The 57,025-nt window shown below is 62.7% G+C and carries 49 protein-coding genes, 1 tRNA gene and 2 pseudogenes; 24 read left to right on the forward strand and 28 right to left on the reverse strand.

All coding sequences use genetic code 11. The features are described 5' to 3' along the window. Positions 1 to 316: 316 nt before the first annotated feature. The 3 genes from E9536_RS38845 to E9536_RS42325 form a co-directional block, all read right to left on the reverse strand. Complete coding sequence (locus tag E9536_RS38845) at positions 317 to 646, reverse strand: hypothetical protein (protein WP_136472855.1); 330 nt, start codon at positions 644 to 646, stop codon at positions 317 to 319. Between the two features lie 197 nt (positions 647 to 843). Further along, entirely contained in the window at positions 844 to 1,536 is a 693-nt protein-coding gene (locus tag E9536_RS38850) for a hypothetical protein (protein ID WP_136472857.1), read from the reverse strand. Positions 1,537 to 1,588: 52 nt separating this feature from the next. Continuing rightward, entirely contained in the window at positions 1,589 to 2,653 is a 1,065-nt protein-coding gene (locus tag E9536_RS42325) for an HNH endonuclease (protein WP_247873560.1), read from the reverse strand. A gap of 279 nt (positions 2,654 to 2,932) precedes the next feature. Here E9536_RS42325 and E9536_RS38860 point away from each other — a divergent pair. After that, positions 2,933 to 4,026 (forward strand): annotated as a pseudogene (locus E9536_RS38860) (IS3 family transposase). 96 nt (positions 4,027 to 4,122) lie between these two features. On the opposite strand, the gene E9536_RS38865 reads toward E9536_RS38860, so the two are convergent. From E9536_RS38865 to dnaA, 9 genes are all read right to left on the reverse strand, one after another. Next, positions 4,123 to 7,236, reverse strand: coding sequence for a type I restriction endonuclease (locus E9536_RS38865; RefSeq protein ID WP_136472859.1), 3,114 nt, complete (start codon positions 7,234 to 7,236; stop codon positions 4,123 to 4,125). Between the two features lie 60 nt (positions 7,237 to 7,296). Continuing rightward, positions 7,297 to 8,229 carry a DUF5655 domain-containing protein gene (locus E9536_RS38870; RefSeq protein ID WP_136472861.1) on the reverse strand — a complete coding sequence of 311 codons (933 nt, stop codon included), beginning with the start codon at positions 8,227 to 8,229 and terminating at the stop codon, positions 7,297 to 7,299. Next, the gene (locus E9536_RS38875) at positions 8,226 to 9,584 is read right to left on the reverse strand and encodes a restriction endonuclease subunit S (protein WP_136472863.1); all 1,359 of its coding nucleotides are present in this window, start codon (positions 9,582 to 9,584) and stop codon (positions 8,226 to 8,228) included. The genes E9536_RS38870 and E9536_RS38875 overlap by 4 nt, the downstream gene beginning before the upstream one ends. Beyond that, the gene (locus E9536_RS38880; RefSeq protein ID WP_136472865.1) at positions 9,581 to 11,422 is read right to left on the reverse strand and encodes a class I SAM-dependent DNA methyltransferase; all 1,842 of its coding nucleotides are present in this window, start codon (positions 11,420 to 11,422) and stop codon (positions 9,581 to 9,583) included. Before E9536_RS38880 ends, E9536_RS38875 begins: the two co-directional genes overlap by 4 nt. 217 nt (positions 11,423 to 11,639) lie before the next feature. Continuing rightward, entirely contained in the window at positions 11,640 to 14,813 is a 3,174-nt protein-coding gene (locus E9536_RS38885) for a DEAD/DEAH box helicase (RefSeq protein WP_168799623.1), read from the reverse strand. Then, entirely contained in the window at positions 14,803 to 15,609 is an 807-nt protein-coding gene (locus E9536_RS38890; protein ID WP_136472869.1) for a Hachiman antiphage defense system protein HamA, read from the reverse strand. The genes E9536_RS38885 and E9536_RS38890 overlap by 11 nt, the downstream gene beginning before the upstream one ends. 511 nt (positions 15,610 to 16,120) lie before the next feature. Next, a complete protein-coding gene (gyrB, locus tag E9536_RS38895) occupies positions 16,121 to 18,595 on the reverse strand; it encodes a DNA topoisomerase (ATP-hydrolyzing) subunit B (protein WP_021163999.1) in 2,475 nt (824 codons plus the stop codon). 193 nt (positions 18,596 to 18,788) lie between these two features. Continuing rightward, complete coding sequence (dnaN, locus tag E9536_RS38905; protein ID WP_006756934.1) at positions 18,789 to 19,895, reverse strand: DNA polymerase III subunit beta; 1,107 nt, start codon at positions 19,893 to 19,895, stop codon at positions 18,789 to 18,791. A gap of 168 nt (positions 19,896 to 20,063) precedes the next feature. Then, positions 20,064 to 21,647 carry a chromosomal replication initiator protein DnaA gene (dnaA, locus tag E9536_RS38910; protein ID WP_059487903.1) on the reverse strand — a complete coding sequence of 528 codons (1,584 nt, stop codon included), beginning with the start codon at positions 21,645 to 21,647 and terminating at the stop codon, positions 20,064 to 20,066. A 421-nt stretch (positions 21,648 to 22,068) separates the two neighbouring features. Here dnaA and rpmH point away from each other — a divergent pair, with 421 nt between their 5' ends. The 4 genes from rpmH to yidC all read left to right on the forward strand — a co-directional run bounded on the left by rpmH (position 22,069) and on the right by yidC (position 24,695). Then, positions 22,069 to 22,203, forward strand: coding sequence for a 50S ribosomal protein L34 (gene rpmH / locus E9536_RS38915; RefSeq protein ID WP_004198824.1), 135 nt, complete (start codon positions 22,069 to 22,071; stop codon positions 22,201 to 22,203). Between the two features lie 15 nt (positions 22,204 to 22,218). Further along, the gene (gene rnpA / locus E9536_RS38920) at positions 22,219 to 22,680 is read left to right on the forward strand and encodes a ribonuclease P protein component (protein WP_021157986.1); all 462 of its coding nucleotides are present in this window, start codon (positions 22,219 to 22,221) and stop codon (positions 22,678 to 22,680) included. A 75-nt stretch (positions 22,681 to 22,755) separates the two neighbouring features. After that, on the forward strand, positions 22,756 to 23,022 hold the full coding sequence (gene yidD, locus E9536_RS38925; protein WP_006750110.1) for a membrane protein insertion efficiency factor YidD: 267 nt from the start codon (positions 22,756 to 22,758) through the stop codon (positions 23,020 to 23,022). An 8-nt stretch (positions 23,023 to 23,030) separates the two neighbouring features. Then, positions 23,031 to 24,695 carry a membrane protein insertase YidC gene (gene yidC / locus E9536_RS38930; RefSeq protein ID WP_027788804.1) on the forward strand — a complete coding sequence of 555 codons (1,665 nt, stop codon included), beginning with the start codon at positions 23,031 to 23,033 and terminating at the stop codon, positions 24,693 to 24,695. A 102-nt stretch (positions 24,696 to 24,797) separates the two neighbouring features. Here the strand turns inward: yidC and E9536_RS38935 are convergent, their stop codons facing one another. Next, a complete protein-coding gene (locus E9536_RS38935) occupies positions 24,798 to 25,229 on the reverse strand; it encodes a transcriptional regulator (RefSeq protein ID WP_059700521.1) in 432 nt (143 codons plus the stop codon). Positions 25,230 to 25,565: 336 nt separating this feature from the next. On the opposite strand from E9536_RS38935, the gene mnmE reads away from it, so the two are divergent. Both mnmE and E9536_RS38945 read left to right on the forward strand, forming a co-directional pair. Beyond that, positions 25,566 to 26,960 carry a tRNA uridine-5-carboxymethylaminomethyl(34) synthesis GTPase MnmE gene (gene mnmE / locus E9536_RS38940; protein ID WP_136472871.1) on the forward strand — a complete coding sequence of 465 codons (1,395 nt, stop codon included), beginning with the start codon at positions 25,566 to 25,568 and terminating at the stop codon, positions 26,958 to 26,960. Positions 26,961 to 27,241: 281 nt separating this feature from the next. After that, complete coding sequence (locus E9536_RS38945; RefSeq protein WP_226113449.1) at positions 27,242 to 28,111, forward strand: curculin (mannose-binding) lectin; 870 nt, start codon at positions 27,242 to 27,244, stop codon at positions 28,109 to 28,111. A gap of 147 nt (positions 28,112 to 28,258) precedes the next feature. Here the strand turns inward: E9536_RS38945 and E9536_RS42605 are convergent, their stop codons facing one another. The 4 genes from E9536_RS42605 to E9536_RS41725 form a co-directional block, all read right to left on the reverse strand. Continuing rightward, the gene (locus E9536_RS42605) at positions 28,259 to 28,381 is read right to left on the reverse strand and encodes a hypothetical protein (protein ID WP_021157980.1); all 123 of its coding nucleotides are present in this window, start codon (positions 28,379 to 28,381) and stop codon (positions 28,259 to 28,261) included. Between the two features lie 150 nt (positions 28,382 to 28,531). Further along, positions 28,532 to 29,890, reverse strand: coding sequence for a sensor domain-containing diguanylate cyclase (locus tag E9536_RS38950; RefSeq protein ID WP_059700515.1), 1,359 nt, complete (start codon positions 29,888 to 29,890; stop codon positions 28,532 to 28,534). Between the two features lie 109 nt (positions 29,891 to 29,999). Next, positions 30,000 to 30,248: a DUF2795 domain-containing protein gene (locus E9536_RS38955; RefSeq protein ID WP_027788809.1), complete on the reverse strand. Its 249-nt coding sequence runs from the start codon at positions 30,246 to 30,248 to the stop codon at positions 30,000 to 30,002. A 147-nt stretch (positions 30,249 to 30,395) separates the two neighbouring features. Beyond that, a complete protein-coding gene (locus tag E9536_RS41725; RefSeq protein ID WP_006489933.1) occupies positions 30,396 to 30,566 on the reverse strand; it encodes a hypothetical protein in 171 nt (56 codons plus the stop codon). A 139-nt stretch (positions 30,567 to 30,705) separates the two neighbouring features. Here E9536_RS41725 and speG point away from each other — a divergent pair, with 139 nt between their 5' ends. The 3 genes from speG to E9536_RS38970 all read left to right on the forward strand — a co-directional run bounded on the left by speG (position 30,706) and on the right by E9536_RS38970 (position 32,842). After that, a complete protein-coding gene (gene speG / locus E9536_RS38960) occupies positions 30,706 to 31,263 on the forward strand; it encodes a spermidine N1-acetyltransferase (RefSeq protein WP_124920162.1) in 558 nt (185 codons plus the stop codon). A gap of 487 nt (positions 31,264 to 31,750) precedes the next feature. After that, a complete protein-coding gene (locus tag E9536_RS38965) occupies positions 31,751 to 32,098 on the forward strand; it encodes a hypothetical protein (protein WP_027788811.1) in 348 nt (115 codons plus the stop codon). A 189-nt stretch (positions 32,099 to 32,287) separates the two neighbouring features. Next, a complete protein-coding gene (locus E9536_RS38970) occupies positions 32,288 to 32,842 on the forward strand; it encodes a YaeQ family protein (protein WP_060197764.1) in 555 nt (184 codons plus the stop codon). Positions 32,843 to 32,863: 21 nt separating this feature from the next. Here the strand turns inward: E9536_RS38970 and E9536_RS38975 are convergent, their stop codons facing one another. Further along, on the reverse strand, positions 32,864 to 33,277 hold the full coding sequence (locus tag E9536_RS38975; RefSeq protein WP_059700513.1) for a VOC family protein: 414 nt from the start codon (positions 33,275 to 33,277) through the stop codon (positions 32,864 to 32,866). Between the two features lie 430 nt (positions 33,278 to 33,707). Between E9536_RS38975 and ada the strand changes: the two genes are divergently transcribed. Both ada and E9536_RS38990 read left to right on the forward strand, forming a co-directional pair. Continuing rightward, a complete protein-coding gene (gene ada, locus E9536_RS38985; protein WP_136472873.1) occupies positions 33,708 to 34,799 on the forward strand; it encodes a bifunctional DNA-binding transcriptional regulator/O6-methylguanine-DNA methyltransferase Ada in 1,092 nt (363 codons plus the stop codon). After that, a complete protein-coding gene (locus E9536_RS38990; protein ID WP_059710394.1) occupies positions 34,796 to 35,755 on the forward strand; it encodes an AlkA N-terminal domain-containing protein in 960 nt (319 codons plus the stop codon). The genes ada and E9536_RS38990 overlap by 4 nt, the downstream gene beginning before the upstream one ends. Before the next feature lie 223 nt (positions 35,756 to 35,978). Here the strand turns inward: E9536_RS38990 and E9536_RS38995 are convergent, their stop codons facing one another. After that, the gene (locus E9536_RS38995; RefSeq protein ID WP_136472875.1) at positions 35,979 to 36,218 is read right to left on the reverse strand and encodes a hypothetical protein; all 240 of its coding nucleotides are present in this window, start codon (positions 36,216 to 36,218) and stop codon (positions 35,979 to 35,981) included. Between the two features lie 14 nt (positions 36,219 to 36,232). On the opposite strand from E9536_RS38995, the gene gshA reads away from it, so the two are divergent. Continuing rightward, on the forward strand, positions 36,233 to 37,846 hold the full coding sequence (gshA, locus tag E9536_RS39000; RefSeq protein ID WP_168799624.1) for a glutamate--cysteine ligase: 1,614 nt from the start codon (positions 36,233 to 36,235) through the stop codon (positions 37,844 to 37,846). Between the two features lie 102 nt (positions 37,847 to 37,948). On the opposite strand, the gene E9536_RS39005 is transcribed toward gshA, so the two are convergent. After that, on the reverse strand, positions 37,949 to 38,260 hold the full coding sequence (locus E9536_RS39005; RefSeq protein WP_027788815.1) for a DUF4148 domain-containing protein: 312 nt from the start codon (positions 38,258 to 38,260) through the stop codon (positions 37,949 to 37,951). Positions 38,261 to 38,679: 419 nt separating this feature from the next. Here E9536_RS39005 and E9536_RS39015 point away from each other — a divergent pair, with 419 nt between their 5' ends. After that, a complete protein-coding gene (locus tag E9536_RS39015) occupies positions 38,680 to 40,320 on the forward strand; it encodes an L-lactate permease (RefSeq protein ID WP_136472881.1) in 1,641 nt (546 codons plus the stop codon). 95 nt (positions 40,321 to 40,415) lie between these two features. On the opposite strand, the gene E9536_RS39020 is transcribed toward E9536_RS39015, so the two are convergent. After that, the gene (locus E9536_RS39020) at positions 40,416 to 41,351 is read right to left on the reverse strand and encodes a LysR family transcriptional regulator (protein ID WP_124534664.1); all 936 of its coding nucleotides are present in this window, start codon (positions 41,349 to 41,351) and stop codon (positions 40,416 to 40,418) included. 229 nt (positions 41,352 to 41,580) lie between these two features. On the opposite strand from E9536_RS39020, the gene E9536_RS39025 reads away from it, so the two are divergent. Together E9536_RS39025 and E9536_RS39030 are read left to right on the forward strand one after the other, a co-directional pair. Then, complete coding sequence (locus E9536_RS39025) at positions 41,581 to 43,755, forward strand: phospholipase C, phosphocholine-specific (RefSeq protein ID WP_060314016.1); 2,175 nt, start codon at positions 41,581 to 41,583, stop codon at positions 43,753 to 43,755. Positions 43,756 to 43,961: 206 nt separating this feature from the next. Continuing rightward, complete coding sequence (locus tag E9536_RS39030; RefSeq protein ID WP_027788819.1) at positions 43,962 to 44,687, forward strand: phosphonate utilization associated transcriptional regulator; 726 nt, start codon at positions 43,962 to 43,964, stop codon at positions 44,685 to 44,687. 174 nt (positions 44,688 to 44,861) lie between these two features. Here E9536_RS39030 and E9536_RS39035 read toward each other — a convergent pair whose 3' ends face one another. The 3 genes and pseudogenes from E9536_RS39035 to E9536_RS42610 all read right to left on the reverse strand — a co-directional run bounded on the left by E9536_RS39035 (position 44,862) and on the right by E9536_RS42610 (position 45,882). Further along, complete coding sequence (locus tag E9536_RS39035) at positions 44,862 to 45,134, reverse strand: hypothetical protein (protein WP_136472883.1); 273 nt, start codon at positions 45,132 to 45,134, stop codon at positions 44,862 to 44,864. 41 nt (positions 45,135 to 45,175) lie between these two features. Next, a pseudogene (locus tag E9536_RS39040) lies at positions 45,176 to 45,694 on the reverse strand (putative 2-aminoethylphosphonate ABC transporter permease subunit); the annotation flags it as partial. Between the two features lie 53 nt (positions 45,695 to 45,747). After that, the gene (locus E9536_RS42610) at positions 45,748 to 45,882 is read right to left on the reverse strand and encodes a hypothetical protein (RefSeq protein ID WP_269139823.1); all 135 of its coding nucleotides are present in this window, start codon (positions 45,880 to 45,882) and stop codon (positions 45,748 to 45,750) included. Between the two features lie 62 nt (positions 45,883 to 45,944). On the opposite strand from E9536_RS42610, the gene phnA reads away from it, so the two are divergent. The 5 genes from phnA (at position 45,945) to E9536_RS39065 (ending at position 51,124) form a co-directional block, all read left to right on the forward strand. Further along, the gene (gene phnA / locus E9536_RS39045) at positions 45,945 to 47,192 is read left to right on the forward strand and encodes a phosphonoacetate hydrolase (RefSeq protein WP_136472885.1); all 1,248 of its coding nucleotides are present in this window, start codon (positions 45,945 to 45,947) and stop codon (positions 47,190 to 47,192) included. Positions 47,193 to 47,221: 29 nt separating this feature from the next. Further along, on the forward strand, positions 47,222 to 48,676 hold the full coding sequence (gene phnY, locus E9536_RS39050; protein ID WP_136472887.1) for a phosphonoacetaldehyde dehydrogenase: 1,455 nt from the start codon (positions 47,222 to 47,224) through the stop codon (positions 48,674 to 48,676). Positions 48,677 to 48,891: 215 nt separating this feature from the next. Continuing rightward, entirely contained in the window at positions 48,892 to 49,674 is a 783-nt protein-coding gene (locus tag E9536_RS39055) for an amino acid ABC transporter substrate-binding protein (RefSeq protein ID WP_048025642.1), read from the forward strand. Positions 49,675 to 49,688: 14 nt separating this feature from the next. Further along, a complete protein-coding gene (locus E9536_RS39060; protein ID WP_027788824.1) occupies positions 49,689 to 50,369 on the forward strand; it encodes an amino acid ABC transporter permease in 681 nt (226 codons plus the stop codon). After that, positions 50,366 to 51,124 carry an amino acid ABC transporter ATP-binding protein gene (locus E9536_RS39065; RefSeq protein ID WP_059700505.1) on the forward strand — a complete coding sequence of 253 codons (759 nt, stop codon included), beginning with the start codon at positions 50,366 to 50,368 and terminating at the stop codon, positions 51,122 to 51,124. The genes E9536_RS39060 and E9536_RS39065 overlap by 4 nt, the downstream gene beginning before the upstream one ends. Positions 51,125 to 51,161: 37 nt before the next feature. On the opposite strand, the gene E9536_RS39070 is transcribed toward E9536_RS39065, so the two are convergent. Beyond that, the gene (locus tag E9536_RS39070) at positions 51,162 to 51,977 is read right to left on the reverse strand and encodes an alpha/beta fold hydrolase (protein WP_136472890.1); all 816 of its coding nucleotides are present in this window, start codon (positions 51,975 to 51,977) and stop codon (positions 51,162 to 51,164) included. Between the two features lie 81 nt (positions 51,978 to 52,058). On the opposite strand from E9536_RS39070, the gene E9536_RS39075 reads away from it, so the two are divergent. Next, entirely contained in the window at positions 52,059 to 52,673 is a 615-nt protein-coding gene (locus E9536_RS39075) for a CGNR zinc finger domain-containing protein (RefSeq protein ID WP_059700503.1), read from the forward strand. A 54-nt stretch (positions 52,674 to 52,727) separates the two neighbouring features. Here E9536_RS39075 and E9536_RS39080 read toward each other — a convergent pair whose 3' ends face one another. Continuing rightward, positions 52,728 to 53,633, reverse strand: a complete 906-nt coding sequence (locus tag E9536_RS39080) for a DUF3592 domain-containing protein (RefSeq protein ID WP_226113447.1) — start codon at positions 53,631 to 53,633, stop codon at positions 52,728 to 52,730. 360 nt (positions 53,634 to 53,993) lie between these two features. Beyond that, positions 53,994 to 54,069 (reverse strand) — tRNA-Lys (locus tag E9536_RS39085). A 190-nt stretch (positions 54,070 to 54,259) separates the two neighbouring features. Here E9536_RS39085 and E9536_RS39090 point away from each other — a divergent pair. After that, positions 54,260 to 54,664: a PaaI family thioesterase gene (locus E9536_RS39090; protein ID WP_027785770.1), complete on the forward strand. Its 405-nt coding sequence runs from the start codon at positions 54,260 to 54,262 to the stop codon at positions 54,662 to 54,664. An 8-nt stretch (positions 54,665 to 54,672) separates the two neighbouring features. Further along, positions 54,673 to 55,539 carry a patatin-like phospholipase family protein gene (locus E9536_RS39095; protein WP_021159859.1) on the forward strand — a complete coding sequence of 289 codons (867 nt, stop codon included), beginning with the start codon at positions 54,673 to 54,675 and terminating at the stop codon, positions 55,537 to 55,539. A gap of 47 nt (positions 55,540 to 55,586) precedes the next feature. Here E9536_RS39095 and E9536_RS39100 read toward each other — a convergent pair whose 3' ends face one another. Continuing rightward, positions 55,587 to 56,600 carry a D-2-hydroxyacid dehydrogenase family protein gene (locus E9536_RS39100; RefSeq protein ID WP_027788844.1) on the reverse strand — a complete coding sequence of 338 codons (1,014 nt, stop codon included), beginning with the start codon at positions 56,598 to 56,600 and terminating at the stop codon, positions 55,587 to 55,589. Between the last annotated feature and the right edge of the window lie 425 nt (positions 56,601 to 57,025).

Raw genomic sequence — 57,025 nt, forward strand, 5'->3', positions numbered from 1 at the left:
CCCGAACAGGACCGTGAAACGACTCTACGCCGATGATAGTGCGGATTCCCGTGTGAAAGTAGGTAATCGTCAGGCTCCCTAAGCCAGAAACCCCCGCCCGAAAGGCGGGGGTTTTTGCATTTCGGCGCAGAAAATGCGGGTGGAGTATTCGACAGGGCTGCATGTCGTGCTGCACACACTGACGCTTGGGATGCCGTCGGATGCGGAGAGGACTGAACGCAACTTTTCGTCTGTTGTGACGATTGTTGACGTTACTTGCAGCGTCGCCGCGGACCATTTGCGTCTAGGCATGTGCCGAACGCTTCACGCCGAACCATCACCAGACAACGGAGCGGCGCAAAGGGGGCAGCGCTGCGTATTCCAGATCCTTCTCTTCTTGCGCAGCTGCACCATAGGGCTGCTCGCGCCAGTTCAGCGCGCTGTAGTCGGGCGTGATGATGACCCTTCGGGAATCAAAGTTGAACCGAAGATGGACGCGATCACCCGGCTTGAATCCGAACATCTCGAAATGCGCGTCAATGGCGCGCATCCATGGCATGTACGGTTGGCCATCCTGGGGAAGGTCAGGCTTGTTGCCGAGGGGCAGCTCAACCGTTGGATACTGTTTGAGCTTCTTGGGACGTGACTTACTATAGGCGTTAGCCATCTTCCGACTCCGGTAACGAGTTGGTTGTGGTCAGCGGGTCGTATGGGTGGCAGCCCATGCGGCCCGCGCTTTTTGCGGTGACGCCGTTTGAGTCTATCTAACTGGGCATCTCGAAATATGGAAAATTCGACGAGTGACCAATCGGTATAGTTGTGGACGGGGTGCGCCGCACCCTGAAGTCAAACCGACGGGACTTGCTACTTTGATATATCGATGCAGAACTTAAGGAGACTGATAACACGATCTTGCCGCTGAGTCATGGCGAATGTTGTTGTGTTGAGTATGTAAAATGCAAAAATTAAAAAAATTAATGAACTTGCCCATCCTTGAAGAATGGAGAGCTTCGATAGGCTAAGGGATAGCGCTCCAAGACCAGCGAGCGCCGGAAAGATTCCGATTCGTTCTACCGACCCACACAGTAAACTTGAACGCTTTTCCAATGAGATTCTTTCTCCTTCATAATACGTCAGAACGTAGCGAAGTGCCGTGTGATCACATTGTGAAAGCGCATCAATATATTTTGTATCAAATTCTGCTGATGATTTTGCTATATAAAAAAATTGATGAAATGGTTCTTTGAACAATCGATATATGAATGGCGCGGAAACGAGTGTGACGGCGATGCCTAGTGGAAGTATGAAAAGCTCCACAAGAGTGAGCGTTGCGAATGCGGTATGGGCAACGGTGACATCGTCGGAGAAAAATGCGATGGCTGCGAGCAGCAAGGATGCTATAAATCCCGTTAGTTGATGAGAGACGAGAAATTTCGTAAATTTTTCTATTCGCTCTTCATATTTTGTAAGCGGTCTCGCCGGTCGTTTATCAGTGGTGGCTCTTTCCAAAATTTCGAAAATTTCGTCTATCTGTTGTTTGGATGGAATTGTCTTCATTTTGATGGTATCTGTGCTTTTTTTTGTATTTGAGAAACTAAGCCAAAGCAGATTATCCAAAATGCATGCTGCGATGGCAGTTCGGGCACAACGCTACGGCATTCTCAAGCGAATCGTCACCACCCTGCGCTAACGGGACGCGGTGATGTACTTCAAGATATGGTGTTCCATCCTTCTTGCGCAAGAACGGTGATGGATTGCCGCACTCCTGGCAAAAACCTTGGGCGCGACGTAAAACGAGTGCAATGATGTTAGGGTCACGATTGAAGGCCGTAGTGTGAACTAAAAAGCGTTCAGGCTTCTTGGGTGCCTCTCTCGCAAGACGTTCCAGTTCATTGTCTGGAAGTGCGAAGGATTTCTCGATTCTTGTAGTCAGATCATCCTGTATGAGCCTGGCGTTAATGACTTCGCCGAAACTGTCAAGTTTGTCGCGATCCAACTCAAACCATTTGCTTCCATCACTTTCGCGATGAATTTTCTTGTACTTAAAGGCTCCTGCATATGTGAACGGAAGTTCGTCGTTGTCACGAACGAACGTAAGAATGGGTATATCGGAAATGCCAAGTATTACTGCATTTGGTTTGTAGTGTTCGCCAAAGACGTTGCCTTTGCTCTTAAGAAAATATTTTAATTTTTTGTCACGTACGAGCCATTCGTTTGCATAGCGGCCGCCGTTGAACGTGGCTTTGATGACGACAAAATTTGGCTTGCCATCGCTGTCGAGCACAAACATTCCACCCGATCGCAAGTCGTAGTTCTGGACGAATATCAATATATCGTAAGGGCTGTAATTTTCTCCGACTACGAAATCGCTCGGCCTTGTTGCATCTGTTACCCATCTAGAAAATCGTCGATTAAATTCACTCGATATATCCTCGAATGTTGTTAATCCATGGGCTTTCATTGCTGAATAGACCGCGGAAGATCGGTCGCCGTCGAATCGAGATAGATAGATCGACAAATCTCCAACGCGCTTGAAATTCGGTAACCATCGATTGATGTGTTTTACTTTGTTTTTTATCTCTAACGGAAGGGCGCTATTTAGGGCGGGCGATAGAACCGTTGAGCGTATGTATTCGATAGCACGGTCGACCGGTGACAACTGGGTGTTTCGCATTGTTTTGATCCCGAGTTGGTGAAAATTATTTTGAGATAGTAACTCGAGGATGGTAGGTCGTGAATGGCTAAGGGTGTGAAGCGTGTAAATTTTTTGATTCGGCAACTACTGGCGATCACTCTAGATTTCTCGGGCTCCACTGTCCACAGAGCGACTGCAGCGACAGCCCAGGGTGCATTGATCTGTGACCTGCCCCCTGCAGACAGGGCCAGCCGGAGTCTAGTAAAGTTCGTTTTCAGAGAAGAAGACGAACATGAAGAAGCGCTTTACGAACAGCAAATCATCGGGTTTCTGAAGGAAGCCGAGGCCGGTGTGCCGGTCAAGGAACTGTGCAGGAAGCACGGGTTCAGTGACGCGTCGTTCTACACCTGGCGCGCGAAGTTCGGCGGCATGGAAGTCTCGGAAGCCCGCCGGCTCAAGGACCTCGAGGTGGAGAATGCCCGGCTGAAGAAGCTACTGGCCGAAGCAATGCTCGATATGGAAGCGTTGAAGGTCGTCGTCAAGGGAAAGCCCTGAGCCCGCAAGCCAAACGCGAAGCAGTATCGGCGATTCGGGAGAAGGTCAACATCTCCGAGCGCCGCGCCTGCCGGCTTGTCGGGCTTTCTCGCAGCGTGCTGCATTACGACGCGAAGCCAGACCACGAGAATGAGGTGCTAGTGGCGCGTCTGGTGGAGTTGGCACACGAACGTCGTCGATTCGGCTACCGCCGATTGCACGCCCTAGTGGAACGCGAAGGCACGCACGCCAATCACAAGCGCGTCTATCGTCTGTACGGTGAGGCAGGGCTGGCTGTGCGGCGCCGTCGCAAGCGCCACGGCGTCATGATTGAGCGCGAGCAACTGGCATTGCCGGGCGCGCCCAACGAGGTGTGGTCAATCGATTTCGTGATGGATGCGCTTTCCAACGGCCGGCGCGTGAAGTGCCTGACCGTCGTCGACGACTTCACGAAAGAGGCTGTCGACATCGTCGTCGACCATGGCATCTCAGGTTAGTATGTCGCTCGGGCATTGGACCGCGCAGCTCGCTTCCGTGGCTATCCCAAGGCCGTGCGAACAGACCAGGGCCCCGAATTTGCGAGCCGCGCGCTTGACCAGTGGGCGTATGCGAACGGCGTCGCTCTGAAGTTGATTCAGGCGGGCAAGCCAACGCAGAATGCGTACATCGAATCGTTCAACGGCGAGTTCCGCGACGAATGCCTTAACGAGCACTGGTTCACGACGCTCGCGCACGCTTGGGCAGTCATCGCGGCATGGCGTCAGGACTACAACGAGCAAAGGCCGCACAGCGCACTGAACTACCTTGCGCCGTCAAAGTTTGCGGTGAAGCACCGGGCAACCGCGGATACTGCTGCCGCTTTCCAGGAGTTGGTTTAATGGGACTGTGCTAGAAGCCCATTGGCCCTATTGATGGGGGCAGGTCAGTCAGCCATCGCAACCATTCTCTGACGCCACCGGAAATGCGAACGGAGGCTATGCTCCCAGGCTCGAAGAGGGACCTGAACGAGCTCGTAGCGCCTCATAGAGTTGAGCAGGCCCCAACAGTATGTCTTTCAGGCCGTCGCGCACACGCTCGGAGTCGAGCGCCTGTCTGCTCATGGTCGTATGAGCATCGAACGCATTAATGATGGCGTGCATCAGCGCGTCCTTAAGGTCGGGGGAACTCGCGAACCGCTCCTTGCTGTTGCTCGCAGCTTGCTGGACCAGCAGTTCGTTTTCGAGCAGCTTGCCCTTGAGCACGCCGTTTACGTATAGGAGCTGGTCGTCGTTGGTCAGCTCTCCATCGAAGAGGCCGTTGACCTTCTGGATGATTTCGTCGAGGAGCACCTTTTCCTTCTCCTGAACTGCGCCACTGCCAACGGCGTCCATCGGAGGCAACTTAGGTGCGTCGCCTTGACTCAGATTCAGATTCTGGCGGCCTGTATTTTTCAGGTTATGGTGCGTCAGCGTGACCTTTGACAGGTCTACGAAGTCGCGCTCGCGACCGAACTCCAGCAGCGGGATGAGCCGCTTGTAGAACAGAAAGCGCTTTTCGATGTCCGTATTACCGTAGTCAAAAATCTGCGAGAGGAACGCGTAGAGACGTACGAACGCTCCCATGTCATTTTTAAACAGCACCAGCGCGTCGAGCGTGTCTTTGGCTGCCTGGGTGGCCTTCCCGTCCTGCTGAGCCTCTGCAGCAACCTTGTCCAGTTGTGCCGCCTTGTAGCGCTTGAGTAGCCGGTCGGCTACGGGTGCGATTGCGGCCTGCAGTTGAGCCTGCGTACCTTTCGGGTCCACCTCGACCTTGACCACCCTGTCGACCTCAAAGTCGTCGTAGTAGCCACCGGAATCGAGTTTTGCGCGCAGGTCATAGACATGATGCGGGTCGGTGGTGGCTTCGAGTTCGGCGGTCTCGTAATAGGCCTTGAACGCCTTGAGGATTTCATCCGCGTCGTTCACGAAGTCCAGGATGTAGGTGGCGTCCTTGCCCGGATGTGCGCGGTTCAGCCGGGAGAGCGTTTGCACAGCCTGGATGCCGCCAAGCATCTTGTCGACGTACATGCCGCAGAGCAGGGGCTGGTCGAAGCCAGTCTGAAACTTGTTGGCGACAAGCAGCAAGTGAAACTCGGGCTCGGCGAAGGCATCGCGAATATCGCGTCCTTTGAGGCCGGGATTCAGCTCCTTGCTTGTTTCCGTCACTGGCACGGAATAGCTCTCGGGGTCGTCGATTTCGCCCGAGAAGGCCACGAGCACGCCGAGCGGATAACCCCGGTTCTCGATGTACGCGCGAATGGCCTTCTGCCATCGCACCGCCTCCTTGCGGCTGCCGACGACCACCATTGCCTTCGCCTTGCCGTCGAGCAGGGGCTGCACGTTCTCGCGGTAGTGTTCGACGACAATCTGCACTTTCTGCGTGATGTTGTACGGATGCAGTCGGACCCACTGCATGATGCCCTTCATCGCAGTGCTACGCTCGACCTCCTTCTCGTCATATTCCTCGCCGTCGTGAGCAAGCCTGAACGCGAGCTTGTAGGTCGTGTAGTTCTTCAGGACGTCGAGAATGAATCGTTCCTCTATGGCTTGGCGCATCGAATACACATGGAACGGTTGCGGCAACCCATCCAGACCTGGCCGGCCGAACAGTTCAAGCGTTTTCTGCTTGGGCGTGGCCGTAAAGGCGACATAGGTCAGCCCCTTGCCGCCGGCGCGCGCTTCCATCTGGGCGGCCAGCAGGGCCTCGGTGTCGATTTCGCCGCCATCCTGGAGGGCGGCCCATTCTTCGGCCGACAGCAGTTGCTTGAGCTTCGCCGCCGCTTCACCGGTCTGCGAACTGTGGGCCTCATCAGCAACGACCGCAAACTGCTTGCCCTCGGTCGCCGCGAGTTCCTGCACGGCCTGCAGGGCAAAGGGGAACGTCTGGATGGTGCAAACAATAATTTTCTTGCCGCTCTTGAGCGCTTGGCTCAACTGCGCACTCTTGCTTCCGTGCTCATTGGTAATGGTGGCTACGACGCCGGTCGTGCGCTCGAAATCAAAGATGGCCTCTTGCAACTGGGCGTCGAGCACGGTGCGGTCCGACACCACAAGCACGCTGTCGAACATCTTCTTGTGCTCGGCGTCGTGCAGGTCCGCGAGGAAGTGCGCGGTCCAGGCAATGGAATTCGTCTTTCCTGAGCCAGCGGAATGCTGAATCAGGTATCGCTGGCCAGGTCCCTGAGCGAGGACGTCCGCAACGACCTTTCGGGTCGCGTCTAACTGGTGAAAACGCGGAAAAATCACGGTCTTCAGTTGCTGCTTTTCGTCCCGCTTACCGATGAGATAGCGATGCAGAATGTCGAGCCAGCTGTCACGTGCCCAGGTGTCCTCCCAAAGATAAGCCGTCGCGAAGCCGTCCGGATTCGGCGCGTTGCCTGCCGCGCCGTGGTTGCCTCTGTTGAACGGCAGAAACCGGCTGGCCGCGCCTGCGAGCCGGGTGCACATCCTGACCTCTGTCTGGCTTACTGCGAAGTGCACCAGCGCACCGCCTGGGAAGCCAAGAAGCGGCTCAAGCTGCCCACCCTTGGGCTGGGGGTTCCGGTCGAAGCGGTACTGGTCGACTGCATCTTCAACGTTCTGCGTGAAGTCAGACTTCAGCTCGGCGGTTGCAACCGGTATGCCGTTGACGAACAACACGAGGTCCACCGCGTCCTGCGGGTGATTCGGCGAATGGCGAACCTGGCGCACGACGCGCAGTCGGTTCGCTGCGTACCGCTGCTGGATGGCAGGGTTGATGGCCAGCGCCGGCTTGAACTGGACGAGCGAGAGCGTCTCCTTGAGCCCCAGCATTTCGACGCCCCGGCGAAGCACATCCAGAGTGCCGCGTTCGTTGAGGCTCTTGCGCACCCGTTCGGCGAGACGCTCAGCGAGCGCTGGACCATGCGTCTTGGTCAGACGCTGCCAGGTGTCAGGCTGCGTCGCCTCCACCCATGTGAGCAGGTCTGGCAAAAAGAGCGCGCTGACGCGGTCGTAGTGGGCGGCATCGCCTTCCGCATAGAACCAGCCATTGGCTGAGAGGGACTGGCAGATTGCTGCCTCAAAGTGATGTTCCTGGTGCAGGTTGCTCATGGACGCCTCAATGCGGTCGATTTTGTTTTTTCTGATAGTCAGCGCAGGCCGGTAGGCCGGCTAGCCCTCGGCGTAACTTCGCTCGAGCAGCGGCCTGGCGCGTGCCAGGTCGGCTTGCTCGCGCAATGTCAGTTCGACGTCGCCGGTGCCCCAATGTCCGACTTGGCTGACGTCACGGCTGAACCCTTCCTCCAGCTCGACGGAGGCAGGGTCTAGCTTGAGCGTCACGAGGAGTCTGTTCGGATAGGCGATGACGCAAGCGAAGTTCTTCAGGCGTCGGAAGGCGGTATAGAGCTTCAGGCGCTTTTCTTGCACGTCGTCACCCAACGAAGTCAGGACGCTGGTGACTTGTGCGTACAGGTCACGAATTTCGGCGGACGCGATGGCAAGTTGCTCGTCTACCGACTTGTCCTTGCCTGCCGCTTTCGGCTTTTCAGGCTCAGCTGCTAGGTCGGCCTGCGCAGGCTTGACCGCTGTGACGTCGGGAACGCTTTGCGCATTGACGAGTTCGAGCAACAACAGGTCATCGCCGAACAGCTTGTAGCGAATCAGCTCGATATTGCGCGGAATTTGCTGGACCGCATGCTGGTCATAGCGCGTGAAATCGGCAGCAATGCACAGCAGGCGCGTGCCCGTCCACTCGATTTGGTCTGCCACGTCCTTGCCGAGCTTTTCCATAACCAGCCAGCGGAACTCCGCCTGGTGGTCCAATAACCAGTCCAGATAGAACAGCCCCTGGTTGATGACGTTCTCGTTGCTGTGACGCTTGTACTCGATGATGACCGGGCAGCCGTTCTCGTCGAGGCCCAGCGAGTCGATTCTGCCCTTGTGTGTTTTCCCAGTGACGTACTCGCTGGCCAGAAAGCGAACGCCGAGGAACGTTTGCATGTTCGCTTCGACGAGGCCTTGTAGCTGCTTCTCCAGTTTTACGGCCTGGGTTGGTAGCTCGCGTGCGTTGCCATTCGACAGGCGAAACAACTGTATGTCACTCATGCGGCGAGCTCCCGCAGTACGGCATTGCGGACGTCGATTCTGCCGGTGACTGCGGCGGAAATCAGGGCGCTGCGTCGCTCCTTGAGTAGACTAATCGTCCGTTCGACATTCGCTTTAAGCTTGTCGAGTTTCGTGATTTCAATTTCCAAGAAATCTGCAATTGACCTTTGCTCATCCAGTGGCGGTCGCACAATCGGTATATTCCGAATTAGACCTTGGCTTATGTTGGGGTCTTTTCTCGAACTTTCAGCTCCAAACATCCAATGTGGTCTATAAAATTGAATATACCGAAACGTGAACTCTTCAATAAAACTCGTGTTCGGTAGCAGTGCGCAGACAGCTTGGTTGATGCATGCTTCGAAAGCTAGAAGCGAATTCTTTCCGATTGTGCCCTCCCCGCCGTACATTGCCACTAATACACTGCCGATGGGCAGGAGTTCGCACACTGAATCCTGAATCGCGGCGTCAGTAATTGCAACCTCAAACGTGTAAAGAATAGCGTTATTCAGGTCAGTGGTTCTTATCCACGGATACCCCCCGTTCTCCGTGTAATAGTCGTCCTGACGTCCTGTATCAGGTGTTCCGCCGCTGGTTGTCTCAAACCAGTGCTTTATCGCGGCAACCTCCCAATGTGCCGGTATCATCCCAAGCCAAGTCACGCCGGAGTCCTTCATCGAAGCGTCGGGGTTGAGACCTCGGGTGACAGCGTGCGAGATGGTCGCTTGGCGCTTTTCTGCCAGCAGCGTGAGCAGCTTTTCCTGTTCGCTAACCAGCAAATCAATCTTTGCGGTCTCGTGGTCGAGGAAGGCTGCGATGATGGATTGCTCTTCAATTGGTGGTAACGGAATATGAAATTTGTTCAGGTCCTCTTGGAAGAGGTGAGGAACACCCATCCCGCCCTTAATTCGCTGAATTGTGTTAACGAGAAAATCGCTCTGCAGTAGGTAAAGCAGAAAAATGCCGGACAGCGATGCGTATGGCGTAATGACCGCAATTGAGCTGTTCACAGTCGCCGGAGATGGTAGCTCACGAACTACATTCACTGTACCCAGTGTCGAGCCGTCCTTTGCCAACAATACGTCGCCTACTGCCAGCTTGATTTCTGGTGACTCGTCGTATCGTTCCTGCGTAATGTAATTGACATTTTGGAAGTCAATAGCCTTTCCCTTGATGTTTGGGGTGGCCAAGAATGCATAACCGGTGTCAACGTACTCTTCTGCCTTCAATCCTTTCCAGCCAAGCCTTGCACGAACCCAAGACTGGAAGCCGAGACGTGACAACTCCCAATTTTTCGGCACAGACGTGAGCCATTCGATTCCTGTGTCTTTATAGGCGGGGTAACTCGGGAGACTCACTCTGCTAGCTCCTCAAGCATTGTCATAATATTGGCCGACACAGCCTTCAATTCCTCGTCAATAGTGTGCAAGTCACGCGGCGGCTCGAACACATAGAAATGCCGGTTGAATGGAATCTCATAGCCAACCTTGCTCTTTTCTTCATCCACCCACGCATCCGGCACGTGTGGCAGCACCTCCCGCGCGAGATACGCTCCGATATCCTCCGCGAGCGGCACGTTCTCGGTATCGCGCAGCGCACTGTCCGCCTGCACCTTGCCTTTCTGCTTGCCCTTGACGCCCAGCACAACGTTGCCCTGTTCATCGCGTAGCGGGCGCTCCACCGTAATCGTCGTGTAGCCGAAGTCCTGGTTCCGGAAAATCCGGGAAATCGGGGCCGACTTCACTGTGCCGCCCGCAGGCACGTCAGGCGCGTTGCTGCCCGCTGGCACAACCCAGCGTCCGACCTCGACACCTACCGCGTCCAACACAGTTGTCAGCTCGGCTTCAACAAAGTCGCCGAATAACCGGGTAACTGTCGCGATTTGCTCGTCCGACATTTCCCGCCGTTTGCTGCCCAGACTCTTGCGCATCTTCTGCCAGAAGCTCGACGCATCGATGAGCTGGACGAACCCCTTGCGCGCCACTGGCTTCCTGTTCGACAGTATCCACACGTACGTGGAGATACCCGTGTTGTAGAACATATCTGTCGGCAGACCAACAATGGCCTCGACCAGGTCGTTCTCCAGCACGTAGCGCCGGATTTCGCTCTCGCCGCTACCCGCACCGCCCGTGAACAACGGAGAGCCGTTCAGCACGATGCCGAAGCGGCTACCTCCTTCCTGCGCCGGACGCATCTTGCTGATGAGATGCAGCAGGAACAACATCGAGCCATCTGAGACGCGCGGCAGGCCGGGGCCGAAGCGCCCATCGAAGCCTTTCTGCTCGTACTCCGTTCTAATAGCTTTTTCAACCTTTTTCCACTCGACGCCAAACGGAGGATTGGAAAGCATGTAGTCGAACTTGCGCCCGGTGTGGCCATCGTCGGACAGCGTATTGCCCGCAACGATGTTCGCGACATCCTGGCCTTTGATGAGCATGTCCGCCTTGCAGATGGCGTATGACTCGTCGTTCAGCTCCTGGCCGAACATGGTCAGCCGCGCAGCCGGATTGTGCTCACGCAGATACTCGTCGGAAACTGAGAGCATGCCGCCCGTACCGGCCGTCGGGTCGTAAATCGTTCGCACGACGGCGTTGCCTACCGTGAGTACGTCGTTGTCCTCGATAAACAGCAGGTTCACCATTAGTCGGATGACCTCGCGCGGGGTGAAGTGCTCCCCGGCCGTCTCGTTAGAGATTTCCGCGAATTTCCGGATGAGTTCCTCGAAAACGAGGCCCATCTGTGTGTTGTCGACCACATCTGGGTGCAGGTCAATGTTCGCGAACTTCTCGGTTACGAGATAGAGAAGGTTGGCCTTGGCGAGCCGTTCGACCTGTGTGTAGAAGTCGAACCGTTCAAAAATATCTCGCGCAGCCGGCGAGAAGGCCTGAACGTACGCATACAGGTTCTGGCGAATGTTGTCCTGGTCGCCCAACAACCTGACGAGGTCGAGCGGTGAGGTGTTGTAGAACCTCGTGCTGCCGGCGACACGCAACAGGAAGGGCTCTGGATTCAGCCCCAACTTTGTTTTCGCTTCGAATTCCGCGAGCACGGCCGGCTTCGTGGATTCGAGCACGCAGTCCAAACGCCGCAGCACGGTGAAGGGCAAAATCACGCGCCCGTACTCGGATTGTTTGTAGTCACCGCGCAACAGGTCCGCTACGGACCAGATAAATGACGATAGTGCCTGGTGGTTCATTCTATTTTGGCTTTGTCTGTGTGCTCGTTACTGGAGCGACCGAATGCAAGGGGGACCGCTGCCGGTGTGCTTGCGGCAGCGGTGGAAGTAGCGTCGATTTTACCTCCGACTCGCCGTTGATTCCTGAGGGAGGAAACATGCGCATCGGGGGCGGACTGAAGCGGATTCCCGTCCCGCGCGGGCTCGCCCTGAACCCCAGATACTCGCAAGCGAGCCATCAAGCTTCCACGATGGTGTCGAGAATCGATTCAAAATAGTGTGGGTACTGCTGAAGAACTTCTCGTACTTCGAATTGCACATTTCGAACGCGGCCAATCACCTCGGCGCGCACTGCCTCGACACCGATTAAGCTCGGTTGCAAATCTTGCACAAGCATGCGGTCTGAAAAGCCCGTTTCGTGAATTGCCACCAGCAGGGCATTAGGTAATCCATACTTCAGGCCGCTTTGCAGTTGTTTCAGCAATTTGACAGTCGGCGGTCTATCGGCCTCGTCCCCTCGCTCGAAGAAAGTAACCAGTGCCGTGAGATAAAGTGAAAACTCGTATCCGAAGCAGTTGTCGCAGATGTCCACAACGTCCCCGGACGTGAACCGACGTTGGCCTGTCCCATGGCGTTTTGCAATGCGCCTTCTGTGTACTTCCTCCTCAATTCGGTAGTACGGCTGACCCGAAAGCCACAGTTGCGCGATATGTTCAAGGTGCTCCTTGCCGATGCACTTTGAGAATAGCTCGTCTTCGCTGACTGCGGCGAGGAGAGGCCATATTGTCGACAGCAATTGCTCTTGTGTAAGCGACGCCAGTACATCTTCGCGATGGTCCTCACACCATCTGTAAATCTTCGCGAGCGCGTTAAGGCCGAGGAGCGTTCTGGAGTTGCGTCGTTGCGCAACCGTATCCGGCTCACGGTCATGCACAGCTCGTGCAACCTCGACGAATATCCGCTTGAGCAGGTCCTTTTGGTCGTCTGACGCGAGCATAAAGGCGAAAGTGCTTTCAGCGAGGCCTTCGACTTGTTGAAGGAACTGCTCGAACTCTTCGTCGCCGCGACTAGCCTGCAAAAAGCTGGCAACAGCGTTCAGCAATCGGGCCTTATGTTTGACCTGTCGCGCAACTGCCTCAGGCGTGGCACGCACCGCGCGCAGATAGACGGGGTCGTCGTTGATTTGCGCCAGTGCATTGTCTTCGTCGGCGAGCAAAGCAACGGCTACATCGAACGCATTCTGGACCTCCTCGGAACCGTCATCGTTCACAATCGGTTCGACGAGAGCCAGAAGCGAGCTACCAGTTGGCTCCACGTTTCGAGCATCAAGCAGTTCTCTAACGGCATCCCATCGCCACCGATTCCGACGTTGCCGAGCATCTTTGTCGTCAAAGACGCGGGTATCGGCGAAGATGACGGAGCCTTCGATATGCATGCCCGCGCGTCCAGCACGGCCCATGAGATTATGAAAGTCTCTAACCTTCACACGCTCACCACCTTGGTAAATGCTTGAGACAATCAGGTATCTGAGCGGTAGATTGACTCCCTGTGCCAGAGTCGACGTACATACCACGAGAGAAATCAAAGATTCTTTCATCGCGTGTTCAATGCACACGCATAGGCCTTGCGGCGTGTTGCCGTGATGAGCAAGGATGCCGAGCCTAGCGCCCATTGTGACGACAGCGTCCCCGCCAAAATGCTTGACGTGCAAATAGACGAGCCGTCGCAGTTCATCCGAGTCCGCAACGGTACTGGGTGCATCAAATGGCACACCACGCGAGAAGTATTCGACCGCCTTTGCAATAATATTCGCCGCACTATCTTTTCGGCCGCAGAAGATTGCGGAGCTACCTTGAGGCGCTAGCTTCAACCCTAGGTACAGCGCAACGTCAGCTGCATCATCTTTTTCAGGGAATACCCGATTTCGCCGCTCGCGACCTTGTAGAGTCAATCTGACCGACTCAATAATCCGTGGAACAAAGTAAGGAAAGTCTTCGGGTGAATCCAAGGCATTGAACTGCAGCGTTCCAAGTGCTGTCTTCCAGCTTGCAAACGCTACGGAACGTTGCGTAGGGGCAAGGTCTTCGCCTCGGGCAACGCGTGAGCGCTCGCCCAGCAGCCATCGTCCGACCACTTCGCCGTTCGAAATCACAGCCGAGACGAGAATTACCTGCGAGTTCCTCGGCAGGGCACTTTTCAAAGCTGTGAGCAGCAGCTCGTAGGTTACGCCTCGAGCTCCCGAGTCGAATTGATGTCCCTCGTCGTAGATGACAAGGCCTATCTTTTCCGCAAGCTCCGGAGATTGGCGCAGCACGTACAAGAACTTTTCCGGCGTGAGCACCAAAATTTGAGGCCGAGGTTGGTGCTCCTCTCCGAGCAACTCAGCCAACAGCTCCGTAAAATCTTCCTGCAGAACGTCGGACAGTTCATTGATTGAGACCTGCTCCCCGGTAAAGGCCTGTCGCAGTGACTTCGAAATCTCGTGGCAAAGGGCCCTGAAGGGCGCAACCACCACAGCGGTGCGCGCGTTGTTCGCCAAGATTGCGCTTCGTATCACTAGTTCGACCGCCCGAGTTTTCCCCGCACTCGTCGGCATCTGCACAACGGCCGACGCGCCGGCGAATATGCCCGATTCCCCCAAGAGCCGTTGTGACGGCCAAAGCTCCGACACGAAGTCTCGTTTGAGAAATACGTCCAACCATGCCTCATCGTCGAGCCTAGAATATCGAGGCAAATTCAAACGACTTGAGTTGCTGACTTTGCGAAGAATGGTTGCTACGCACACGTCGACGAGTGCTACCTCACGGGCACTCCCTCTTGCATAGACCACCCGACGAAGAATTGCCGCATTGCGCAGCAAAATGCGCTCGTCGCCGCCGACGCGAGTTAGCAGTTCAGCCGCAGCCGCTGACACCGCTTGCAGTTCGAGCGAGAACCGGTATTCAGGGGCAACGTACGCGTCTGTCAAGCGATTCGCCAGTGCAAACTGTAAGACCGTCGGGAGTGGGTCATCCACCGGAAAACCTCGGTCCGCGAGAAGATTACTTATCACCAAGCTACTGCCTGGCGTCTCCGACAGGTAGAACGATGCCGCAGCGAGCGTCAGAACCTCATCGTCCAACTCATCGTCGAAGCGTGCGGCGACGTAGGCATGAAAGAAAGATGCCGCAAAGCGCAGACCTTGTCGGTCGGTCGGAACACCAGAGGCGACAAGGGTCGCTCGTTGTTCGTACTGCTCGCACAGCGCGGCCGCTTCGTCCCCCAAGATTCCAATGGTGAGAAGAAAGAGGTCTTCGGGATGGGTGCCGGGAGGGATTGCAAGATGGTGGTTTTCTGGTACCGCATATTCGAACATACGCGCCTTTGCCTGCGTAATGCCGAATAAGCGTCGAGAACTGGCCTCAGGCCTCATTTGCGGCTCTTTCATAGAGGTTGTGAGCGAGCGTCATCAAGTCTTCGCCTCGGATGACCAGCAAGAGAAGAGCTGTCCCGGGCGGATGCGCAACTGTCGAGGTCGCAGCTATCTGCTCAGCGTCGAACACCAAATTGTTGACGACAGCGGCGGCACCGACTTGTTCTGTGAATGGTCTATCAGCTTTCAGCTGAAAGCGTTCCACCAACGCCACTCGTTCGGTATCGCCAATCAGATGCGCTCTGCGCTTCATGGCTAAGAGCGTGTACGCTTGCCTTACCCGGTCTTTCGCGGCATCGTCGACGGCATCCTGCAATCTAGCTCTTGCACGACCACCAGACAACTGAGCCTTCACTTCGAACGTCGTCAGCGTGTCTTGAAGAGCATTTCCGTTCGGACATATTCGCAGTCCGATGATGTCAGTGCCTTTGACCGACTCATTTGGGGTGGCTTTTTCAGAGAATCGCCAGCGAGGCACCCAGTGGTCCAGGCTGTACTCGAGAAAGTCCGAAACGAGTATCTCCGCGAAATCGCCCGCCCGAACGGCGGGTCCTGGATTTTCCGCGTTCGGAAAAATCCGCTCAATCAAAAACTGAGCACGCGAAAGGCCGGTGCCACCTCTAAGGACATCGATGTCGGCATCTAGGCAATAGTGTTCCCGAAAATGACGAGCCCATGCAGCCAGGATTGCATCGTCCGGCTGATGCGCGAACTCGAAAATGCTAACGCTTCTGCCTGCTGTCGTGTTGATTGATGGGTGAGCGACAAACCAACCCATGTGCTCAGGAGGCGGCATCGTCGAGCCTCCGCAACGGTGGAGCGTGAAGCATGAACTTCTCTTCTAGTAAGAATAGCAAACGTACCTCTGCACTTTCGTCAATCTGCAGGGCCGTAAAGCTGGCGATTTCGCAAGCGCCCGTTCTTCAACGGTCGTAGCCAAAACCGGCAATCGACCTTGAGGCCCGACATTCAAAGCTTTAGTGATATGAGATACGTCATCGAGCTCTCAGCAAAAAACGTCGAACACGTTGCGTGTATCTTGCCAGCGTCACCGACTTCGCCCGATTCCACGACTGGTCGACGTCGACTTGAGAGGCATCCTTCCAGAAATATGCGCCCTCCGGAAGGCTAGCTTCTCCACGCCGCTACCGATTTCTTAGACGCTCACTCGCTCTCGGAGATATTTGGGAAGTGCAGGTGCACGTAAATGAATCGTCCATAGTTCCGCACTATTGATGCGAAAAACCCATAAGTTTCTCAACTTATGGGTCTTTTTTTCTCAGGTTATGCGTCTACCTACACATGAGTTAAACGTCAATATTCCCCGCCCGCAATGCATTCGACTCAATAAACGCCCGCCGCGGCTCGACATCATCCCCCATGAGGGTAGTAAAGATCCCGTCCGCAGCAATCGCATCCTCGATCTGCACACGCAGCAGACGCCGCACTGCCGGATCCATGGTCGTTTCCCACAGCTGCTCGGGGTTCATTTCGCCGAGCCCCTTATAGCGTTGTTTGGAGACGTTGCGTTCAGCATCCGCCAGCAGCCACTTCATCGCGCTCTTGAAGTCCGCGACGGCCATGCTGCGCTCACCGCGCTTGATAACCGCACCTTCCCCAATCAGCCCCTTGAACGTATTCGCCGTCGTCACGAGCTGCTGATAATCCGCCGTGTGCTGGAATTCCTGGTCGATGACCGAAACGCGCACGTTGCCGTGATGCGTGCGCTCGACATGCAGCGCCCGCTGTTCGCGAACAGCGTCATACGAAGGCACAACCCGCACTTCGTTCTTCAGCGCTTCATCATGCAACGCAGCGTGCAGCGCCTTAGCCGAAGCCTCGGTCGAAGCCTCGTTGGAAAGATCGATCACCACCCCATCCATGACGGCTTCCAGCGCGGCCGGGTCATACAACCGGCTCAACCGCTCGATGACGCTCTGCGACAGCAGATAAGACCGAGCCAGCTCCCCAAGCGCATCACCCGAAATCGCCGCAGCATTCTCACCCGGCACCAGCTCCGACCCTTGCAGCGCCAACCGCAGCATATGCGCGTTGAGCTCCACGTCGTCCTTCAGATACCGCTCGTCCTTGCCCGCTTTAATCTTGTAAAGCGGCGGCTGCGCGATATACACGTACCCGCGCTCGATCATGTCCGGCATCTGGCGATACAGGAACGTGAGCAGTAGCGTCCGGATGTGCGCACCATCGACGTCCGCGTCGGTCATGATGATGATGCGGTGATAGCGCAGCTTGTCGAGGTTGTAGTCTTCCTTGCCGATCCCGCACCCAAGCGCGGTCACGAGCGTGACGATCTGCTCCGACGACAGCAGCTTGTCGTAACGCGCCTTCTCGACGTTCAGCACCTTGCCGCGCAGCGGCAGGATCGCTTGGAACTTCCGGTCACGCCCTTGCTTCGCCGAACCACCTGCCGAGTCACCCTCGACGATGTAGATTTCGCACTTAGCCGGATCCTTCTCCTGGCAGTCCGCGAGCTTGCCGGGCAGGCCGACGCCGTCGAGCACGCCCTTACGTCGCGTCATCTCACGCGCCTTCCGCGCAGCATCCCGCGCCCGAGCAGCTTCAACAATCTTCCCGCAGATGATCTTCGCGTCGATCGGCGTTTCCAAAAGGAATTCTTCCAGAGCCTTCGCCACAACCTCTTCAACCGGCGCACGAACCTCGGACGAAACCAGCTTGTCCTTCGTCTGCGAGCTGAACTTCGGCTCCGGCACCTTCACGGACAGCACACACGACAGCCCTTCGCGCATGTCGTCGCCGGTCGTCTCGACCTTCGCCTTCTTCGCGATTTCGTTGTCGGTGATGTACTTGTTGATGACGCGCGTCATCGCGGCCCGCAGGCCGGTCAGGTGCGTGCCGCCGTCGCGCTGCGGAATGTTGTTCGTGAAGCACAGCACGTTTTCGTTGTAGCTGTCGTTCCACTGCATCGCGACTTCGACGCCCACGCCGTCCTTCTCGCCGTTGGCGAAGAACACGGTCGGGTGCAGGTTGGTCTTCGTCTTGTTGATGTACTCGACGAAGCCCTTCACACCGCCGGCGAACGCGAAATCGTCTTCCTTGCCCGAGCGCAGGTCGGTCAGGCGAATCCGCACGCCGTTGTTCAGGAACGAGAGTTCACGCATCCGCTTCGCGAGGATGTCGTAGTGATACTCGACCGTGCCGAAAATGGTCGGATCGGCCATGAAGTGCACTTCGGTGCCGCGGTTCTCGGTGTCGCCGGTCACGAGCATCGGCGACACTTCCACGCCGTCCACCACCTCGAGCACGCGATCCTGCGCGACGCCGCGGTGGAACTCCATGAAACGCTTCTTGCCGTCGCGGCGCACGGTGAGGCGCAGCCAGCTCGACAGCGCGTTCACGCACGACACGCCCACGCCGTGCAGGCCGCCGGACACCTTGTAGCTGTTCTGGTCGAACTTGCCGCCGGCGTGCAGTTCGGTCATCACGATTTCCGCGGCGCTGCGCTTCGGCTCGTGCTTGTCGTTCATCTTCACGTCGGTCGGAATCCCGCGGCCGTTGTCGGTCACGGAAATCGAGTTGTCGGCGTGAATCGTCACGTGGATGTCGTTGCAATACCCGGCCAGCGCTTCGTCGATCGAGTTGTCGAGCACCTCGAACACGAGGTGGTGCAGACCGGTGCCGTCAGACGTGTCGCCGATGTACATCCCGGGGCGCTTGCGCACCGCTTCCAGACCTTCGAGGATCTGGATCGACGAGGCGCCGTAGCTGCTGTTATCGGGTTGCGAATTGTGCTGTTCACTCATGGATATCTTCCGGTTCTGCGAGGCCACTCTAGTGGCGGCGCGGTGCGTTTCAGCGAAGGAAATCGCCGGGCCGCTCCAGTTTCCTGGCCCATCCACGGTGCCGGTCAGGCACCGAAAGGACGGGTTGTCGGTTCGCCATAAAAACGCCAAAGGGGCTTGCCGCCCCCTGGTGTGTGTCTTGATGTCGTGCGCGTCAGATGCGCATCGGCATCACGACATACTTGAACTCGTCGTTCTCGGGCACGGTAATCAGCGCGCTCGAGCTGGCGTCGCCGAGGCTCACCTGCACGGTGTCGACCTTCAGGTTCGCGAGCACGTCGAGCAGATACGTGACGTTGAAGCCGATGTCGACGGTATCGCCCTGGTAGGCGATTTCGAGTTCTTCCTGCGCCTCTTCCTGATCGGCGTTGGTCGACATGATCTTCAGCTGGCCCGGCGCGATGATGCAGCGCACGCCCTTGAACTTGTCCGAGGTCAGGATGGCCGCGCGCTGCAGCGAGCGCTGCAGTTCTTCACGGCCGATCTCGAACGTGTTCTTGTGCGCCTTCGGGATCACGCGCTGGAAGTCGGGGAACTTGCCCTCGACGAGTTTCGACACGAGCTCGACCTGGCCGAACGTGAACTTGGCCTGGGTTTGCGCGATGTCGATGGTGACGGTGTCGTCGATGTCTTCGAGCAGGCGCTGCAGCTCGAGAATCGTCTTGCGCGGCACGATGACTTCCTGGCGGCCGAACGTGCCGCCTTCGAGCTTCATCGACGAGAACGCGAGGCGGTGGCCGTCGGTGGCCACGGCCATCAGCTGGTCGCCGTCGACGACGAGCAGCATGCCGTTCAGGTAGTAGCGGATGTCCTGCTGCGCCATCGCGAAGTGCACCATGCCGAGCAACTGGCGGAACGACTTCTGCGGGACGGTCAGCGTGGCGCCGAAATCCTTCGCCTGTGCGACGGTCGGGAACTCGTCGGCCGCCAGCGTCTGGAGTGCGAAACGGCTCTTGCCCGATTGAACGGTGAGGCGCTTGTCGGCGAGCGACAGCGTGACCTGGCCGTCAGGCATCGCGCGCAGGATGTCGAGCAGCTTGCGGGCCGCGACGGTGGTCGCGACCTGGTCGCCGCCGACGCCGAAATCGGCGCGCGTGGTGATCTGCAGCTCCAGGTCGGTCGACAGGAATGAAACGTCCGGGCCGTTCTTGGTGATCAGCAGGTTGGCGAGGATCGGCAACGTATGGCGGCGTTCGACGATGCCGCTGACCGTTTGCAGCGGCCTGAGGAGGGTGTCTCGTTCGGTCTTGACCAGTTGCATAGAGTTCCTTCGTTGAGTAACGGCCTGCAGCGCAGCAGCCTCGCAGCGCCCCGCCGGCCGGGCTCTTGGCCCGCCACCACCGGGGCGGTCAAACCAGTATTGTGCCTCAAAACCGAACCGCCCCCCTTAAATTGGGGCGGAGGCCGAATTATCAAGCGCGCCGCGCGCTCAGCCCTTCAGCGTTTGTTCCAGCACGTGCAGCTCGTGGTTGAGCTGCGCGTCCTTGCTGCGCTCGTCGGCGATCTTGCGCACCGCGTGCAGCACGGTGGTGTGATCGCGCCCGCCGAACAGCTCGCCGATTTCCGGCAGGCTCTTCTGCGTGAGTTCCTTCGCGAGATACATCGCAATCTGTCGCGGCCGCGCGATGTTCGCGGGGCGCTTCTTCGAGTACATATCCGCGACCTTGATGTTGTAGAAGTCGGCGACGGTCTTCTGGATGTTCTCGACCGAAATCTGCCGGTTCTGCACGGTCAGCAGGTCCTTCAGCGCTTCCTTGGTCAGCTCGATCGAGATCTCGCGGCCGTGGAACTTCGAGTACGCGAGGATCTTGCGCAGCGCGCCTTCGAGTTCGCGCACGTTCGAGCGCAGGTGTTTCGCGACGAAGAACGCGACGTCTTCCGACAGGTTCACGCCTTCCGACTGCGCCTTGCGCATCAGGATCGCGACGCGCATTTCCAGCTCGGGCGGCTCGATCGCGACGGTGAGGCCCGAGTCGAAACGCGAGATCAGGCGATCGTCGATGCCCGAGATTTCCTTCGGATACGTGTCGCTGGTGATGATCACCTGCGCCTTGTTCGCGACGAGCGCCTCGAACGCGTAGAAGAATTCCTCTTGCGTGCGCGACTTGCCGGAGAAGAATTGAATATCGTCGATCAGCAACAGGTCGAGCGAATGGTAGTAGCGCTTGAAGTCGTCGAACGCCTTGCGCTGGTACGCCTTCACCACGTCGGACACGTACTGTTCCGCATGGATGTAGCGGATCCGCGCGCCGGCCTTGTCGAGCAGCAGCTGGTTGCCGATCGCGTGGATCAGGTGGGTCTTGCCGAGGCCGACGCCGCCGTACAGGAACAGCGGGTTGTACGAGATGCCCGGATTGTCCGCGACCTGGATTGCCGCGGCGCGCGCGAGCTGGTTCGCCTTACCGGTCACGAAGTTGTCGAACGTGAGCACAGGGTTCAGCTTCGAACGCTCGTACATCGAATCGGCTTCGCCGCCGTTCGCGGGTGCGGCACCCGGCCCCGGGCGCCACGTGCGGCGGCCGGCGGCCGCTTCGTGCGCGGGCAGGCTCGGCAGGTCGATGTCGGCGTCGTCGGCGTTCAGGTGGTGCGCGGCAGCCGCCGACGGCGTCATCGGCACGTCGGCCGGCGCGGTGGGCGCAGCGCCGGCGTTCGCGGCCAGGTTGGCGGCGATCGCGGCCACCGTGGCGGCCGGGCCGCTCGGTGCGAGCGGCGCGCGCGGGGCGGCTGCGCCCGATGCGGCGCCGGCCGCGGCACTGCGCATGCCTGCCTTGGGATCGAGGACGAACTGGACTTCGATCGGCGTGTTCCAGAATTCGCGGGCCAGATCGGAGATCCGTCCCGAAAACTGGCTCTTGACCCAGTCCAGCTTGAAGCGGTTCGGCGCGGCGATGGACAGCGTGTTCGCCGACGCATCGAAGGCCACCGGGGCCAAGGGTTTGATCCACGTCACGTACTGCTGGGGCGTCAGCTCGCGCTCCAGCAGTGCGGAACAGTGTTGCCAGAAATCGTTCATCAAGTAACTGTCGTTTTTTGCGTGCACAGCGCGGCTCGCCGGCGCCCTTGTCGCGGTTGCGCAACAAGGCCCGAAGCGGTCGTGCGAGCGTGCCTCGGACGCCTGCGTCACAGTGTTGGAGGGGCAGGCGCGGGCCGAGGCGGCGTGCGGGATTCTTGGAGATAAGGCGAGATTCTACCGCCAAACGCGACCACAGCGCGAGTTATCCACAGGCCGGGATTGTGGATCGCGGGGCCGGATCGGCGCGGGCCGGCACAGGCGAGCGACTCCTAAAGTATTGACCGTCAAGAGAAAAACGGTTTAAATAGCGGGTTCCGCGAAAACCAATCCTGTATTCCCGGCGATTGCGTTCGCCCGAATGCCTACGGTTAAGGGCACGCGGTCCCCTGAATTTCGACATTCTCGAACAAGTGAGAACATCATGAAACGTACTTACCAACCGTCCGTGACGCGCCGCAAGCGCACCCATGGCTTCCGTGTCCGCATGAAGACGGCAGGTGGCCGCAAGGTCATCAACGCTCGCCGCGCGAAGGGCCGCAAGCGCCTCGCCATCTAAGGCAGGTTGCGCGCTGTGTCCGCCGTCCGCAGTCCTGCGGAAGGTGCCGTCGAGCCGGGTGCGAATCCGTCGCAGACGAAAGCCGCCTTCCCGAAAGCTGCGCGACTTCTGAAAACGGATGAATTTTCATCCGTTTTTCGTTTGCGCCCCTGGCGGCGTTCCGCGCACTTCGTGATTTACGGCAAGCCGACCGGTCAGCCCGCGCGTCTGGGGCTCGTCGTCGGCAAGAAGTATGCGCCGCGTGCGGTTACACGTAACCTCGTGAAGCGGCTGGCGCGCGATGCGTTTCGCTTGCGCCGGGCCGAGTTCGCCGGTTACGACCTGCTGCTGCGGCAGCACACGCGCTTCGACAAGAAAGCGCTGCCGAGCGCGGCTTCAGCCCCGCTCGCGGCGATGTGCGCGGCCGAGATCCGCGAGCTGCTCGACAGGGCAGTCCGGGAAATCGCCCGCCGTGCGTCGAAGCCCGCGTCCGAGTGACGCATCCGTGCCCGGTGCGGCGTTCGCGCCTGCCCGGCCGGTTTTGACGCGGCGTCGTACGGCGCCGCCCAAGGTATGGAAACGGTATTGATCGCCTTGCTGCGCTTCTACAAGGTTGCCGTGAGCCCGATGCTCGGCAACCGTTGCCGTTTTTATCCTTCCTGTTCGGATTACGCGCGCGAGGCAATCCAGTATCATGGCGCCGCGCGCGGCACGTATCTCGCCGTCAGGCGCGTGTGCCGATGCCATCCGTTTTCCGCGGGCGGCATCGACCTCGTCCCGCCGCCCAACTCCGACACTCGCGCTCGCGGCGAAGCCGACGCGCGGTCCCATCGACTCTGAGACAACGCATGGATATCAAACGCACCGTCCTATGGGTGATCTTCTTCATGTCAGCTGTCATGCTGTACGACAACTGGCAGCGGTCCCATGGACGCCCGTCGATGTTCTTCCCGAGCGCCACGCAGACGGCCCCCGCGGCCGCTGCCGGCGGTGCATCGGGCACGGGCGCGACGACGACCGCAGGTGAAGTGCCTGCCGCCGCAGCCGGCGCCGCCCCGTCGACCACTGCTCCGGCCGCCCAGGCGCAGCTCGTGAAGTTCTCGACCGACGTGTACGACGGCGAAATCGACACGCGCGGCGGCACGCTCGCGAAGCTGACGCTGAAGAAGCAGGGCGACGGCAAGCAGCCCGACCTGTACATCACGCTGTTCGACCACACGGCCGGCCATACGTATCTCGCACGCTCGGGCCTGCTCGGCGGCGATTTCCCGAACCACAACGACGTCTACACGCAGCTGAACCCCGGCTCGACGTCGCTGACGGGTGACCAGAACGCGCTGAAGCTGTCGTTCGAATCGCCGGTGAAGGGCGGCGTGAAGGTCGTGAAGACCTACACGTTCACGCGCGGCAGCTACGTGATCGGCGTCGACACCAAGATCGACAACGTCGGCACGGCGCCTGTCACGCCGACGGTCTACATGGAACTGGTGCGCGACAACACGGCCGTCGAAACGCCGATGTTCTCGCATACGTTCCTCGGGCCGGCGGTCTACACGGACGCGAAGCACTTCCAGAAGATCAACTTCAGCGACCTCGACAAGAACAAGGCCGACTACGTGACCTCCGCCGACAACGGCTGGGTCGCGATGGTGCAGCACTACTTCGCGTCGGCCTGGATTCCGCAGCAGGGCGTGAAGCGCGACATCTACGCTGAAAAGATCGATCCGACGCTGTACCGCGTCGGCGTGAAGCAGCCGGTCGCCGCGATCGCGCCGGGCCAGTCGGCCGACGTGCAGGCACGCCTGTTCGCCGGTCCGGAAGAGGAGCGCATGCTCGAAGGCATCGCGCCGGGCCTGGAACTCGTGAAGGACTACGGCTGGGTGACGATCATCGCGAAGCCGCTGTTCTGGCTGCTCGAGAAGATCCACGGCTACATCGGCAACTGGGGCTGGTCGATCGTGCTGCTCACGATCCTGATCAAGGCGGTGTTCTTCCCGCTGTCGGCTGCGAGCTACAAGTCGATGGCGCGCATGAAGGAAATCACGCCGCGCATGCAGGCGCTGCGCGAACGCTTCAAGAGCGATCCGCAGAAGATGAACGCCGCGCTGATGGAGCTGTACAAGACCGAGAAGGTCAATCCGTTCGGCGGCTGCCTGCCGGTCGTGATCCAGATCCCGGTGTTCATCTCGCTGTACTGGGTGCTGCTCGCCTCGGTCGAAATGCGCGGCGCGCCGTGGGTTCTGTGGATTCACGACCTGTCGCAGCGCGATCCGTTCTTCATCCTCCCGGTGCTGATGGCCGTGTCGATGTACGTGCAGACGAGCCTGAACCCGACCCCGCCGGACCCGGTCCAGGCGAAGATGATGAAGTTCATGCCGATCGCGTTCTCGGTGATGTTCTTCTTCTTCCCGGCCGGCCTCGTGCTGTACTACGTCGTGAACAACGTGCTGTCGATCGCGCAGCAGTACTACATCACGCGCAAGCTCGGCGGGGCCAAGAAGAAACCGGCCTGACGCCCGTTGCACACGCGGGCGGCGAGCCGCCCGCGATGCACGCAAAAAAAGCCGCATGGTTCGCGCCATGCGGCTTTTTGCTTTTGCGGTTCCGGTGCGGGTTCAGCCTTTCTTCGATTCGCCCGAGTCGCCGTAGAACTGCTCGACCAGTTCCTGTACAAGGTAGCGATGATGCGGCGACAGCGCTTCAATCTTCGACGCGAGTTCGATCGTCTCGGGCGTCGGCGGATAGCGCTCGTCGCGCGGCAGCGGTTGCGGCGTCGGATGTTCGATCACGCTCGGCGACGGGCCGTAATGCAACCAGTGGAGTTCGACGCGCAGCCATTCGGCGAGCGTGGCGAGTTTGTCCGACGTCGGAATCGTGCGACCCGTCAGCCACTTATGCGCGGTTTGCGGCGAAACGGGTTGCGCTCCGCGGTGACGCAGATTGAATCGGTTCGCCAGTTCGGTCGCACCGGTGACCTTCTCCGGGCTGCGCCGCAGGGCGAATTTCAGGCGTTCCGAGAACGCGGCTTTTTCTTCGGATGTCGGCATGGGGGAGATTGTGCAATTCCACCACCACGTTTCAGACAACCATTCGGGCTAAACGTATCTCGTTCAGACGAATCCCGATCTCGATCGGAGTGGGATGCAAAATTGAGGGCCACAGTGTTGGGCCGCTCCAGCAGGCATACTCGTCCGAAACGGCGGCTGTGACATTGCGCTGGACTGATACTTGGCTTATCCCCGGCGGGATAAATTCGGGCGCGTCCGAATCCAGCGCGGCGACCGATGGCGTGTGAGCCGGCACGCTACAATGCCGGCGTTCCGATGCCCGAACTGTTGCGCGGGCGCACCATATTCACTGATCACCCGACTCAACCGATTCCCATGCTCGCTACCGATTCCGATCCGATCGTCGCCATTGCCACTGCTGCCGGCCGGGGTGGCATCGGGGTCGTACGTGTCTCGTTCGGGCGCGGCGGCGAGGCGGCCGCGTTGCCGCTGATCGACGCGTTGTGCGGGCAGAAGCTCGCGCCGCGCCATGCGAGCTACGTGCCGTTCCTCGACGAGCACGGCGCGCCGCTCGACCGCGGGATCGCGCTGTATTTCCCGGCGCCGCATTCGTACACCGGCGAGCACGTGCTCGAGCTGCAAGGGCACGGCGGGCCGATCGTGATGCAGCTGCTGCTGCAGCGCTGCCTGGATGCGGGGCGCGGTTTCGAGCTGCGGCTCGCGGAGCCGGGCGAATTCACGCGACGCGCGTTTCTGAACGACAAGCTCGATCTCGCGCAGGCCGAGGCCGTCGCCGACCTGATCGAGGCGAGCACCGAAGCGGCGGCGCGTTCGGCCGGGCGCTCGCTCGACGGCGCGTTCTCGCGGCAGATCCATGCGCTCGTCGACGACGTGATCACGCTGCGGATGCTGGTCGAGGCGACGCTCGATTTTCCTGAAGAGGAGATCGATTTCCTGGAAGCGGCCGATGCGCGCGGCAAGCTCGCGAAGATTCGCGCGCAGCTCGCGCACGTGCTGGGTGATGCGCGGCAAGGCGCGCTGCTGCGCGAAGGATTGTCGGTCGTGCTCGCGGGGCAGCCGAACGTCGGCAAGTCGTCGCTGCTGAACGCGCTGGCCGGCGCGGAGCTGGCGATCGTCACGCCGATCGCGGGCACGACGCGCGACAAGGTCGCGCAGACGATCCAGGTCGAAGGGATTCCGCTGCACATCATCGATACGGCCGGGTTGCGCGAGACGGAGGACGAGGTCGAGCGGATCGGCATTGCGCGTACGTGGAGCGAGATCGAGCGTGCGGACGTCGTGCTGCATCTGCTGGATTCGCGCACCGGGATGACGGCGGATGACGAGACGATCGCCGCGCGGTTTCCGGGCGGCGTGCCGGTGGTGCGTGTGCTGAACAAGACGGATCTGACCGGCGTGGCGGCGTGCGTCGAGCATCCGGCGGCGGAAGGCGACCTCACCGAGGTGCATCTGTCGGCGAAGCGTGGCGACGGGATCGACATGCTGCGCGCGGAGCTGCTGCGGATCGCCGGGTGGCAGGCGGGGGCGGAAGGCGTGTATCTCGCGCGGGAGCGGCATCTGATCGCGCTGCGGGCCGCGCAGGAGCATCTCGCGCAGGCGGCGGATCATGCGGAGCAACGCGCTCAGTCGCTCGATCTGTTTGCCGAGGAGCTGCGGCTCGCGCAGGAGCAACTCAATTCGATTACCGGGGAGTTCACTTCGGATGATCTGTTGGGGGTGATTTTCAGCAGGTTTTGTATCGGGAAGTGATGCAGTAGCCCGAGGGAGCCGGAGTCGTTTGGCGAAGTCGGTGTCTGTCCTTTATCCAGTGCCGGTGAGGCAACGGACATTCTTCGCAACGGCGTGAATTCGTCATTGCCAGCTTTTCGAAATTCTGAAGATAAATTGTGTCGAAAAGTGAATTAATCACGCCGGGCGATCAGGTTGTGTCTTGAGCGGAAATGTATGGCGGATTTAGGAATCTCACGCGTGCGATAAAAATCTTGCTTCATTTGTGTGAACAAATGTAGGATTGCGTCGCGCAGGTTGATGTGAAGAAAGAAGAGAATTATCAAACTCAACTGATTCCGGGGGAACGCGTGAAAAAGCTGTCTGCTTTTGCTTTTATCTTCTTGGTTTTTCAATCGCTTGCATTTGCAAAGCGTCTCGAGCCTGGTGTTACGATGTGGGCAGGGCAGTCGGTGTGCTCTGATAACAATCAATATTGTCTGACGCTGCAGAAATCAGATGGGAACCTGGTTCTCTACGCATCCAACGGCCAGGCTGTCTGGCAAGCAAAAACCAACGGAAAAGGCGTGACACGTGCGGTTATGCAGCCGGACGGGAATTTCGTGCTTTATACCGATGACAATCGTCCGATCTGGGTAGTCAAGACGGAGCGCTCCAACTCATTTCTGAATGTTCAGGATGACGGAAATATTGTCTTCTACTGGATGCGTCCTATTTGGGACAGCAAGACGAGCGATGTTTCGAGTATGCAATCAAATGAGGCTCGTGTCCTTTACCCGAACACCAAGTTGACGGCTGGGGTGAGCTATACGATCGGACAATACTTTTTCATTCTGCAGGCCGATGGGAACTTGGTGCTGTACAAGAATGGCGCTGCGATTTGGAACACCGGTACGGCAGGCAAAGGTGTGACGTCTGCATGGATGCAGAACGACGGGAATTTCGTGTTGTATAACGATGCAGGCACACCGATTTGGAAAACCAACACGGGCGGGAATGGCAATGCCTTGTTCGCATTCCAGCCGGATGGCAATCTGGTGATCTATGTGCAGACGCCCAGTTGGGATCGTTTGGCTGGGTACAACCACCCGGACTACAAGGACCATCGCGGTCCTGGCCAGGGGTGGTGCATCGGCGCGTGTGGTGGATCGATCATCTCTATTCCTTTCTGATCGACGCAGCCGATGCGAGATTGGCCAGAGTGATGCGTCGTGACCTGCGCAACGGACGCTGACGATGGCGGTCATCATGAGCAAGGGGCGGGTTTGTCCCGCCCTTCTCTTCCAGTAACCTCGTCAGTACAAGGTCGTCATCCCGCCTCAATCCCAATGCCGGTGATGGTAATACCCGCCACCACCGTAATACCCACCACCGTCAGGCACCACGATACAGCCGCTCAACAACACGGCGACGCCGGCAATCAGCAAAAGGGTCTTCTTCATCGGGTTCACCTGCTCGGGTTCAATATGAAACCCAGCATAGCGAGCGCCCGCAACACCGGCTGTAAGCGATCGTTTCCCTGCTCCGCAATCCGTAACGGCGGATTATTCCGGTCACAATGACCGTAACAAATCCCCAAACAGCAGACGTTTTCAGGCAGTGACGACCCTGTTTCGCCCCGTATCCTTCGCGCGATAAAGCGCGGCATCGGCGGCTTCGATCAACGCATCGGGTGTGGAGAGATCGTCGGCCGCCACGGTCGCGCATCCGACGCTCACGCTCACGCGCCCGGCGGGTGATGTCGGCATCGCGAGATCGAGCCGCAGTACCGCCTCGCGGGCTTCCTCGGCGACGACCCGCGCGCCGCGCGCGCCCGTGTTCGGCAGCACGATCGCGAACTCCTCGCCGCCGTAACGCGCGACCATGTCCGCGGGCCGCCTTACCGCGCCGGCCAACGCGTTCGCGACGGCAATCAGGCATGCGTCGCCCTTCACGTGACCGAACGCGTCGTTGTATGCCTTGAAGTGGTCGACGTCGACCATCAGCAGCGACAGCGGTTCGCCTTGCCGTCGCGACTGCAGGAACAGCGTGTGGAAGTGATCGTTGAAGTGCATGCGGTTGAATGCGCCCGTCAGGCCGTCGCGCGCAGACGAACGGATCAGCGTCGCGTGCGCCTCGAACAGCCGCTGATACAGCATCGTCACTTCCCATGCGAGCACGCACACGAGCACGCCCGGCGTGAACATGCTGAACACGCGCGCGAGATACCAGCCGACCGTGAAGCGATTGGTGCTCATCAGGTTCAGCGTGGTGTCGGTGAGGCACGCGAGCACCGCGATCGCGAGCCACAGGTCGAGGGTCGTGCGCAGCCGGCCGGTGGCCAGCACGGCAACGAGCGCCAGCGCATTGAGCAGCCACACGACCAGCGCGACGGCGTTGACGGGCAGCACGGCCGCGTCGCCCGGCGGATGAAACGCGGGCGGCAGCGACACGTTCAGCGCGAACAGGCACAGCAATCCCGCGACGACAGCCGGCCCGCCGATCAGTGCGAGCGTCCACCACCGTGTCTGCCGTGCGCCGACCGGTGCGCGCGCCAGCCGCGCGCGCGCGAGCAGCGCGACCATCACGAAACTCGGGAAGCCGGCATGCCAGAAGATCCACATCCACGCGGCGCTTTGCGGTTGCGCACCGAACAGCCCGTGCGGCGCGAATACGCCGGGAAAGGTGAGCAGTTGCAGCGCGACGGCGAGCGCGGTGAACGCGTAGGCGCCGCCGAGTGCGCCGAGCACTGGCTGGCGGGTCACGGTGAACTGCGCGCCGAGAAAGAACGCCGCGATGCTCGCGGTGGTGAACACGGTGAGCGCGCACATCGGCATGAACGGCTCGACGGCCGGCAGCGCGACGTTCGCGTGCGGCGCGGCGATCCCGAGCGCGAGCACGATGACGAGCGCCGTCAGTGTGCCGAACCAGAGCTGACGGCGTGTCGTGTGCTGGATCAGGATGCCTTCCATGGAGTTCCCCGGGCACGTACGCGGAAACGCCCGGTCTTGCGCCGGGCGACAGGCAGCCGGCCGCTGCGCGACCGGTGCGGCCTGATCCTATCGCGTTATGGTTGTGCGCTCAAACCCCGAGGCCGGGACCGAAGTTGCCGGCAACCCAGTGCGTGACGGCGTCGACGTCCGCGTAGTCCTGTTCGGGCAGGCCGTCGAGCATCGACAGCACTTCGTTGCTGGCGCCCGCGTCGCGCGCGGCATCGACGATCGCATCCTTGTTGGCCGGATAGCGGACGGCCGCCAGCACGTCGGCGATCTGCAGGTCGATCGTTTCGTTGGGAATGTCGTGCGGAGGCTGGGCGGGCTGGTCGTTCACGGCGGCGTCTCGCTGAGTGAGCGGGTTGAGCGGGAATCGGATCGAGGCGGAATTCGGGCGTGTAACCGGGGGCGTACCGGGGCGCGTCATGCGTTCACACGCCAGGGCGGCCAGGCCGGCGCGCCCCGCGGATGAACGCCAGTCGACTCAATGCCCGCGTCGCACGCGGCGCCACGGATGCTTCCAGTCGATGTGCGGCGCGTTTTCGTCGCGCGGATGCTGGCGCCGATGTTCCTGCCACAGTTCGTCGGAAAACAGCGCCGCCACGATCACGAGCGGCAGCACGAGGAAAATTCCGAGTATCACTTGCTCGATCACGATAGCCTCCTTGCGGTGGCAGGAACCCTTGCTCCCATTCTAGGCTCTGAACTTCGCCCGCGTTCAACTTCTTACAGTGCGGAACAGGCCCGGAAGCGGCCTTGCCCGCACGTGCGCCGGCATCAAAAAGGACATGAACATGCAACTCCAGAACGATACCAACACGCTTGCGCTGCGGCCGCTGGAGCGCCAGGACCTGCGCTTCGTCCACGAACTGAACAACGACGCAAAGATCATGCGCTACTGGTTCGAGGAGCCGTACGAAACCTTCTCGGAACTGTCACAACTGTACGACCGTCACGTGCACGACCAGCGCGAGCGCCGTTTCGTCGCGGTCGACGCGCAGGGCGAACTGGTCGGCCTCGTCGAACTGATCGAGCTCGACTACATCCATCGCCGCGGCGAGTTCCAGATCATCATCGCGCCGCAATGCCAGGGGCGCGGTTACGCGGGCCAGGCGACGCGCCTCGCGATCGAGTACGCGTTCAAGGTGCTGAACATGCGCAAGCTGTACCTGATCGTCGATACGTCGAATGCGGCGGCGATTCATGTGTACGAAAAATGCGGATTCCAGCACGAGGCCGAGTTGAAGGAAGAATTTTTCGGAAACGGCGCGTATCACAACGCTTATCGCATGTGCATCTTTCAACGCGATTATTTCGAACACCAGCAATCCAGTCCGAACAGGGCAGGGTAAACGCGCTGGCGAAAGGCGCTTGCAGCGGGTTTTCGCGGGCACCGAATACATTCGGGGAACTACGGATAAATACGGATTCGCTTATACCTGGCATTTTTCTTGTATCAGGTATTTGCGATTCCGCGCTGCGGTAAAGTCGATTCGTTTCGAATGACTTTATGTGCGGCGCATCAAAATGATCCGGATGACGAAATGGATTATCCAAACCGTTCAATCGCCGTAATGTAACTTGGATGAAAGCCCTGCCGGATAACGCTTTCCGCCCGGCGTGACGGGCCTGTCCGCCACGCAACGGGTGTTGCCCGCCGCGCGTGCCGCGCGAAAAACAGGCTGCGCACGGGGTGCGACAATCCGCCGCTATTGCGGTCGCACAACAAATGTGCTTGCTATCGCTTGCCGGTCTTCTAAAGTGAAAAACGCGGGTTCACGATCACCTTTAAACACATAGCTAACCCAAGCCTGGTGCCCGCAAGCCTGGAGACAGAACATGATGAAGCGTACCGGTATCCTTTTTGCCCTCGTCGGCGCATTTTGCGCGGTGTCGATTGCCCAGGCGGGCGGCGATTCGGCCGTCAAGCCGACGCAGGAAATCCAGTTGACGAAGAATGCATGGGGCTGCCTGTCGAAAGACAATCTGGATTCCGTACTGAGTCACGAACGTGACGGCAAGTCGCAGGCGAAGCAGCAATACTTCGACGACTACCGTTGCCTGTCGGTACCGGAAGGCCAGCGTTTCCGCGTCGTCTCGGTCGACCAGGGCGACGTGCAGTTCGTCAGCGCCGACAACAGCGACCAGCAGGGTCTCTGGACCGATTCGCGCTTCGTCAAGCAGTAACCGTCCATTCACCGCGCAGTCGCACGACGCGCGAGCGCGCCGGCCCGATGAGCCGGCGGCGCGAACCGAACACGGCCCGGCACATGCCGGGCCGTTGCGCTGTGGGTGACGCATGACACGCGCCGGACGGCGCGCATTCGGTATCATCACGGCCCGACCGAACCGAATGCCCGCCCGGGCCGCATCCGCATGGCGCTGAAATCCACGATCTACAAAGCCGAACTGCAAATCGCCGACATGGATCGGCATTACTACGCCGATCACGCGCTGACGGTGGCGCGCCATCCGTCGGAAACCGACGACCGGATGATGGTGCGCATCGTCGCGTTCGCGCTGTTCGCGCACGAGCGGCTCGAATTCTGCAAGGGGCTGTCGGACGTCGACGAGCCCGATCTGTGGCAGAAGGACCTGACGGGCGCGATCGACGTCTGGATCGAAGCCGGCCAGCCCGACGAGCGGCGCATCTCGAAGGCGGCCGGCCGCGCCGGGCAGGTCACCGTGATCGCGTATGGCGGCAAGACATCGGATATCTGGTGGCAGGGCGTGCGCAGCAAGGTCGAGCGGCTGCGCAACGTGCAGGTGCTGTCGCTGGCCGACGGCGTCGCGGCCGCGCTCGGGCGGCTCGCGGAGCGCTCGATGCGCCTGCAGTGCACGGTGCAGGACGGCACCGCGTGGATCTCGAGCGCCGACCACGATCCGGTCGCGGTCGAATGGACGGTGATGAAGGCGCGCGCGGATGCATGACGGCCCGCGCGCCGATCGCGTTCAGCCGATCGCGGCCGGCGGCCCCTTGAATTCGAGCATGTTGCCTTCCGGGTCGAACAGGTAGATCGACGGCCCGTAGCCGCCGGCGCCGTAGCGTTCCGCAGGCGCGCCCGGCCGTGCGCCATGCGCGGTGAAATGGGCGGTCAATGCGTCGGGATCGAACGGCTCGACGCGCAGGCACAGGTGATCGAGATTGCGCCCCGTGCCGGGCGGGCCGCTGTCAGGGCGGTCGATCGGGCCGCCGACCGACAGCAGGTCGATCAGTGCATCACCTGCGCGCAGCTGCACGAGGCCCAGGTCGGGCTGTTCCTTTTCCACATGGCAGCCGACGGCGTCGCAGTAAAAGCGCGTCATCGCGGCCATGTCGGTCACGCGCAGCACGATGTGATCGATCGCGCGGATGGTGGGTTTCATGGACGGGCGCTCCTTCGCAGTCGACGAGCATCGAGTGTAGACGCATCGCGCCTGCGCCGCCTGCCGGAACGCGGCACAATCGACGGACGAAAAAAAGCCCGTTCACGCGGAGCGGAACGGGCTTAATCCATATCAGGAGGAGACATGGAGGAGACAGTTCCAACTATACACACGGCGATGGTGCGGCGCAATATTCCGAATGAAAAAAAACGTCAGGACGGCGATTTGTCGCATCTGCGGTGCAGCAAAGGGTGACGGGACGGTGACGAAAACCGCGCTGCAGCAGCCGGCGCGCGCGTTTCGCCGGACTTATTTTCGGGTGATTCGCCCCTGATTATCCGGGGCGAATCACAGAGCAAGATTCAGGGCGCGACGGCACGTGCCGATGTCTAGAGTAGGCACCATCTACACTAGAGAGTGCGAGGTTCAGATGAAAACCGCCTATCCGACCGATGATGCCCGCTGGGACGCCGTGACCGAGCGCGATCCGCATGCGGACGGCGCGTTCTTCTACGCCGTGAGCACGACCGGCGTGTTCTGCCGTCCGACCTGTGCGTCGCGGCTGCCGCGTCGCGAAAATGTGTCCTTCTTCGCCGATCCGGCCGCCGCGCGCGCGGCCGGCTTCCGGCCCTGCAAGCGCTGCCAGCCGGAAGGGCTGCCGCGCGAGCTCGAGATCGTCAACCGCGCGTGCGCGGTGCTCGACGCGCATGCCGAGCGGCTCACGCTGCAGCAGCTGAGCGATGCCGTGCACGTGAGCCCGTTTCATCTTCAGCGGCTCTTCAAGCGCGTGGTCGGCGTGTCGCCGCGGCAGTACCAGGCCGCGCAGCGCGGCGCCGCGCTGCGGCAGGCGCTGCAAAGCGGGCAGCCGGTCACGCAGGCGGCCGTCGACGCGGGTTTCAACTCGCCGTCGCGACTCTATGCGTCGGTGCCGCGCGAGCTCGGGATGGCGCCGTCGGCGTTCCGCCGCCAGGGCGCCGGCCTGCGGATCGACTTTGCGACCGCCTCGACGTCGCTCGGCACGGTGCTCGTCGCGGCGACCGGGCAGGGCATCTGCCGGATCGCGTTCGGCGACGAACCGGCTGCGCTCGTCGGCGAGCTGAAGGACGCGTTCGCGCGCGCCGAGCTGGTCGAAGCGTCGGCACGGCTCGCGCCGTTCGTCGCGCAGATCCGCGCGTACCTGGACGGCACGCGGCACGCGTTCGACCTGCCGCTCGACATCGCGCCGACCGCCTTCCAGCAGCGCGTGTGGGAAGCGCTGACGCATATTCCGTACGGCGAAACACGCAGCTACTCGGAGATCGCCGAGGCGCTGGGCGCGCCGCGCGCGGTGCGCGCCGTCGCGTCCGCGTGCGCGTCGAACCCGGTCGCGCTCGCGATTCCGTGTCACCGCGTCGTACAAAAGGGCGGCGCGCTGTCCGGGTATCGTTGGGGCGTGCGCCGCAAGGCGACGCTGCTTGCCGCCGAGGCGCGTCACGTGCACGACGATGAAACCGAATCCGTCGCGGAGGGCAGCGCAGTTTGAGCATCGCAAGAACGACGATTACGTCCATCGTGAACGGCGGCCGTGTGCCGCCGTCCGCGCAAATGGAACTGCGCTTCAATGCGCCTTACGACTGGGCGCGCGTCCTGCGCTTCTTCAGCGGGCGCGCGATTCCGGGCGTCGAGCAGGTGGCGGACGGCGTGTATCGCCGCATCGTCGACCTGCACGGCGACGCCGGCCGGCTCACGGTCGCGAAACATCCGCGCAAGCATTGCCTGGTCGCGACGGTCGAAGGCGCGGTCGCGCGTCATGTCGATGATGCGTTCGCCGCGCGCGTCGCGACGATGTTCGACCTCGGCGCCGATCCGGCCGTCATCGGCAGCGGGCTGGCGCGCGATCCGTGGTTCGCGCCGCTCGTCGAGGCCGCGCCGGGGCTGCGCGTGCCCGGTGCATGGTCGGGGTTCGAGCTGGCCGTGCGCGCGATCGTCGGCCAGCAGGTGAGTGTGAAGGCCGCGACGACGATCGTCGGCCGGCTCGTCGAGCGGGCCGGCGAGCGCGTGGTTCATGAAGACGACGGTGCGCCCGCATGGCGTTTTCCGACGCCGGAGGCGCTGGCCGCCTGCGATCTCGACAAGATCGGGATGCCCGGCAAGCGGGTGGCGGCACTGACGGGCACGGCGCGCGCGGTGGCGGCCGGCGACGTGCCGGTCGATCGCGAGCACGCCGATCTCGCGACGCTGCGCGGTGCGTGGCTCGATCTGCCCGGCATCGGCCCGTGGACCGTCGAATACATCGCGATGCGCGCGTGGCGCGATCCGGATGCCTGGCCGGCCTCCGATCTCGTGCTGATGCAGTCGATCGCCGCGCGCGATCCGGCGCTCGACCGGCTCGCGACCCAGAAGCGCCGCACCGAAGGCTGGCGGCCGTGGCGCGCGTACGCGGCGCTGCATTTGTGGAACGAAGTGGCCGACCGGGCGGGCGGCGCGCGCGGCGGGTGAGGGCAACTGCCGATCACCGAGTTTCGCGGCCGGGTGCGACCCGGCGAAGCCGCGATGCAACCCGTCGCGCAGGCCGTGCCGGTGTTCGCAGGCGACCGGCCGGACTTCGGCCGTCACGGCCATTTCTCGAATCCGTCGTCCGCCCGATGCAGGGCGCACGACGCACACTTTCGCCTCTCTCCGCGGCCGATTCGGCGGCACGGTTGCACCTGCCGTCACCCGTTCACGCGTCACGTTCAGTCGGACGAATGCGCTCAACCTGCGTGCCTGTTGCCGCCGCCTGGAACCGGCGGGAGATGAGGCGATTGCCGCGGCCGGCCCGTCCGGCGGCCCGCTCCGGCCCGCGCACCATGCCCGGCGCCACCTCAAGCGCGGGTTTCGGCGAGATGTTAAAGTGCCCGCTACCAACGAAGCGACCAACAATCCAGCCGGCCGCGCGCGGCGTTCTGCGCGCGGCCGTCACGCACTTGCGTCTCCATGTCGAACACCATGACTCACCGCCAGTCCGAACTGCTGCTGAATCGCCTCGAAGCACTGAGCTCGGGCCCGACGCGGCAGCATCTGCCCGACGGCCTGCGCGGCATCGAAAAGGAAAGCCTGCGCGTGACGCGCGACGGGATGATCGCGTTCACGCCGCATCCGCGCGCGCTCGGTTCGGCGCTCACGCATCCGGCACTGACGACCGACTATTCCGAAGCGCTGATCGAGCTGATCACGCCCGCGGAACGCGACGCCGCGATCACGCTCGAACGCCTCGACGATCTGCATCGCTACGTCTATGCGTCGCTCGGCGACGAGATGCTGTGGAACGACTCGATGCCGGGCCTGCTGCCGGCCGACGACCAGATCCCGATCGCCGACTACGGCACGTCGAACATCGGCCGCCTGAAGACGGTGTACCGGCGCGGCCTCGCGTATCGCTACGGCCGCACGATGCAGTGCATCGCCGGCATCCACTACAACTACTCGCTGCACGAGGAAGTGTGGCGGCGCCTGCATGCGGACGAAGGGTCGACGGCCACGCTCGTCGATTACCAGTCGGAGCGCTATCTCGCGCAGATCCGCAACTTCCGCCGCCGCAGCTGGCTGCTGATGTACCTGTTCGGCGCCTCGCCCGCGCTCGACACGAAGTTCCTGCGCGGCAAGCCGCACAGGCTCGACACGTTCGACACCGATACGCTGTACCTGCCGTATGCGACGAGCCTGCGGATGAGCGATCTCGGCTACTCGAACACGACCGCCCAGGCCGCGCTGCACGTCGACTACAACACGCTGCCCGGTTATCTCGACGCGCTGTCGAAGGCCGTGAGCGAGCCGTATCCGGCGTACGAGGCCATCGGCACGCATCGCGACGGCGAGTGGATCCAGATCAACACGAACGTCCTGCAGATCGAGAACGAGTTCTATTCGACGATCCGGCCGAAGCGCGTCACGTATTCGGGCGAGCGTCCGCTGCATGCGCTTGCATCGCGCGGCGTGCAGTACATCGAGGTGCGCTGTCTCGACATCGATCCGTTCGAGCCGACCGGCATCGCACTGGAAACCGCGCGCTTCATCGACGCCTTCCTGCTCGCGTGCGCGCTCGACGAGAGCCCGGTGCTCGATTGCCCCGCGTACCAGGAGGCGAACGCGAACTTCGGCAGCGTGACGATGGAAGGGCGCAAGCCCGGGCTCACGCTGCAGCGCGATGGCGCGCCGGTCACGCTGCAGGCGTGGGCGGACGAGCTGATGACCGATATCGAAACCGTCGGCCGCCGTCTCGACGAAATCCGCGGCGGCGACGAACATGCGCGCGCGATCGCCGCGCAGCGCGAGAAGCTCGCCGATCCGGAGCGCACGCCGTCCGCACGCGTGCTGCGCACGATGCGCGAGCACGGGCAATCGTTCCTCGGGTTCGCGCTGGCACAGAGCGAAGCGCATGCCGCGCATTTCCGCGCGCACCCGCCGTCGGCGGAGACGCTGCGCACCGAGCAGGCGCTCGCCGCGAAGTCGCTCGCCGAGCAGGCCGAGCTCGAAGCGAAGGAGGCCGGATCGTTCGACGCATTCGTCGCGGCCTATCGCGCATATACGCTGAACCGCTTCAGCGTGTGATGCCTGGCGCACGCGCACCGCGTCGGTCGGCGCGGTGCGCGATGCGTCCTCCGTCGCCGGTCGGTGTGCGCCGTGGCGCCCCCGATCCGGGGCGATCCACCGTCAGTGGTGTGCGTACGTGCCGCGATCGATCGCGTGCGGCAGCGCCGGCTTGCCCGATTCCACGTTTGCCCTGCCGTCGCTGCCGTAGCCGGCGTCCCCGCCGCGTGCCTGCGCGGCACGGTGCATGATCGCCTGCATCTTTTCCGGAAAGTCGGGACTGCTTGCCAGGCTCGTCCGGTAGCCGGCGGCCTGCAGCTCCACGAGTTCCTGGCGGACCTCGGCGCGCGTCAGCGTCGACGCGGCCTGCGCGTGCGCGGCGAAGGCCGCGCCGATCAGCACGCATGCGCATACGGCTTGTTTCATCGTCTTCATCGTGTTCACTCCGTGAGGTTCCGGTGCCGTGCCGTGGCCGGCGCGGGCGGAATCGATGCAGCCAGTCTAGGCTCCGGACGCCAGACGAAACATCCCGCCCGCCGTCAGGCACCTTTGCCGCATGTGCAACATTGCGCGGGTGAGCCGCGCATGACGGGCATCCTGTCGAACGCGACAGCGGCCCGCCTGCTGCCTGTCAGCCTGCGGCGGCGGGCCCGTATCGGGTCGGCACGCATCGGGCTTGTCCTCCTTGTACAAGCGCCCCGCGCCTCCTAACCTCTTTTAAGCGACCGATCGGTTGGCCGTGCGACGTCGTTGCGTGCACAAGCGCCTGAACGTCGTCGCGATTGCGGAAGGACCGCTTTGCACCGAATCCGGGGGCGCCGCCGCGCCAGCCCCGGGTCGACTTTGGAGACGCGATGAATCCCACCGACGCCCTGCCGCCCGGCATTGTCTTCGCGCAGCCGTTGACGCCGGTCGCCAACTCGCTGCTGCTGTCCTTCCTCGTCGCCGCGATTCCGATCGCCGTCGCGCTGATCGCGCTCGGCGTGCTGCGCCGCCCCGCGTGGCAGGCGTCGCTCGCCGGGCTGATCGCCGGCCTCGCGGTCGCGATCGGCGCGTGGGGGATGCCGGCCGGGCTCGCGTTCAACGCGGTCGGCGCGGGCATGGCGCTCGCGGTCGTGCCGGTGATGTGGATCGTCTTCAACGCGCTGCTGCTGTACAACATCGCGGTGAAGTCGGGCCGCTTCGACCAGTTCCGGCAGTGGATGCTCGACAACCTGCCCGACGATCGACGCCTCGTGCTGCTCGTCGTCGCGTTCTCGTTCGGCTGCTTGCTTGAAGGGATTTCCGGCTTCGGCACGCCGGTCGCGATCACGAGCGCACTCCTGATCGCGCTCGGCTTCCCCGCGCTCGAAGCGCTCACCTATACGCTGCTGTTCAACACGGCGCCGGTTGCGTTCGGCGCGCTCGGCGTGCCGATCACCGTGCTCGGCGCGGTGACGTCGCTGCCGCCCGCGACACTCGCGCAGATGGTCGGCCGCCAGTTGCCGTTCTTCGCGCTGCTGTTGCCGTTCTACGTGGTCGGCGCGTACGGCGGGCTGCGCTCGATCTCGAAGCTGTGGCCCGCGCTGCTCGTGTCGGGCGGCAGTTTCGCGATCGCGCAGTTCGTCACGTCGAACTTCCTCGGCTACCAGCTCACCGACGTGCTGTCGTCGCTCACGTCGCTGATCGTCACGATCGGTTTCCTCCAGGTGTGGAAGCCGCAACCCGATCCGCAATACGCGCTCGCGCGCAGCGTGCCCGCAACGGCCGGTGCCGCCCGCGCGGGTTTCGGCGGCTGGCTGCCGTGGCTCGTCGTGTCGGTGGTCGTGATCGTGTGGGTGCACGCGAACGTCGCGGCGATCGGCGACGTGAAGATCAAGTGGCCGGGCCTGCACAACGCGGTGTTCGTGTCGCTGTACCACAAGCCGTATGCGGCGATCTGGGACTTCCAGCCGCTCGGCACCGGCACCGCGATCCTGCTCTCGGCGATCATCACGGCCGCGCTGACGCGCACCGGCGCCGGCGCGTTTCTCGAGTGCGTGGTCAAGACCTGGCGGCAGACGTGGATCGCGATCGTCACGGTGATGATGATCGTCGGGCTCGCGTACCTGCTGAACTACTCGGGAATCAGCTATACGCTCGGCACCGGCGTCGCGTCGACGGGGGCGCTGTTCCCGCTGGTGTCCGCGTCGCTCGGCTGGATCGCCGTGTTCCTGTCCGGCAGCGACACGTCGGGCAACGCGCTGTTCGGCAACCTGCAGGTCGTGGCCGCGCGGCAGCTCGGCCTCGATCCGGTGCTGATGGCCGCGACCAACTCGTCGGGCGGCGTGATGGGCAAGATGATCTCGCCGCAGAACATCGCGACGGGCGTGTCGACGACGGACCTGAAAGGGCAGGAAGGTGTCGTGTTTGCGCGCACCTTCTGGCACAGCGTGATCCTCACGCTGCTGCTCGGCGTGCTGGTGTTCCTGCAGCAGCACGTGCTGACGTGGATGATTCCGGCACTGCCGAAATGAGGTGAGCGCGACGACAGAAGGAAGGCACGAGGAAAAACGAGGGAAGGCGCGGGAAAAGCGCCGGCAAAGTGCGGAACCGGCGAACGCGCGGCACGTCAGCGCGCGTTCGCCCGCCGCGCCGTTCGTCCTGCTTCATCCGCCCCGGCTGCCGAGGCCGCCGCGGCCGTGTTGCCGTCGGCCGGCAGGATGCACGCGAGAAACGCGTCGATCGCGGGGCTCTGGCGGCGCGCCTTCAGGTAGTACACGTATTCGTCGATCGTCGTGTCGACGCCGCGCAGCGCGATCACGCGCAGGTCAGGATGGCGCTCGGCCTCGCCGAGCGGAAACAGGCTGCCGCCCACGCCGTGCAGGATCGCCTCGCGGATCGCTTCGCGGCTGCCGATCTCGGCCATCGATACGGCCGCGACACCGGCCGCCGCGAGGATCGTCTCCGTGCAGCGGCGCGTCACCGAGCCTTCCTCGCGAATCAGCAGCCGCATGTCGGCGAGCTGCGCCGGATCGATCGCGTCGAAACGCGCGAGCGGATGCGTGCGATGCACGACAAGCACGAGCGGGTCGGTCGAGATCACCTTGCGTTCGAGGCCTTCGGCGTCGTTGCGCTGCGACGATACCGCGAGATCGATGCGGAATTCCTGCAGCGCCTGCAGGATTTCCTCGGAGTTGCCGATCCGGCACGTGAGCGCGATCGACGGATGCGCGTTCGAGAAGCGGCCGACCGCGTCCATGATGTAGTACGGCCCCGTCGCACCGATCCGCAGATGACCTTCGAACAGGCCGCCGACGTTGCGCAGCATGATGTCGGCCTGCGCCTCGAGCGCGATCATCTTCTCGACGAGCGGCAGCAGCTCGATACCCGTCTCGGTGACCTCGAGCTTGCGGCCGCTGCGGTAGAACAGCTCGACGCCGTACAGCTGCTCGACCTGCCGGATCTGCGCGGCAATCGTCGGCTGGCTCACGCCCAGGTGGCGCGCGGCGCGCGTGATGCTGCCCTGCCGGACGGTCGCGTGGAACGCCTTCAGCTGATCGAACACGACTCGGCTTCTCCCCTCTTCATCGCGCGTCAGCGTAGCGCATGCGTGTGTCGGCCGCATGAAAGGCGCGTCGTGCGCCGCTTCGAAAAAAAGCTGGGGGTGAGCGCAAGAAAGCTGCTGGAACCGGTCACGGCCGGGACATGCGGGTGCGGGGTAATAGCGCGTAACACACCGACCGCCGGCCCCGCTCGACCGGCGCCCCACTCCTACCGACAACAGGGTTCCCTTCATGTCTTCGAACAATCGACGCGATTTCCTGCGCCTCGCCGCGCAGTCGGCCGGTGCGATGGCCGCCTACGCGGGCTTCCCGCCCGCGATCCGCAATGCGCTGGCGATGCCGGCCGCCTACCGCACGGGCACGATCCGCGACGTCGAGCACGTCGTGATCTTCATGCAGGAAAACCGTTCGTTCGACCATTACTTCGGCGGGCTGCGCGGCGTGCGCGGCTTCAACGACCCGCGCCCGCACCTGCTGCCGAGCGGCGCACCGGTGTGGCAGCAGCCGCCGGCATCGGTGTTCACGAAGAACTACCATTCGCGCGGCCTCGATCCGTCGGCGCCGTACGTGCTGCCGTTCTACCTCGACCCGAAGCAGACGACCGAATTCCAGCCGGGCACCAACCACGGCTGGAGCAGCGGCCACCTGTCCTGGAACAACGGCCAGTGGGACCAGTGGGTGAACCAGAAGCAGGACGTGCTGACGATGGGCTACCTGAAGCGCCAGGACCTCACGTACCACTACGCACTGGCCGACGCGTTCACGATCTGCGATTCGTACTTCTGCTCCGCGCACGCCGACACCGCGCCGAACCGCATCTACCTGTGGACCGGCACGGTCGACCCGCGCAACATCTACGGCACCCCGCCGAACGGCCCGGGCATCGGCGAGCGCGACGACGTGAACGGCTACACGTGGACGACCTACGCGGAGCGCCTCGAGCACGCGAAGATCAGCTGGAAGGTGTACCAGGGCGGCACGGGCATCCCGGGCGACCCGACCGACAACTACACCGACAACTCGCTGATGTTCTTCAAGAAGTTCCAGGTGAAGGAAGGCGCGAGCGGCCCGCTGGTCGACAAGGGCGCGTCGGACCACACGCTCGCCGAGCTGAAGGCCGACGTGCAGGCGAACCGGCTGCCGCAGGTGTCGTGGATCGTCGCGCCGTACAAGTACAGCGAGCACCCGCAGGCGTCGCCGACCGACGGCGCGTTCTACATCAACATGGTGCTCGAGGCGCTGACGTCGAACCCGGAGGTGTGGGCGAAGACGGTGTTCATCCTCAACTACGACGAGAACGACGGGCTGTTCGACCACGTCGTGCCGCCGGTGCCGCCGGTCACGAGCGGCGTGGGCGGCCAGGGCATCGTGTCGTCGAACCTGCTGTCGAACCTCGGCGACGAGCTGCTCGACCTGAACAAGTACCCGGGCGAAATGAGCCCGCTCGTGCCGGGCGCGGACCCGGGCGGCATCCAGCCGATCGGCCTCGGGCCGCGCGTGCCGCTGATCATCATCTCGCCGTGGACGAAGGGCGGCTGGGTCTGCTCGGAGACGTTCGACCATACGTCGGTGCTGCGTTTCCTCGAAGCGCGCTTCGGCGTGAAGGAGCCGAACATCAGCGCGTGGCGCCGCTCGATCTGCGGCGACCTCACGTCGGCGTTCGACTTCTCCGCGCGCCCCGACACGCGCACGGTGAGCTTCACGGTGCCGCAGCACATCGCGACGGCCGGCCAGGCGTACCAGGTGCCCGCGCAGCAGGCGATGCCGGCGCAGGAACCCGGCACGCGGCCGGCGCGGGCGCTGCCGTACGAGCTGTTCGTGCACAGCCGCGTGAGCGGCCATGACGACAGCGTGTCGCTCGACTTCGCGAACACCGGCGACGCGGGTGCGGCGTTCTACGTGTACGACCGCCGCAATCCGGCAACGCCGCCGCGTCGTTATGCGGTGTCCGCGCACGATCGCTTCGTCGACACGTGGAACACGTCGGCCGCGCGCGGCGATTACCATCTCGCGGCATACGGCCCGAACGGCTATCTGTGCGAGTTCCAGGGCAACACGCGGCTCGCGGCCGACGGGCGGCACGCGAACCCCGAAGCGCGGATCGGCTACGACGTGCGCAACCGTCACGTGTACCTGCAACTGCGCAACAGCGGGCGCGCGACCTGCCGCGTGACGGTCGACAACGCGTACAGCCATGCGCATGCGCGCACTTACACGCTGGAACCGGGCGAACGCGTCGAGGATCACTTCGCGCTGTCGTCGAGCCACGGCTGGTACGATCTGACGATTACCGCGACGACGCTGCGCGGCGGCGACGACAAGGTCGTGCGCCGCTTCGCGGGCCACGTCGAGACGGGCCGGCCGAGCCACAGCGATCCGGGGCCGGTGAAGCACACGACGGCCTGACGGCCGTCACGCGTCGCGCGATGCGGGCGAGGCCGGCCCGCCGCGCGAGCACCGCCTGCCGGCTGCATCCCGATTGCATCCCGGCACGTGGAATTGGCTTTTGGAAACTGAAAACTGTTGACAATGTGTCGGGCCGAGGATATACAAGGATCATTCGCCGATATGGCGCCCTCGTTCCCTACCGCAGCCTTGCTGCCTGCCCGACCATGACAGCCCCGAACGCGCTCAGCGCCATCGAACTCCTGCAAAGCCAGTCGCTCGCGATGATCGTCCAGGACATGCTCGAGCGCGCGATCGTCTCCGGCGAATACGCACCTGGCGAGAAGCTCAACGAAGTCGAGATTGCGACCCGGCTGAACGTGTCGCGCGGCCCCGTGCGCGAAGCGTTCCGGGCGCTCGAACAGGCCGGCCTGCTGCGTAACGAGAAGAACCGCGGCGTGACGGTGCGCGTCGTGCCGCTGCGCGAGGCCGAGGAGATCTACGAAGTGCGCGCGATGCTCGACGAGTCGGTCGCGCGCGCGCTCGCGAAGCGCATCTCGCCCGACACGCTGAAGGTGCTGAAGGGCATCATCCAGTCGATGAAGGACGCCGCGAAGTCCCACGACGTCACGCGCTATACGGAGCTGAACGTGCAGTTCCACGACGCGATGGTCGTCGGCGTCGGCAATACGCATCTCACCGATACCTACCGCCGGCTGGTGCGCCAGCTCGGGCTGCTGCGCCAGGCCGCGATCGAGGCCGAGGAAGACGCGATCGCGGTGTCCGCCGCCGAGCACGACAAGATCGTGCAGGCGCTCGCGCGGGGCGACGAGGAGCAGGCGGTCGCGCTGGTGCGCGAGCACGTTTCGCATGGCCTTGCGCGGATGCGCCGTACGCACGAGCAGGGGCTGCCCGCGACGGGCAAGGCGGCGCGGGAGAAGGCCGGCGCGTGAGTGGGGGCGGTGCGCGTCATCGCACATTGATGACGAAAGAGCGTTGACCGGGCGCTCACCGCCTTCCGTTCTTGCATGGCGAGTTTCGGCTGGCTTGCTTGCCGCATCGGACAGGCGTAGCTCCGGTCGAAATCGAGGGCGCGCGGGCTGAATGCAAGGATCGCCGGCAGGCGATCATTTGCCGCGTCGTTTATCAAAGGCATCGTCCAGAACCCAGCCCGTGCCGGATTCGCAGTGCACTTGTGTGTATGCGTAAATTTTGGCAACACGATCCGTCAATGGAATACAGGATTCACCTTTCCTGACCGTAAAGATCGGCTGGGTTCTATCGTCGTTTGGCTCGGCAAACGCAGGCATGTTCTGAAGCGCTGTCCACTTCTCGTCTTTATATTTCGAGCACGCACCGATCGTCATGGTGAGTGCGGCGAATAACAGAAGGCGCATCATTTTTTGGGATATCGTCGGATTCCAATCAGGCGTTTCGAGTGGCGCAGGCGGCGCGTGCCCATCGCGTCGGCGGCCTCGTAGAGCCGGCCGTCGGCCAGCGACAGCGCGGTGACGAGGATCATCAGCACGTGCGGGAATGACGCGGACACCCTGCTCAGCACGATGCCCGGCAGCCCGTAGATCGAATGGCCGTGCAGCAGCGGCTTCAGCAGCCCCGCGTTGCCGAACCGATAGATGAACAACGTCGCGGACAACAGCGTCGGCGCGAGCAGCGGCAAGAGTGCGATCGGGCGCGCGGCGTTCTTCAGCGGCATGTACGAGCGCGTCAGCGCATACGCGAACGTGAACATGAACGCCATCGGCACGACGATCATCATGACGAGCGCGCCGACCGTCAGCGAATGCAGCATCGAGCGCAGCACGCCGCCGTCCTCGAGGTAATCGACGAAATTGTGCGCGCCGACGAATCGGCCGTCGGCATCGACGAAGCATTTCTGCACGACGAGCGCGAGCGGCAGGAGCAGGAACAGCGACATCAGCGTGGCCAGCGCGAGACGGGCCGCGCCCGCCGGCCATGCATCCAAACGCCTGTTTACCGGCACTTCGTTCATCTTCAGACCCCTTGACAGTGGCGCCGCGGCACACGGCGGATGACTGGAGGCCAGCCCTCTTGCCGCTTCGTTGTTTTGCTTTCTGTCGTCTGCATGTTGTTGACAATCAACAGATCATCAATTTTAATGTCGAGCATGGAAAGCACCTCCCTTCGGCGCGACGTGGGCGCCGACGGCTCTACCCTTCGAACTGAAAGGAATGAACGTCGTGACTGAAACGCCTGTATCCGTGGAAGTGAACGGCCGTCGCTACAACTGGATGAGCCGGCCGGTGGTGGTCGTCTGTGTCGACGGCTGCGCATACGAATACCTGGAGGAAGCCGCCGGGGCCGGCGTCGCGCCGTTCCTGCGCACGCTGCTGAAACCGGGCACGGCGCTCAAGGGCGAGTGCGTGGTGCCGAGCTTCACGAACCCGAACAACCTGTCGATCGTGACGGGCGTGCCGCCGGCGGTGCACGGGATAAGCGGCAACTATTTCTACGATCGCGACACCGGCGCCGAGGTGCTGATGAACGATCCGAAGTACCTGGTCGCCCCCACCGTGCTCGCGACCTTCGCCGAGCAGGGGGCGCGCGTCGCGGTCGTCACCGCGAAGGACAAGCTGCGCCGCCTCCTCGGCAAGGGGCTGAAGGGCATCTGCTTCTCGTCGGAAAAGGCCGACGAGGCGACCATCGAGGAAAACGGCATCGACAACGTGCTCGAGCTGGTCGGCAAGCCCGTGCCGAGCGTGTACAGCGCGGACCTGTCGGAATTCGTGTTCGCGGCCGGCGTGCGCCTGCTCGAGACGCGCCCGATCGACCTGATGTACCTGTCGACCACCGACTACGTGCAGCACAAGTGCGCGCCCGGCACGGAAGGCGCAAACGCGTTCTACGCGATGATGGACACGTACCTGCAGCGCCTCGACGAACTCGGCGCGATCGTCGCGATCACGGCCGACCACGGGATGAACGCGAAGCACGACGACGAAACCGGCGAGCCGAACGTGATCTACCTGCAGGAGCTGTTCGACGAGTGGCTCGGTCATGACGCGGCGCGCGTGATCCTGCCGATCACCGATCCGTACGTCGTGCACCACGGCGCGCTCGGCTCGTTCGCGACCGTCTACGTGCCGGCGTCGGCCGATGCCGAGGCGCTGCGCGCGCGGCTCGCCGCGGTCGACGGCATCGAGGTCGTGCTGACGGGCGCCGAGGGCTGCGCGCGCTTCGAGCTGCCGCCCGCGCGCATGGGCGACCTGATCGTGATCTCGAAGCAGGACGTCGTGCTCGGCACGCGCCGCATCAAGCACGACCTGTCGGGCCTCGACGTGCCGCTGCGTTCGCACGGCGGGATCTCCGAGCAGATCGTGCCGCTGATCTTCAGCAAGCCGGTCGCCGGCGACGTCACGGGCCGCGCGCGGCTGCGCAACTTCGACATCATCGACATCGCGCTCAACCATCTGCAGTGATGCGTACGCATCCGCAAGGGGACACACTCATGAACGCCATTGCAGCATCGACGGACGTCCGCGAGATTCGTCGCGAAGCACTGCGAATCGACGGCGAACGGATTCATCGGGACGCGGTGATCGAAGTGCGCAACCCGTACGACGGTGCGCTGGTCGGCACCGTGCCGAAGGCGACGCTCGACGACGTGCGGCGCGCGTTCGCGGCCGCGCGTGCATACCGGCCGGCGCTCACGCGCCACGATCGCGCGGCGATCCTGCGCCGCGCGGCCGACATCGTGCGTGCGCGCACCGCCGAGATCGCGGCGCTGATCACCGCCGAGGCCGGGTTGTGCATCAAGGATTCGACGTACGAGGCGGGCCGCGTGGCCGACGTGCTGACGTTCGGCGCCGGCGAAGTGCTGAAGGACGACGGGCAGATCTTCTCGTGCGACCTGACCCCGCACGGCAAGAAGCGTCGCGTGTACACGCAGCGCGATCCGCTGCTCGGCGTGATTTCGGCGATCACGCCGTTCAACCACCCGATGAACCAGGTCGCGCACAAGATCGTGCCGTCCGTCGCGACCAACAACCGGATCGTCGTGAAGCCGTCCGAGAAGGTGCCGCTGTCGTGCTACCTGTTCGCGGACATCCTGTACGAAGCCGGCCTGCCGCCGCAGATGCTGCAGGTGATCACCGGCGACCCCAAGGAGATCGCCGACGAACTGATCACGAACCCGGCGATCGACCTCATCACGTTCACGGGCGGCGTATCGATCGGCAAGTCGATCGCGGCGCGGATGGGCTACCGGCGCGCGGTGCTCGAACTCGGCGGCAACGATCCGATCATCGTGATGGAAGACGCCGATCTCGACGAAGCGAGCACGCTAGCGGTGTCGGGTTCGTACAGGAACTCGGGGCAGCGCTGCACGGCGATCAAGCGGATGCTCGTGCACGAGTCGGTGGCCGATCGCTTCACCGGGCTGGTCGTCGAAAAAACGCGTGCGTGGTCGTACGGCAATCCGGCCGATCCGTCGGTGGACATGGGCACGGTGATCGACGAAGCGGCCGCGAAGTTCTGCGAGCAGCAGGTGAACGACGCGATCGCGCGCGGGGCGCGGCTGCTGGTCGGCAACGTTCGCGACGGCGCGCTGTATTCGCCGACGGTGATCGATCGCGTGACGCCCGACATGCCGCTCGTGAAATACGAAACCTTCGGGCCCGTGTCGCCGATCATGCGTTTCCGCGACATCGACGAAGCGATCCGGATGTCGAACAGCACCGACTATGCGCTGTCGTCGTCGGTGTGCACGAACCGCTTCGATCACATCACGCGCTTCATCACCGAACTGGAAGTCGGCAGCGTGAACGTGCGTGAAGTGCCGGGCTACCGGCTCGAACTGACGCCGTTCGGCGGCGTGAAGGATTCGGGGCTGGGATACAAGGAAGGCGTGCAGGAAGCGATGAAGAGCTTCACGAACACGAAGACGTATTCGCTGCCGTGGTAAGCGGTGTGTAAGCCGCGCGCACCGGTTTCGCGGCCGGTGCGCGCGTCGATCGGTGCGTTGAGCGGCGCATTGATCGACGCGTTATTCGATCGGCTCATATCGATAGCCGATTTGCGTTTTTGCCGTGCCTCGACGCGTCGGTAGAATTCGCGGACTTCTCGAACGGCACGCGCGTGCCGCGGGATCATTCCCTCCAATCATTCGGGGTCCGCACCATGAAAATCCTTCGCTCCATCCTGGTCGTCGCCATGCTGCAGGCCGTTTCGGTCACGAGCGCACTGGCTGCCGACGACCTGTCCCAGATCAAGTCGTCCGGCGTGTTCCGGGTCGGTACCGAAGGGACGTACGCGCCGTTCACGTACCACGACGAGACCGGCAAGCTGACGGGCTTCGACGTCGACATCGCGACCGCGATCGCGCAGCGTCTCGGCGTGAAGCCGCAGTTCGTCGAAGGCAAGTGGGACGGGTTGATCGCGGGCCTCGACGTGAACCGCTACGACGCGGTCGTCAACGAAGTGTCGATCACCGACGCACGCAAGGCGAAATACGATTTCTCCACGCCGTACATCACGTCGCGCGCGGTGCTGATCGTGCGCGCGGACAACACGACGATCCGCTCGTTCGACGACCTGAAGGGCAAGAAGTCCGCGAACACGCTCACCAGCAATTTCGGCAAGCTCGCGGCCGCGCATGGCGCGGACGTCGTGCCGGTGCAGGGCTTCAACGAATCGATCGACCTGCTGAGCTCGGGGCGCGTCGACGCGACGATCAACGATTCGCTGTCGTACCTCGATTTCCGCAAGCACAAGCCGGACGCGAAACTGAAGATCGCGGCGACCGACGCGGGCGGCGCCAGCGATGCATCGGGCGTGCTGCTGCGCAAGGGCAGCCCCGCGCTGGTGGCCGCGATCGACAAGGCGCTCGCGGACATCAAGGCCGACGGCACCTACGCGAAGATCTCGCAGAAGTATTTCGGCCGCGACGTGTCGCAGCCGTGACGCGAGGCTGAACGATGCCGGCCTGGCTTCACCTGATGGCGGAATCGCTTAAGCCCCTGCTCGTCGCGGGGCTCGTGTTCACGGTTCCGCTCACGCTCGCGTCGTTCGCGATCGGTCTGCTGCTCGCGTTCGGCGCGGCGCTCGTGCGGCTGTTCGGGCCGCGCTGGGCGCAGGCCGCCGTGCGGTTCTACATCTGGCTGTTTCGCGGCTCGCCGCTGCTCGTGCAGCTGTTCGTGATCTTCTACGGCCTGCCGAGCGTCGGCATCGTGCTCGATCCGCTGACGGCCGCCGTGATCGGCTTCTCGCTGAACGTCGGCGCGTACAACGCGGAGGTGATCCGCGGCGTGATCGAATCGATTCCGAAGGGGCAGTGGGAGGCCGCGTACTCGATGGCGATGACGCGCCCGCAGGCGCTGCGCCGCGCGATCCTGCCGCAGGCCGCGCGCGTCGCGCTGCCGGCTTTGTCGAATTCGTTCATTTCGCTGGTGAAGGACACGTCGCTCGCGGCCGTGCTGACCGTGCCGGAGATCTTCCAGGCCGCTCAGCGGATCGCGGCCGTGACCTACGAACCGATGATCCTCTATACGGAAGCCGCGCTGATCTATCTGCTGCTCAGTTCGGTGCTGTCCACGCTGCAGCGTCGCCTCGAAACCCGCTTCGGCCGTCACGCGCTGTTCCAGGCGGAGTTGCGATGATCCGGCTCGAACGCATCGACAAGTCGTTCGGCACGCAGCGCGTGTTGCACGGGATCGACCTCGCCTTGCAGCCCGGCAGCGTGACGGCGCTGATCGGGCCGTCCGGCAGTGGCAAGAGCACGCTGCTGCGTTGCGTGAACCTGCTCGAAGTACCCGAGGCAGGTGCGCTGACGGTCGGCGACGCCCGCATCGACTTCTCGCCGACGCACCGGCCGGCGCGCGACGCCGTGTTCGCGGTGCGCCGCCAGACCGGCATGGTGTTCCAGAACTTTCAGCTGTTTCCGCACCTGAGCGTCGTGCAGAACGTGATGGAAGGGCTCGTCACCGTGCAGCGCTGGCCGCGCGAACGGGCCCGCGAACGCGCGCTCGCGCTGCTCGAGAAGGTCGGTATCGCGAACAAGGCCGACGCGTGGCCCGGCACGCTGTCGGGCGGCCAGCAGCAACGCGTCGCGATCGCACGTGCGCTTGCACCGTCGCCGCAGGTGCTGCTGTGCGACGAGCCGACGTCGGCACTCGATCCGGAGCTGTCCGTCGAAGTCGTCGAGGTGCTGCGCCAGCTCGCGCGCGAAGGCACGACGATGCTGATGGCGACGCACGACCTGCGCCTGGCCGCGTCGATCGCGCACGACGCGGTGTTTCTCGCGGAAGGGCGCGTGGTCGAGGCCGGTGCATCGCGCGACCTGTTCGGCGGCCCGCGCGATCCGCGCACCGCGAAGTTCATCTCGACGCTCGCGCAGGGCGTGCCGGTGTTCTGACGCGGCACGCGACAAGCGACACGCGGTACAGGCGGCGTCAACCTTTCCCTGGCCGGTCGAGCACCGCCGCGACGATCGCTTCCGGCGCATCTTCCTGCACCAGGTGGCCCGCGCGCGGCACCCTGATCAGCTGGCCGCCGGCGATGCGATCGGCCAGCGCCTGCCCCTGTTCGAGCGGAATCCACGCGTCGTCCTCGCCCCACACGATGCGCACCGGAAAGTCCGGTGGCGCATAACGGGCCTCGGCTTCCTCGATGTAGTGCTGGCGCATCTGCGCGATCTGGCGATAGAACGCGGCCTGGCCGGCGGGCGTGAGCCACGGCGCGCGGTAGATCGACAGCGCCTCGTCGCTCAGCGGCCGGGCGACGGCGTTGCCGAGATAGGCCGACACGAGTGCGTGATGCGCATACGCGGGCAATCCGGTGAAGGCGGCTTCGTGCTGCGCGACGTGGCGCACGAACGGCGAACCTTGCGGCGCAATCGCGACCGGGTTCACGAGCGTGAGATCCGCATAGGCGACGCCGTCGAGGAAGTGCGCGCGCAGCACGGTGGCGCCGCCGTAGTCGTGCGCGAGCACGCGCGGTCGCGAAATCTTCCACGCGTCGAGCATCGCGCCGAACAGCGCGTTCTGGCGGCCGAGCGACACGTCCGCATCCGGCATGTCGGATTGACCGTAGCCGAGCAGGTCGTAGAAGAACACGCGATGACGGCGCGCGAGCCACGGTGCGATCCGCCGCCACACCTGCGACGAAAACGGCGTGCCGTGCACGAGCACGAGCGGCGGGCCTTCGCCGAACGTTCCCCAGGCAATCCGGTGGCCTTCGAAAATGAAGCGGTTGGCGAGTTCGAGCATCGGCATCTCCGTGCTAACCTGTTTTGGTTGTTAACAGGTTACTCCGGATCGTCCGGGTGTGAAACCGATAGGTGAAAATAAATGGTTACTCGACACGAACCCGTGCGACATGCGCATGAATGGGGGGCAGCCGATTTTGTCGGCGGCCATCCGGCGCTCGACTTCCTCAACACGGTGGCCGACACGGGCAAGACGCGCGACGCGGACAAGTTCGTCGACTGGCCGGCCGTGCATGCGTGGGCGGAGCGATCGGGGTTGCTGGCGCCGGCCGATCTGGCGCGGCTTCTGCGTCATGCGCGGCAGGACGACGCCGACGCACTGGTCGCGCTGCATCGCTTTCGCGAGGAGGCTTACGGCGCGATCGCACACCTGACGGCCGGCAGTGGCGGCACTGCCGGCGCGCGCGCGGCGGGCCGGCTCGCCGTTGCGATCCGCGAGGCGATCGGGCGCAGCGCGTTCGATGCGGTCGACGGCCGGTTCGCGTGGCGGCCCGACGCGCGCGTCGCGTCGCGCTGGGTCGACGCGGCCGCACTCGGGTTCGAGCATCTGCTGCGCAGCGACGATTTTGCGCGCGTGCGCCAGTGCGGCCGTTGCACGTGGTTCTTCGTCGATCGCGGGCGCGGCGTCGGGCGGCGCTGGTGCGACATGCGCACCTGCGGGAACCGCGCGAAAGTGGAGGCGTTCAGGGAGCGGTGACGTGCACGCCGAGCCGGTCGTCGTGCCGCGCGGTGCGCGGCCGGCACGCGAACGTCATGGCGCGGCTTCGTGCGGCGGATGTTCCGGCCACAGCGTCGCGGCGATGAACAGCCCGGCCGCGAGGAACGGCGCGCCGATCGCGAACAGGATGGCCGTGAGGCCCCAGTGATCCCAGAAGCGGTCGACCACCGCGCGCTCGGGTGTGACGGGGTCGTACAGCACGTTGACCGCTTCGCCTTCGTGCAGTCCCGGATGCGACGACGCCGAACCCTGCGCGAACTTGATCTGGCGTCCGCTGTCGGTCGTGAACGCGACGATCGCCGAATACAGCGACGTGCGCGCGCGGGGCGAGTGCGCGTTTTTCGCGATCTCGACGACATGGCCGGTGGAACGCGCATAGTGGTGGATGACCTGCCACTGGCGCAGGCCGGCCGCGCCGGCGCCGGCGATGAAGCCCGTGCCGATCGCGATCGGAATCAGCACGATCGCGATATCCCAGCGGCTGCGCACGTGCTTGCGGGCGCGGCGGGCCGGCGGCGGGGCGGACGACCGGCGGCGGCGCTCACCGGCGATCAGCAGGCCGCCGATCGCGAACGACGCGATGGCGAGCAGCGCCGGCACGATCGCCGGAAACCAGCGTTGCGCGAAATCGTCGATCAGCGCGGGGCGTTCGGGGTGGCCGGGGTCGAGCCATACCTCGACGTTCTCGCCGATGTCGTAGGCGGGGACGGTCGATGCGGTATTGCCGGCCACTTCGCGGCGCTGGCCGTCGTTCGCGAGGTACGCGACGATCGGCCGGTATGCGCGCATCGCGTCGCTGTCCTGCACGATGCGCACGACCGTGCCCGGTGCGCGGACCAGCTGGCCGGTCGCCTGCCCGGCCGTCACGGCGAGCATGCCGGCCAGGACCAGCAGCACGACGCCGAGCGCCATCGCGACGAGTGCGTCCCTACCCGGCATGACCGGATCCGGTTCTTCGTGCTTCGCACTGCGGATTCCGGCTTGATCGGGGGGATGGCGTGACCCGCCGAACCGGCCGATATCGGCGCAACCAGGCCCTCTGAATGGTCGCGTCCCGTTCACATGCTTCCATGTCTGACGTCCCATGCTCTCTCAGTGCCGGCGGGCGAACGACAGTGCCTGCGCCGGTCGTGTGATATTTGTCGGACGATTCTAGCGGAAACGATGCGGAAGATGGGTGCGCTCGCGTACCGCGAGAGGCGCGCAACGCGAAGCGAGGCGGCGTAAATGAACAACGGCAGGAAAGCGGCGTAAACGGAAAATGCCGGTCAGCTTGCGCTGACCGGCATTTGAAATTCCTGGTGGGGCGTGAGTGACTCGAACACTCGACCTACGGATTAAGAGTCCGCTGCTCTACCAACTGAGCTAACGCCCCCAACAGAAGAAAGATTATGCACGAGCATTTCAGGCTTGGCAAGTCCTTTCTGCAAATTTCCTGAGAATATTTCGTCACGACAACGGTGGCTGCCGGCCCGATAACGAGCGATCGCAGTTTTCGTGCTCCCGGTATGATGACGCCACACGTGTTGCGCGGCGGTCGCGCAACGCTTTCTGGGCTTTCGAAGATGGACGAAAACGCAGTCCGCGAATTGCTGGATCGCCTGCTGGCCCCCTGGGTCCGCTCGCTCGGTCTGGTCCCCGTGTCGATCGGCGACGACAGCGTCACGCTGCGCCTGCCGTTTTCCGGTGAATTCCGCCATTCGGGCGGTGTGATCTGCGGCCAGGTGTTCACGGCGGCCGCCGATACTGCGATGGTGGTCGCGATCTCGGCCGCGCTCGGCGAGTTCCGGCCGATGACGACCGTGTCGTTGAACACGAACTTCATGCGTCCCGTGCGCAAGGGCGACGTGCTCGTCACCGCGCGCGTGCTGCGGATGGGCCGCAATCTCGTATTCGGCGAAGTCGAGCTGTTCGACGAAGACGGCAAGATGGCCGTTCACGCGACGTCGACCTACGCGCTCGTCAGCTGAGCGGCGCGATGTTCGACCAGATCGTCTTTGCGGGCGGCGGCAATCGCTGCTGGTGGCAGGCCGGCTTCTGGGACGTCGCACAGCCGGCGCTCGGCCTGCGCCCGCGCGTGATCACCGGTATCTCGGCCGGCGCGGCAACCGCCTGCATGCTGTATACACGCGACGCCGCCTGGGTAATGCGCTATTACGAAGAGGCGCTGCGCCACAACCGGAAGAACGCGTACTGGGGCAACCTGTTCGGGCGCGAGCCCGTGTTTCCGCATTACCGGATTTATCGTCAGGCGCTGCTCGACATCTACGGCGAACCGTTCGCGAAGCTTGCCGCGGCGCCAGAGATCCGCATCGGCGTGTCGCATGTGCCGCGCTGGCTCGGTGCGCGCAGCGCAGTTGCCGCCGGTCTCGTCGCGTACAACATCGAGAAGTACGTGCGCAAGACGCTGCACCCGACGCTCGGGCGCACGCTCGGCTTTCGGCCCGAATTCGTGCGTGCGCAGGCCTGCACGCAAGTCGAGGAACTCGCCGACCTGATCCTGCAGTCGTCCTGCACGCCGCCGTTCACGCCGGTGCTGCGCCGCGGCGGCCGGCCGGTGCTTGACGGCGGGATGGTCGACAACGTGCCGGTCGACGCGCTCGACCCGACGCCGGGCGACGTGCTGGTGCTCGTCACGCGGCTGTATCCGCGCCCGCAGATGTTCACGGTCGCGCATGGCGAGCAGCGCCGGCTGTACGTCCAGCCTTCGAGCAAGGTGCCGATTTCGAGTTGGGATTACACGAGCCCGTCGCAGATGCGGCATGCGTACGATCTCGGTCGGCGCGACGGCGAGCATTTCCTCACGCGCGTCGACGCGATGACGGGCGGCCGCGTGGCCGCCTGACGATCGGGAATGGAGGAGCGGGGCTGCGGCGTGCGCAGCCCGCGCGGTCAGCGCTTGCGGATCGGCGTCAGCGCTTCCGGGTTGGCAACGCTCGACATGTCGCCGTCGTCGAACGCGAGGATGTTGCGGAACGCCGCGCTGAAGTAGAGCTCGTAGCTTTCGCGCTCGACATAGCCGATGTGCGGCGTGCAGATCACGTTTTCCATTCGCAGCAGGCTGTAGCCCTGCAGGATCGGCTCGCTCTCGAACACGTCGATCGCGACCATCCCCGGACGGTTGTGCGACAGTGCGTTGACCAGTGCGTTTTCCTCGAGCAGTTCGGCGCGGCTCGTGTTGACGAGCAGCGACGTCGGCTTCATCCGCATCAGGTCTTCCTGCTTCACGATCCCGCGCGTGTCGTCATGCATGCGCAGGTGCAGCGACAGCACGTCGCTCTGCTCGAACAGCGCTTCGCGGCTTTCGGCGGCCGTATAGCCGTCGGCGCGCGCGGCCTCGAGCGAATGCTCGCGGCCCCAGATCAGCACGTTCATCCCGAACGCCTTGCCGTAGCCGGCGACGAGCCGGCCGATCTTGCCGTAGCCCCAGATGCCGAGCGTCTGGCCGCGCAGCACCTGGCCGAGGCCGAAGTTCGGCGGCATGGCCGACGTCTTCAGGCCCGACTGCTGCCAGGCGCCCTGCTTCAGGTTCGCGACGTACTGAGGAATGCGGCGCTGGGCGGCCATCACGAGCGCCCAGGTCAGCTCGGCAGGGGCGACCGGCGAGCCCGTGCCTTCGAGCACCGCGATGCCGCGGTCGGTACAGGCTTCGAGATCGATGTGGCTCGACACGCGGCCGGTCTGGCTGATCATGCGCAGGTTCGGCAGCTTCGCGAGCAGTTGCGACGAAATCGGGGTCCGTTCGCGAATCAGCACGAGCGCCTCGACTTCCGCCAGACGGCTGGCGAGTTGTCCCAATCCGCGCACCGTATTGTTGAAGACCTTCACGTCGTGGCCGGCAAGCATCTCGAAGCAGTTCAGCTTGCGGACGGCGTCCTGGTAGTCGTCGAGGATGGCAATTTTCATGATGAGCGGGTGTCGCGCGTTGAAAGCGGCGGTGGCGGCGGCGCACCTCGCGCACCCGTCCCGCCCGGCCGGGGCCGACATGATGCTATGTCAGCCGCCTTCGTGGTGTCTTTTTAACAGGTTGTTACGCTCCGCCGCAATTGGCGGCAGCCTGCCCCGACGCCGCTCGCGCGACGGGCAGAAGGGTGCGCTGTTGTGTCGCATCAAATACGTCCTTCCTGATTCGGCCGCTTACACGACGAGGTTCACCCAATTGTTGTCCCAATCGGAATAATTGGATCAACTATCCGCAGAGGGCGAGGATTTTTGACTATTTTTATCGTCAACCGGGGCCTTGTTGAGCAACTCTGCATCATTTCCGCTGTCGTAGGAGAATTACGCATTTGCTTCATCTTTTTGAAGTTGTAACAGCGGCAGGAGTCGTT

The organism is Burkholderia sp. LS-044 (assembly GCF_004803625.1).
GTDB lineage: Bacteria > Pseudomonadota > Gammaproteobacteria > Burkholderiales > Burkholderiaceae > Burkholderia > Burkholderia cepacia.

What these genes read in the sequence shown, in the direction of transcription:
- E9536_RS38845 (WP_136472855.1), bottom strand. Translation starts at nt 646, where the DNA reads ATGGCTAACGCCTATAGTAAGTCACGTCCCAAGAAGCTCAAACAGTAT.
- E9536_RS38850 (WP_136472857.1), bottom strand. Translation starts at nt 1,536, where the DNA reads ATGAAGACAATTCCATCCAAACAACAGATAGACGAAATTTTCGAAATT.
- E9536_RS42325 (WP_247873560.1), bottom strand. Translation starts at nt 2,653, where the DNA reads ATGCGAAACACCCAGTTGTCACCGGTCGACCGTGCTATCGAATACATA.
- E9536_RS38865 (WP_136472859.1), bottom strand. Translation starts at nt 7,236, where the DNA reads ATGAGCAACCTGCACCAGGAACATCACTTTGAGGCAGCAATCTGCCAG.
- E9536_RS38870 (WP_136472861.1), bottom strand. Translation starts at nt 8,229, where the DNA reads ATGAGTGACATACAGTTGTTTCGCCTGTCGAATGGCAACGCACGCGAG.
- E9536_RS38880 (WP_136472865.1), bottom strand. Translation starts at nt 11,422, where the DNA reads ATGAACCACCAGGCACTATCGTCATTTATCTGGTCCGTAGCGGACCTG.
- E9536_RS38885 (WP_168799623.1), bottom strand. Translation starts at nt 14,813, where the DNA reads ATGAGGCCTGAGGCCAGTTCTCGACGCTTATTCGGCATTACGCAGGCA.
- E9536_RS38890 (WP_136472869.1), bottom strand. Translation starts at nt 15,609, where the DNA reads ATGCCGCCTCCTGAGCACATGGGTTGGTTTGTCGCTCACCCATCAATC.
- gyrB (WP_021163999.1), bottom strand. Translation starts at nt 18,595, where the DNA reads ATGAGTGAACAGCACAATTCGCAACCCGATAACAGCAGCTACGGCGCC.
- dnaN (WP_006756934.1), bottom strand. Translation starts at nt 19,895, where the DNA reads ATGCAACTGGTCAAGACCGAACGAGACACCCTCCTCAGGCCGCTGCAA.
- dnaA (WP_059487903.1), bottom strand. Translation starts at nt 21,647, where the DNA reads ATGAACGATTTCTGGCAACACTGTTCCGCACTGCTGGAGCGCGAGCTG.
- rpmH (WP_004198824.1), top strand. Translation starts at nt 22,069, where the DNA reads ATGAAACGTACTTACCAACCGTCCGTGACGCGCCGCAAGCGCACCCAT.
- yidD (WP_006750110.1), top strand. Translation starts at nt 22,756, where the DNA reads ATGGAAACGGTATTGATCGCCTTGCTGCGCTTCTACAAGGTTGCCGTG.
- yidC (WP_027788804.1), top strand. Translation starts at nt 23,031, where the DNA reads ATGGATATCAAACGCACCGTCCTATGGGTGATCTTCTTCATGTCAGCT.
- E9536_RS38935 (WP_059700521.1), bottom strand. Translation starts at nt 25,229, where the DNA reads ATGCCGACATCCGAAGAAAAAGCCGCGTTCTCGGAACGCCTGAAATTC.
- mnmE (WP_136472871.1), top strand. Translation starts at nt 25,566, where the DNA reads ATGCTCGCTACCGATTCCGATCCGATCGTCGCCATTGCCACTGCTGCC.
- E9536_RS42605 (WP_021157980.1), bottom strand. Translation starts at nt 28,381, where the DNA reads ATGAAGAAGACCCTTTTGCTGATTGCCGGCGTCGCCGTGTTGTTGAGC.
- E9536_RS38950 (WP_059700515.1), bottom strand. Translation starts at nt 29,890, where the DNA reads ATGGAAGGCATCCTGATCCAGCACACGACACGCCGTCAGCTCTGGTTC.
- speG (WP_124920162.1), top strand. Translation starts at nt 30,706, where the DNA reads ATGCAACTCCAGAACGATACCAACACGCTTGCGCTGCGGCCGCTGGAG.
- E9536_RS38965 (WP_027788811.1), top strand. Translation starts at nt 31,751, where the DNA reads ATGATGAAGCGTACCGGTATCCTTTTTGCCCTCGTCGGCGCATTTTGC.
- E9536_RS38970 (WP_060197764.1), top strand. Translation starts at nt 32,288, where the DNA reads ATGGCGCTGAAATCCACGATCTACAAAGCCGAACTGCAAATCGCCGAC.
- E9536_RS38975 (WP_059700513.1), bottom strand. Translation starts at nt 33,277, where the DNA reads ATGAAACCCACCATCCGCGCGATCGATCACATCGTGCTGCGCGTGACC.
- ada (WP_136472873.1), top strand. Translation starts at nt 33,708, where the DNA reads ATGAAAACCGCCTATCCGACCGATGATGCCCGCTGGGACGCCGTGACC.
- gshA (WP_168799624.1), top strand. Translation starts at nt 36,233, where the DNA reads ATGTCGAACACCATGACTCACCGCCAGTCCGAACTGCTGCTGAATCGC.
- E9536_RS39005 (WP_027788815.1), bottom strand. Translation starts at nt 38,260, where the DNA reads ATGAAGACGATGAAACAAGCCGTATGCGCATGCGTGCTGATCGGCGCG.
- E9536_RS39015 (WP_136472881.1), top strand. Translation starts at nt 38,680, where the DNA reads ATGAATCCCACCGACGCCCTGCCGCCCGGCATTGTCTTCGCGCAGCCG.
- E9536_RS39025 (WP_060314016.1), top strand. Translation starts at nt 41,581, where the DNA reads ATGTCTTCGAACAATCGACGCGATTTCCTGCGCCTCGCCGCGCAGTCG.
- E9536_RS39030 (WP_027788819.1), top strand. Translation starts at nt 43,962, where the DNA reads ATGACAGCCCCGAACGCGCTCAGCGCCATCGAACTCCTGCAAAGCCAG.
- E9536_RS39035 (WP_136472883.1), bottom strand. Translation starts at nt 45,134, where the DNA reads ATGATGCGCCTTCTGTTATTCGCCGCACTCACCATGACGATCGGTGCG.
- E9536_RS42610 (WP_269139823.1), bottom strand. Translation starts at nt 45,882, where the DNA reads ATGCTCGACATTAAAATTGATGATCTGTTGATTGTCAACAACATGCAG.
- phnA (WP_136472885.1), top strand. Translation starts at nt 45,945, where the DNA reads ATGAACGTCGTGACTGAAACGCCTGTATCCGTGGAAGTGAACGGCCGT.
- phnY (WP_136472887.1), top strand. Translation starts at nt 47,222, where the DNA reads ATGAACGCCATTGCAGCATCGACGGACGTCCGCGAGATTCGTCGCGAA.
- E9536_RS39055 (WP_048025642.1), top strand. Translation starts at nt 48,892, where the DNA reads ATGAAAATCCTTCGCTCCATCCTGGTCGTCGCCATGCTGCAGGCCGTT.
- E9536_RS39060 (WP_027788824.1), top strand. Translation starts at nt 49,689, where the DNA reads ATGCCGGCCTGGCTTCACCTGATGGCGGAATCGCTTAAGCCCCTGCTC.
- E9536_RS39065 (WP_059700505.1), top strand. Translation starts at nt 50,366, where the DNA reads ATGATCCGGCTCGAACGCATCGACAAGTCGTTCGGCACGCAGCGCGTG.
- E9536_RS39070 (WP_136472890.1), bottom strand. Translation starts at nt 51,977, where the DNA reads ATGCTCGAACTCGCCAACCGCTTCATTTTCGAAGGCCACCGGATTGCC.
- E9536_RS39075 (WP_059700503.1), top strand. Translation starts at nt 52,059, where the DNA reads ATGGTTACTCGACACGAACCCGTGCGACATGCGCATGAATGGGGGGCA.
- E9536_RS39080 (WP_226113447.1), bottom strand. Translation starts at nt 53,633, where the DNA reads ATGCCGGGTAGGGACGCACTCGTCGCGATGGCGCTCGGCGTCGTGCTG.
- E9536_RS39090 (WP_027785770.1), top strand. Translation starts at nt 54,260, where the DNA reads ATGGACGAAAACGCAGTCCGCGAATTGCTGGATCGCCTGCTGGCCCCC.
- E9536_RS39095 (WP_021159859.1), top strand. Translation starts at nt 54,673, where the DNA reads ATGTTCGACCAGATCGTCTTTGCGGGCGGCGGCAATCGCTGCTGGTGG.
- E9536_RS39100 (WP_027788844.1), bottom strand. Translation starts at nt 56,600, where the DNA reads ATGAAAATTGCCATCCTCGACGACTACCAGGACGCCGTCCGCAAGCTG.